The organism is Lactobacillus sp. ESL0260 (assembly GCF_003692935.1).
Classification (GTDB): domain Bacteria; phylum Bacillota; class Bacilli; order Lactobacillales; family Lactobacillaceae; genus Lactobacillus; species Lactobacillus melliventris.
Genome location: NZ_REHO01000010.1, coordinates 57,672 through 115,342 on the forward strand (window position 1 = coordinate 57,672; position 57,671 = coordinate 115,342).

The window sequence follows — 57,671 nt, forward strand, 5'->3', positions numbered from 1 at the left end:
AATTTTGTTAAAAGATTTTCTAAAAGATGTTTTTTAAGTATTCGTTTTCTTTACTTTTTGGCTGCTTTTCGGCTTATTGCTATCAGACTTATTACTACTGCTATTCTTAGAACAACCAACTAAGGATAAGGCTACTAAACAAATAGGAGCTACTGACAATACATTCGTATGCTTTTTCATTACTTCCTCCTATATTTAAAACTATATGTGTTGGGTCGTTAAAAATTTTTTGATACTTTACGAAATAGATTTGCTATATTAATGCCCCTTATTGTAATCATTAATTGACTTTAGATAGATCAGAATAGGTGATGATAAAGGAGCCAAGTACCGATTTCACTTTTTTGATTTTTAGGAAAACAGTATCTCCTTTTTTAGCGTTGGGGTTTTCTGGACTAACGAAATTAAGATGTTTACCGGTTTCCATGTTGTAACCGAAAGAACTTTGAGGTTCGAATTTCTTAATTTTAAATTGTACGGTCTTACCTTTTAAATTTTTACCTTTACTGAGGGCAGCTTCCGCAGCTTTAATATTGGGATAGTCTGCCACTTTAGGTTCTGGTTTCTTTTGTTGATGAGTGGTTTTAACAGATTTATTAGGACTTTCTTTACTAGTCTTATTGTTAGAACAACCTGCAATTGTCAGTGCCGCTAAAACAGTGGTGCCAATCGAAAGGGTTTTCTTAAATTTAACCATTACTTCCTCCTGAAGCGATATTGCCGTAGGTTTGGTGTCTCTGGCGTGGTGGACAGAAATACCTGATAGCAGAAAATTAAGGACAGTTTCTAAATTTATAATCAATTTCTAATCAAGTATACTTTAATTTTATCGTACATTGTTAATACCGTAAATGATATTCCCCAATCTTATTTACAGCAAATTAAAGATGTTTTAATGCTTAAAATATAATTTTCATGGTGTTTTAGCCAAATGTAAAAAATATGCTGGAAAAGATTTAACTCTGCAAGTGGGAGCTATCGGGATCTATATCGTTGTATCCCAATACTCACCTAGGTATAAATACATTGGTTTTAAGTTCAAAAACAAACTAAAAGGACTAACCTCCGATTGAATATCGGAGGTTAGTCCTTAGTTGAGCTAATAAAGTGTCCTAATTTTAGGGTTCACATCAATGAAGCATTTTACAGGTTTTATTGAAATTATTACTTTTACATCCCAGCCTTAATTATCTTCTTTTCAGCCATAGTCTTACGTAAAGAGAGCATAGCAGTATAGGTAGATAAAATGTAAACTTTTTTAGTAGGCAGATTAGCAATATTGGCAATTACTTCCTCATTGTCAGTGCAGGTAACCATTTTCCCCGGATCAAAGCCGGCAACTTCCAGGCGAAAGCCCATGTCATGCCAGCGCTCTCCACCAACCAGGATTTTTTTAATTTGATCGCGATTCAAGTCTTCAAACTGACCATCCCAAATCCAGGAAGTGTCGATGCCGTCAGCGTGGTTGGCATTAAGCAATGTAACTAAGGAATAATCATCTTTTTCAGTGTTAAGCATGTGCAGCACTTCATCTAATCCCACCGGATTTTTAACTAAAATCAGGTCAATTTCTTTTCCTTCATATTTAATTAATTCTTGTCTGCCAAAAATCCGCTTGTTTTTAGCAAAAGCCTGAGCAATTTCTTCTTCACTGAGGTCAAAATAACGCGCCACTGAATAGGCAGCTAGAGCATTATAAATATTGTAAGTTCCGCCAATGTTGATAGTATAGTTTTTACTGCCCATTTGAAACTCAAGGTTATTCGGCGTCTGCTCAATAATTTTGTTCACAGAATAGGTTAACTCGGGTCTGCGATAGTTGCAGTTGGGGCAGAAAAAATCTCCCAGATTGGCGTAAATCCTTTCATGATAATGTAAGATATGATCACAATCAGGACATAAGATGCCGTCAGTATTAACTGGAGCCTTGGTATCATTTTGCGGATTATCATTTGGCAGTTTAAAGCCATAAAAAATTTTAGGATTAGGCAAGTCGACTGAAGAAAAGATGCTAGCATCACCATTGGCTATAATAGTAGCTTCAGGTGCTAATTTAATGCCATCTACAATTTTTTCGTAAGTGGTGTAGATTTCCCCGTAGCGATCCATTTGGTCGCGAAAGATGTTGGTAAGAACAAACACACTAGGATGAAGCAGTTCCGTTACCATTTTGACATTAGCTTCGTCAACCTCTAACACTGCAATCGGTCTGGAAGATTTTTTCTTTTTATGGGCTAAAAAAGCCGTCACGATTCCTTGTTGCATATTGGAACCTGATGGATTGGTTAAGACGTCACCGTATTTTTCTCTTAATGCCGCCACAATCAATGCGGTAGTCATGGTTTTACCGTTTGTTCCTGTAACAATGACCGTTTCATAGCCGTCAGCCAGTGTCTTTAAAATCTCCGGATCAAGATTCATTGCCAGTTTGCCGGGAAAACTAGTACCACCTTTTAAAACGTTATGTAAAAACCAGTAGCTTAATTTACCCGCGCTTTTTGCTATTACAGATTTAAAACTCATATTTTTCCCTCGCTTTAAAATCATTATCAACTATAGCATAGCCATAAACCGAAAACGAGTTTTTATAACCATTTAACTACACATATTTTATTTTTACATTATACTAGATAAGTTAGATGAATTTAAATGAAACAAAGGAGCAAAAATGGCACAATTATTTTTTGAGTACGGCACGATGAGCAGCGGCAAAACTTTAGAAATACTGAAGGATGCTCATAACTATGAGGCTCAGGGGCGCAAGATTGCTTTGTTAACCAGTAAAATTGATAATCGTAGTGGTGTAGGCACTGTGGCTTCAAGAATTGGGCTCCACCGAAAGGCAGTTCCGATCGACCATGATTTTGATATTTTTGCTTATATAAAAAAATTGAACGAACAGGAAAAAGCACAAGGTGATGGCGCGATCGCCTGCGTTTTTGTCGATGAAGCCCAGTTTTTGGAACGTCATCATGTGGTAGAATGTGCCAAAATTGTTGATGATTTATGCATTCCTGTCATGACTTTCGGCTTAAAAAACGACTTTCAAAATAATTTATTTGAAGGAACCAAGAATTTGTTGATTTTTGCTGATAAAATAAAAGAGATCAAAACAATTTGCCACTACTGTGGTAGAAAGGCTACAATGAATCAACGGATACACAATGGTAAACCAGTTTACGAGGGTGAACAGGTTCAAATAGGTGGGGATGAAAGTTATTACCCGGTTTGTCGGTTTCATTATTTTCATCCGCATCAAACAAGATAGGAAGGGATTAGAACAACATGGATAAAATTATGGCACAGCTTGAAAGTCTTGTTGCTCATTATGACGAATTACAGGAAATGATGGCTGACCCGGAAGTTATCAATGATACCAAAAGGTACATGGAAGTTTCTAAGGAAGAAGCAGATTTACGCGATGTAGTTGAAAAATATCGCAAATATAAGGCTGATAAAAAAGAAATTTCAGACAATAAGGATATTATTGCAAACGAGAGTGATTCAGATTTGGTTGAGATGGCCAAAGATGAAAATAACGAATTAGAGCAGGATATTGCTAAACTTGAAGATGAAATCAAAATATTAATGTTGCCCAAAGACCCTAATGATGATAAAGACATTATTATGGAAATTAGAGGAGCAGCTGGTGGTGATGAAGCTTCCTTGTTTGCCGGAGACTTGCTCAGAATGTATGAAAAATACGCGGAAAGACAAAACTGGCAGGTTTCTATCGTCGACAGTGAGCCAACTGAAGTAGGTGGCTATAAACGAGTTGCCATTATGATCACTGGCAACAAGGTTTATTCAAAACTTAAATATGAAAACGGAGCGCACCGCGTGCAACGCGTTCCTGTAACTGAATCTCAAGGCCGTGTTCATACCTCAACTGCTACAGTGGCAGTCATGCCTGAATATGAGCAAGTTGACCTTGATCTGGATCCCAAAGACATTAGAGTTGATGTTTATCGCTCAAGTGGTGCTGGAGGCCAGCATATTAACAAAACCTCCAGTGCTGTGCGCATGACGCACTTACCTACTGGTATTGTAGTGGCAATGCAGGATCAGCGTAGTCAACAGCAAAACCGGGAAAAAGCCATGCAGATTTTAAAATCCCGTGTTTACGACTACTACGAAAGTCAAAACCGTGATAAGTATGATGCTAAGAGAAAAAATGCTGTTGGTACAGGTGACAGGTCTGAGCGCATCAGAACTTATAATTACCCGCAAAACCGGGTAACTGACCATCGTATCGGTTTGACTCTTAATAAGCTTGACCGGGTAATGAATGGGGAACTTGATGAAATTATTGATGCTTTGATTTTATATAATCAAACAAAGCAATTGGAGGAGCTGGCCGAACAGAATGTCTAAAATTGACACTTTAAAAAGCTTGAGAATTTGGGCTGCTGAAACTGCACCAGAACAAAGACCAGAAGATATCGCTTTTTTGCTAGCTGAAAGACTGCAGCTGAGTCCTAGTGAGTTTCAATTAAAACAGGACATGGAATTATCACCAGACCAAATTAAGCAAGCACAAAAGGATGTGCGCAAGCTGGCTAAAGGGATATCGCCTCAGTATATTTTGGGTTACTCCTGGTTTTTTGGTTATAAAATTTTAGTGCAGCGCGGAGTTTTAATTCCCCGTTTTGAAACTGAAGAGTTAGTGGAATGGGCTTTAGCAAATCTGACCAATGGTGATAAAGTGCTTGATTTAGGAACAGGCTCCGGCTGCATTACAGTAGCTCTAGCTAAAGAAGCTGCTAAAAAGCAGATTACCGATCTTGATTTATATGCTTCTGATATCACTGATGCTGCATTAAGAACTAGTGAAGAAAACTTTTTGATTCATAAAGTTGATGTTACTGTTAGAAAAGCAAACATTTTAATTGGCCTGGAAAAGTTCGATAAAATCATTTCAAATCCTCCCTATATAAAGGAAACGGAAAAAGATGTGATGGACCAAAACGTATTGCAAAATGAACCCCAGGAGGCACTTTTTGGTGGAAAAAATGGTATAGAATTTTACCAGAAGTTTGTCAAACAAGTGCGTGATCACTTAAACAGCGGGGGAGAGTTTTTCTTGGAATTTGGCTTCAGTGAAAAAGAGCAGCTGGCAGATTTATTTGGACGGGAGCTGCCGGATTTTACCATTGAATTCAAAAATGATTTAGCTGGAAAGCCACGCATGGTTAAAGGAAAGTGGAATAAATAATGGAAACTAAAATTTTTTCACAGGATCAAATAGATGATGCAGTAAAATTACTCGCTCAAGGTGAATTGGTTGCTTTTCCGACAGAAACAGTCTATGGCTTGGGTGCCATTGCCACAAATGAAAAAGCTGTAAAAAATGTTTATAAGGCTAAGGGACGTCCTAGTGACAATCCGTTAATCGTAACAGTTTCTGATGCTCAAATGATGTCTCATTATGCAAAAGAGGTGCCAGAGCGTGCTCAAAAGTTAATTAAAAAATTTTGGCCAGGTCCTTTAACCCTTTTGCTTTATGTTAAACCTCGCAGTCTGCCTAAAGCTGTAACTGGTGGTCTTGATACTGTGGCTTTTCGCTGTCCTAATGATGACTTAACTCATCAGTTGATCAGTAAATTGGGTTACCCAATTGTTGGACCTTCCGCCAACACTTCGACTAAGCCTAGTCCAACGACAGCTGCGCATGTTTATCATGATTTAAAGGGCAAAATTGCGGGAATTATTGATGGTGGACCTACAGAAGTTGGATTAGAATCAACGATTATAGACTTGTCTATAGCTACGCCCATTGTTTTACGTCCTGGTGCAGTTACTCCCGCAGAGTTAAGTCAGGTTTTGGGTGAAAAAGTTTTAATTAACAGTGGTAAAGTTGCTGATAAAGATGTTCCGAAAGCTCCAGGAATGAAATACCGTCATTATGCTCCGAGTGCACCCGTAGTCGTGGTTGATGATCCAGAAGACTTTGCTAACATTGATTTAACCAATGCAACAGGAGTAATGGCATTAACAGATGTGCTTGAAAAAATTAAGCTGCCAGCCGCAAATAAATTTAATTTAGGTAAAAACTTGTTAGAGGCCGACCATAATTTATTTGGCGGTTTACGCTACTTCGATGATAAACCAGAGATCAAACAAATTTTTGTGCAGGGATTTAGTGGCAGCGAGAGTACTTTGGCATATATGAATAGGCTTAATAAAGCTGCCGCTGGTCATCATTATGTCAAAGAGTAAAAATTTTAGTAGCAAGGGACTTTAAACCCTCTGCTTTTTTTATTAAAATACACGTAAACGTAATTATGTTTATAGGAGGAAAAAGATGGGCAAATTTACGGTTTTGAATCATCCGTTAATTCAACACAAGTTAACAATTATCAGGCGTAAGGAGACAAGTTCTAACGAGTTTCGGAGAATAGTTGGTGAAATCGGGGGACTGATGACTTACGAGATTACCAGAGATTTGCCGCTGAAAGATGTTGAAATTGAAACACCAATTGGCAAGACAACCCAAAAAGAGATTGCCGGCAAGAAATTGACTATTGTGCCAATTTTACGTGCTGGTATCGGTATGCTTAATGGTGTTATGGAAATGATTCCGTCAGCCAAGGTAGGAGTAATTGGTATGTATCGGGATGAAGAAACTCTTATGCCTCACGAATATTTCTGCAAAATGCCTAAAGACGTTGCAGAGCGTGAATGTCTTGTGGTTGACCCAATGCTTGCTACTGGCGGCTCCGCTAATATGGCAATTGGTGCGCTTAAAAAGCGGGGCGTTAAAGTGATTAAGCTGGCTGTTCTTGTAGCCGCTCCTGAGGGTGTCAAAGCTATTCAAGAAGAGAATCCGGATGTCGATATTTATGCTGCCGCCGAAGATGAAAAATTGTTGCCAAACGGCTATATTACACCTGGTTTAGGAGATGCAGGCGATAGATTATTTGGTACCAAATAATCTTTTTTATGTAAATTAATTGCAAAATACGCTTACATTTTTCACAAAATTATTGAATGGTGTTAATATTGTATGAGTGTTCGATAATATGGGCACGAGAAGGGAGGTCACGAAGAATTGGAGCAATCATTTGTTTTTAAATTTCTGGGTTTGACATTTGATCTTTCTGGGATCATTGGCTCAACTTTAATGGCAGCTGTAGTATTATTTGTCTGCATCTGGTTATCAAGAAAAGTTGAGATGAAACCAAATAAAAAGCAAAATATCATGGAATATTTGATTGACTTTACTGATGGAATTGTTAAAGACAATGTCAGTGATGTTGATGCACGAAAGCACCTTTCGCTTTATGCTTTTGTCCTTTTTATTTACATTTGGTTTATGAACCAGTTGGGCCTCTTCTTAGAGGTTAAAGCGGGAGACAACATTTTTGTAAAATCTCCCACAGCAGATCCGGTAACGACAATGTCGTTTGCAATGATGACCTTGCTTCTTTCATTCACATTCGGTATGCAGAAATTCGGTACTGGTGGCTACTGGCGTAATTATGCCGAACCTGTTAGTTTTCTTTTCCCGATCAATATGATTGAAGAAATTACTAACTTTTTGACATTATCTTTGCGTTTATATGGTAATATCTATGCTGGCGAAGTGTTATTAACTTTAATAGGTAATAGCTTTGCTCCTAGCTTTGGTGTTATCACTTTGGTGTTAGCAGCACCGCTTGCTATGATCTGGCAAGGATTCTCTGTCTTCATTGGCTCTATCCAGGCATATGTTTTCGTAACTTTATCCATGGTTTATGTTGGGAAAAAAGTTACAAAAGAATAATTTATTGGAGGTTTAAATATGTCACAAGCTTTTAAATATATCTCAGCAGCGATTGTAGCTGGTATTGCTGCATTGGCAGCTTCTTGGGGTAATGGTAAAGTTATCACTAAGACAGTTGAGAGCATGGCTCGTCAACCTGAAAGTGCTGGTAACTTAAGATCAACAATGTTTATCGGTGTTGGTCTGATTGAAGCCGTTCCTATTTTGGCGATTGTTGTTGCTTTCCTGATTCTCTTCGTTTAATTTTTTTATTTAAAACAATTTAGATAAAAGAGAGAAGGGCAGTAAATGACATTTCAAATTTTATTTGCAGCCTCGACAGGTCATATTTATCTGGGTAATACTATCTGGTATTTAATTGTTTTCGCAATTTTACTTATTTTGGTTAAACATTATGCATGGGGACCTGTTTCCGACATGATGGAAAAAAGACGCCAAAAGGTAATCAATGATCTTGATTCAGCTGCAGACAATCGCAAAAAGGCCGAAGTTTTGGCTAATGAGCGTGAAGCTGCCTTGAAGAACTCAAGACAAGAAGCAACGCAAATTCTTACTGATGCAAAAGCGAATGCTGAAAAAACCAGCACCCAGATTGTTGCAGAAGCTAATGATAATGCGGCTTCGATTCATGAGAAGGCAAAGGCCGATGCTGCTCAGGCTAAAGCGGATGCCTTAGATGAAGCTCGTGCACAAGTTGCAGATATTTCTGTCACGATTGCAGAAAAAGTAATTGCGAAGAACTTATCTGCTGATGACCAAAAAGATTTGGTTGATCAATTTATTAAGGGGCTGAATAAATAATGGCCTTAAGTAAAGCGGAAATTGCTGCACGTTATGGTACTGCACTATTTGATTATGCAGAAGATATGGCTGCTTTGGATACTGTTCATGCAGATATGCAGGAACTAGCTGAGGCTATTTCCAATTATCCGCAAATTTTGCAAGTTTTTAGCGACCCAATTTTTAATAGTACTGAAAAAGCAAAATCGCTTTCTGTGATTGAGCAAGGTCTATCAGAAGAAGTTCAGAATTTTTTGAACCTGTTACTGGATTATGATCATTTTATGGAATTGCCGGACATTATAAACTGTTTCAATGATTTGTATAATAAAAATCAAAAAATTGAAACGGGAGTTGCTGTTTCAGCAGTAGCGCTTGATCAAAGACAATTGCAGGAATTAGGTACTAGTTACGCTCGAAAATTTAATTTGCGAAAAGTCATTCTCACTAATGAGGTTGATCAAAGTATTATTGGCGGCGTGATTTTAAAAGTTGGTGATTGCGTAATCGATGGGTCAGTCAAGAACAAACTGAATAAGATTCGTGCGCAGTTAATTAATAAAAATTAAAAGAGGTGAAACCATTGAGCATAAAAGCAGAAGAGATTAGCTCTTTAATCAAGCAGCAGCTTGAACACTATGATGATAAACTCGACATTAATGAAGTTGGAGTTGTAACATACATAGGTGATGGTATCGCCCGGGCTCACGGATTGAACAATGTTTTGGCCAACGAACTATTGGAATTTGACAATGGTTCTTATGGTATTGCACAAAACCTTGAATCAAATGATGTTGGTATCATTATTCTAGGCAATTTTGATGATATTCGTGAAGGTGACCAAGTCAAAAGAACCGGTGAGATTATGCGTGTGCCGGTTGGTGATGCATTAATTGGTCGCGTGGTAAACCCTTTGGGGCAGCCAGTTGATGGACTTGGCGAAATAAAAACGTCAAAGACTCGTCCAATCGAGGCTTCGGCACCGGGTGTTATGGCACGCCAGTCAGTTAATCAACCGCTGCAAACTGGTATCAAAGCTATTGATGCCTTAGTGCCAATCGGTCGCGGTCAGCGTGAGTTAATTATTGGTGACCGTAAGACTGGAAAAACTAGTTTGGCAATTGATACTATTTTGAGCCAAAAGGGACAAGACGTAATTTGCATCTATGTCTTTATTGGTCAGAAGGAATCAACTGTCAGAGCACAAGTAGAAACTTTAAAGCGTTTTGGCGCAATGGACTATACAATAGTTGTCGAGGCTGGGCCAAGTGAACCCGCACCAATGCTGTACATAGCGCCATATGCCGGAACGGCAATGGGTGAAGAATTCATGTATAACGGCAAAGATGTTTTGGTAGTCTTTGATGATCTATCAAAGCAAGCTGTTGCTTATCGTGAACTTTCTTTACTTCTCCGTCGTCCGCCTGGTCGTGAAGCATATCCTGGTGATGTCTTCTATTTGCATTCACGTTTACTTGAACGTAGTGCGAAGTTGAGTGATAAACTTGGTGGCGGTTCAATGACGGCCATTCCATTTATTCAAACTGAAGCGGGAGATATTTCAGCTTATATTCCCACTAACGTGATTTCAATTACTGATGGACAAATTTTCTTGCAAAGCGACTTGTTCTTTGCAGGAACCCGTCCTGCCATTGATGCCGGTAACTCAGTTTCCCGTGTTGGTGGTAGTGCCCAGATTAAGGCTATGAAAAAAGTTGCTGGTACGCTTCGTACCGACCTGGCAGCTTACCATGAACTTGAAAGTTTTGCTCAGTTTGGTAGTGATTTGGATCAAGCAACTCAAGCTAAGCTTAACCGTGGACGCAGGGTGGTTGAAGTGTTAAAGCAGCCACTTCATACACCAATTCCAGTTGAAAAACAGGTTATTATTCTTTATGCCTTAACTCATGGTTATCTTGATTCCGTTCCAGTTGATGATATTGCCAGGTTTGAAAAAGAATTATATGACAATTTCGATACTAATCATGCAGATTTGCTAGAGCACATTCGTAAGACTGGTGAATTGCCGGATGAGAAGAAATTACAAGAAGCAATTTCTAAATTTGCGGATAGTTTTTCACCAAGTAATAAATAGGAGGTAGTTATATGCCTGCATCTTTACTTGCGTTGAAGAAGAAAATAGCTTCAGTTAAGCAAACTGGTAAAATTACTGAGGCCATGAGAATGGTTTCGGCATCAAAGTTAAACCAAACTGAAAAGCGGGATAAGGGGTACACGATCTACAATGATCACGTACGGCAAACTTTATCGCGCTTGATGAGTGCTGAAGTCGTCAGCCATTTGCGTAAGGCACATGTTGCAATTGATGAAGACAGCATTAGCAAAATCGATTATGAAAATGTCTTTGGTTTGGGTGTTGTTTCCGATATGGTTCAAGCACGCAAAAAGGTCAATTCCACTGGTTATTTGGTTATTACCGGTGACCGTGGTCTTGTTGGTTCTTATAATAGTGCTGTCATCAAAAACATGATGGGATTGTTTGAGGATTCGAAGGCTGAACACAAAGATATTAAGGTTTTGGCTGTTGGCTCAGTCGGTGCTGATTTCTTTAAGAAAAACAAGCTGAACGTTGTTTATGAAAATGACAGTATTAGTGACGTACCTACTTTTGATGAAGTTTTACCAATTGTTTCAACTGCAATCAAAATGTATTTGAACGGAGTTTATGATGAATTATATGTATGTTATACTCATCACATCAACTCACTTTCATCTGCATTTCGGGTTGAAAAAATGTTGCCAATCGTTGATATTGATATTGGTGTCAAAGAAGCTAAAGCCCATCAAGATTTGGAATACGATATCGAACCTGATGTTAATGCTGTTTTAACCACACTAATTCCCCAATATGCCCGTTCTACTATTTACGGTGCTATTCTGGATGCCAAAACTGCTGAACATGCCAGTTCAATGACTGCCATGCAGAGTGCTACGGACAACGTTGACGATTTGGTTTCGAGTTTAACTACTAAATTAAACCGTGCAAGACAAGCAGAAATCACTACTGAAATTACTGAAATTGTCAGTGGTGCTAACGCTTTGAAATAATTAAGAAAAGGAGGTAGATGTTTTGAGTGAAGGTGAAGTTGTTCAAGTAATCGGCCCAGTTGTCGATGTCAAATTCCCGCTTGACAAAAATCTGCCTGATATTGACAATGCTTTGCGCGTCGTTAAGTCGGACGATGAATCTGTTGTTCTCGAGGTTACACTAGAGCTTGGCGATGGTGTTTTAAGAACAATTGCGATGGAATCTACCAATGGTCTTAGACGCGGAATGAAGGTTGAAGACACAGGTGGCCCTATTTCAGTGCCGGTTGGTAATGATACTTTAGGACGTGTTTTTAATGTTTTAGGTGAGCCTATTGACAACGGTCCTAAATTTGCAAAAGATCATGCTCGTGACAGTATTCATAAGAATGCTCCTAAATATGATGAATTAACAACGAGTCAGGAAATTCTTGAAACCGGTATTAAGGTAATTGATTTACTTGAACCTTATGTCCGTGGAGGAAAAGTCGGTCTGTTTGGTGGTGCCGGTGTTGGTAAAACCACTATTATTCAGGAACTTATCCATAATATCGCCCAAGAGCATGGTGGTATTTCAGTCTTTACTGGTGTTGGTGAAAGAACACGTGAAGGTAATGACCTTTACTTTGAGATGAAAGCATCTGGAGTTTTAAGCAAAACTGCCATGGTCTTTGGTCAAATGAATGAGCCGCCTGGTGCCAGAATGCGGGTAGCACTGACAGGATTAACGCTGGCAGAGTATTTCAGAGATGTTGAAGGCCAAGACGTTTTGCTCTTTATCGACAACATTTTCAGATTTACTCAGGCTGGTTCGGAAGTTTCAGCTTTGCTGGGACGGATGCCAAGTGCCGTTGGTTATCAGCCAACCTTGGCAACAGAAATGGGTCAGTTGCAGGAAAGAATTACTTCTACCAAGAAGGGTTCTATTACCTCAATTCAAGCGGTCTATGTTCCTGCTGATGACTATACTGACCCGGCTCCAGCTACTACTTTTGCTCACCTTGATGCTACTACCAATTTGGAACGTAGTTTAGTTGAGCAAGGTATATACCCGGCTGTTGACCCGCTGCAATCTACTTCTAGTGCATTAGACCCTGAAATTGTTGGCCAAGAGCACTATGAAGTCGCTACTGGCGTCCAGCATATTTTGCAAAGATACCACGAATTGCAAGACATCATTTCTGTTTTGGGAATGGATGAATTATCTGACGAGGAAAAGGTGATAGTTAGCCGTGCTCGTAAAGTTCAATTCTTCTTATCGCAAAACTTCTTTGTGGCTGAACAGTTTACTGGTGTGCCTGGCTCTTATGTTCCAATTAAAGAAACTATTAAGGGCTTTAAGATGATTTTAGATGGTCATTTAGATGATCTTCCAGAAGACGCATTCCGTAGTGTAGGCCCAATTGAAGATGTTTTGAAAAAAGCAAAGCAAATGGGTGTAACTCCGAGTGATCCTGAAGCTAAAGCATTATTAGAAAAGTAAGGTGATGTCAAATGGCAGATCCAGAAAAACTTTTTATGGTAAATGTTGTAACTCCAGATGGTCTAATATTTTCTCATCATTCTAGTATTGTTGAAATGCGTGCAATTGATGGTCAACGTTCAGTGATGTATAATCACTTACCGATTTTGACTCCGCTAGCAATAGGTGAGATTAAAGTTAAAAGAAGTCGGGAAATGAACAATATTGTCAACCATATTGCTGTTAGTGGTGGCTATTTTGAATTTTCAAATAATGTGGCTACCATTATTGCTGACAGCGCTGAGCGGGCAAATAATATTGACGTTTCCCGGGCTAAAGCAGCTAGAGAACGTGCTCAAAATGCACTGAAAAAGGCTCAGGCTGCCCATGATCAACGATCACTTGAGCGGGCACAGGTTGCACTTAGAAGAGCCGTTAACCGAATAAGTGTTTACAATTCAGTTAAATAGATTTAAAGTTTTAAGCGGATGCACTGCTTTTGTGTGTCCGCTTTTATTGTAACTTAGGAAAAGTGGAAAAGAATATGTTTCAACTTGGCGTTCATGCTTTAATTAGTATAGTAATTTATTTAATTACGATTGGTTTGTCCTTTCAGATTATGAAAAGTGTTCGTATTGAAAAGATAATTCGTAAAAACAGGATATTTGAAGCACAACTGCTACTTATCTTTGCTGCAATTGCTTTAGGCTTTCTAGTGGGTAATTTCTTTATTACATTAATTGATACTTCATTGCAGTTAAGTAATTTCTTTTAAGACTTGGTAAAGCGGATAAAGTCGCCGACAAACTTAAAATCTTTATGGTAAAATATACATTGAATATGATGGAGGATTATCGTGGCACGAGATATAGGAATAGATTTAGGAACAGCAAATGTGCTCATTAATGTTTCTGGTAAAGGAATTGTCTTAAATGAGCCTTCTGTTGTTGCTGTCAATACAAGTACAAATAAAGTAGTAGCAGTTGGTACAGAAGCCTACAAGATGGTAGGAAGGACTCCGGGGAACATCCGTGTAATCCGTCCTTTAAAAAATGGCGTGATAGCAGATTTTGATATCACAGAAGCAATGCTGTCTTACTTTATTGAAAAATTAAACGTTAAGGGCTTTATGTCCAAGCCAAATATTTTAATTTGTGCTCCGACAGGAGTAACATCAATTGAACAGAAGGCAATTATTCAGGCTGCGGAAAAATCGGGTGGAGGCAAAGTTTACCTTGATTTTGAGCCTAAAGTTGCTGCTGTAGGTGCAGGGCTTGATATTTTCAAACCTCAAGGCAACATCGTAATCGATATTGGTGGTGGTACTACTGATATTGCCGTTTTATCAATGGGTGAAATTGTTACAAGTCAATCATTGCGTTATGCTGGGGATCATATGAATCAAGCTGTTGTTTCTTACATTAAGAACAAACATAACTTGCTAATTGGCTCACGCACTGCGGAACAGATTAAAATCGAAATTGGTAGTGCTTTTGAACCTGATAAGAACGAAACTATCACTGTTCGCGGTCGCGATGTGGTTGACGGTCTGCCAAAACAGGCTACTGTTACTGCGCCTGAAATTCAAGAAGCTCTTCATGATGGCTTGATGACTATTATTGCTGCTACTAAAGAGGTTTTGGAAAAAACGCCACCGGAGCTTTCTGCGGATATTATTGACCGTGGAATTATGCTGACAGGTGGTGGAGCATTGCTTAAGAATATTGATAAGCTAATTTCTTATTACCTTAAGGTACCAGTATTAACGGCCGATCATCCACTTGAAGCTGTGGCACTTGGGACGGGAATTTTGCTTAAGAATATTGAAAAACATCAGCGTCACTAATCTTGGGAGGCTAGATTTGCGTAAAATTTTGATTTATTTGGTTAAAATCTACCAGAAGTTTATTTCTCCTGCTTTACCAAAATCATGCCGTTATTATCCAACATGTTCGACCTATATGGTTGACGCATTGACCAAATTTGGTCCTCTTTTAGGACTTATTATGGGAATCTCACGTATATTACGCTGCAATCCTTTTGTGCGTGGTGGTGTTGATCCGGTACCAGATAAATTTACAATTTTTCGTAATCCTCATCCAGAACGATATGAAGATGAGATTATTGCAAAGAAATTCCATCCTAATACGAAATAGGAGTATTTATGTCAAAAAAACCAGAAAATATTAATGTGGAAATTAATGAAATTAAGGGTAAGCAAAACCCAACCTGGGAAGTAGTAATTCCCCAGAAAAAATCTATTGGCGTGATTGAAAAAATTGCTGGCCGTTATCGGGCTACAACTGGCAAAACCAACAGCGTCTTGTATGCAAAAAGTTTGGAAAGCAGTATTAATGATTTGCTTTCATACTTCGCTTTGCATGAAAAATAATAGGTTGTGATTAATTAATGGTCAAAGTACAAAATAAAACCAATCTGTTTGATCGAATTGCCTGGAATATTGTTGTCCCTGTGCTCATATTGGCAGCTGTGGGCCTTTATTCCATTTATTTTGCCGCAATTGATGATCCCAGTCATATGGGAAGTCCAGTTAGGGCAGTGGCAATGCAAGGATTATGGTATGTTATCTCGATTGCCGCAGTTGCTTTTGTAATCCAATTTGATGCTGAACAGCTCTACCGCATTGCACCTTATGTATATGGTCTGGGGATAGTGCTTTTAATTGCGGTTTTGTTCTTTTATAATCGCAGTATAGCTGTAGATACTGGCGCTAAAAGCTGGTTTAAGCTGGGGCCAATTTCTTTTCAGCCATCAGAAGTCATGAAACCTGCTTTTATATTGATGCTGGCCCGGGTTGTGCGTGAGCATAACAATAAATTTGCTCACACAATTAAAAACGACTGGATTTTAATTGGTAAAATGCTGGCTTGGCTGCTACCGATTGCTGTGCTTTTAAAACTGCAAAATGACTTTGGTACGATGCTGGTCTTCATTGCAATTGTTGGTGGCGTAGTGCTAGTATCTGGTATTTCGTGGAAAATAATTGCGCCAATGTTTGTCGCTGTCTTTGTGCTAGGGGTCGTAGTTATTTATATGGTTACCACACCAAGTGGTCAATCATTTCTAAGTCATTTCTTTCAGCCTTATCAATTTAGACGCATTATGTCATGGTTGAATCCATCTAATGACACGTCAAAAGCTGCGTATCAATTATGGCAAAGTATGCAAGCGATTGGTTCTGGTCAAATATTCGGCAACGGCTTTGGTAAACTAAGTGTTTATGTGCCGGTCCGAGGCTCAGACATGGTTTATTCAGTGATAGGAGAATCATTTGGCTTTATTGGAAGTGTAGCAATCATTTTGCTTTACTTATACTTGATAGTGCAAATGGTACGGATTACTTTTGATACCAAAAACGCATTTTATTCTTACGTTTCTACTGGCGTTATCATGATGATACTCTTCCATGTATTTGAAAATATTGGTATGAGTATTGATCTGCTACCTCTGACCGGTATCCCGTTGCCTTTTATTTCTCAAGGTGGATCAGCCTTAATTGGTAATATGATTGGTATTGGTATGATTTTGTCCATGAAATTTCATAATAAAGATTATATGTTCAGTCAAGCAGGAGATTTCTAATTTATCTATACATAAAAAAGAGCATTTCAGTTGAAATGCTCTTTTTTAATTACTCAAATTTTCGTTAGAACGACAAACTAGCACGTCACAATCTGCAGTTCTAGTAACATATTCGGTAACACTACCGATTAATATGCGTTCAACAGCGTTGAGACCTGTAGCTCCTAATACGATTAAATCAATCTGGTGCTTTTTAGGGAATTGGTGGGCGATAATTGCTTTAGGAGCCCCAAATTCAATTGAATAGTGAACCTCACTTACTCCAGCTTCTGTAGCCTGTTGGTAGTAATTTTGCAATTTTTCTTTAGCATCGTTTGATACTTGTTCAACCATTTCTGAATCAAAGCTAGAAACATTTTGGAAGGATCTGGTGTCAATGACATGTAAAATTTCCAAAGCAGCTTCATTTCGCTTAGCCGCAGCGACCGCCTTTTTAAAAGCTAAATCAGCTTCTTTTGAGCCATCAACTGCGACTTGAATACGGTGATATTGTTTCATCATTTAAAACACCTCTCTCACCATTATTTTACCAAATTTTAGTCCAGTTAATCATCCTTTTGATTAAGTAAAAGACTAAAAATTAGGATAGTGATGCTGCTGAGAATTAAAGTAATAAGATTTAAGTATTTATTCTTCTGGAAAACTAAAAATAAACCCAAAATGGTCTCTATAATTAAAATAATAGCTGTCCAAGACATTAGAGAACTAAAATTAGAAATATTTTTACTGTTGTATATTAGGAAATGACTGTGCCGATTATGCCATAAGTAAAAGGCAGTCAATAGCAATACTGCCAGGTAAATTAGAATAACAATTTTAATAGCCATAAATTCTCCAAACAAAAAACGGTCCGCAGACCGCTTTCTAAATTTCTCAAGAAATCCGAGTCGTCGAAACATAGCAAAACAATGCTTGTTGAACCCGCAGTGTTCAAAAAATGAGATGTATCGCAACGAATATGGATCCTATCTTTGAAGATAGTTTTCCGATTCGAAAGTTATTTACTATCTCGCATGTCTTATGTTTGACCGGTCAACCTTATACAATTGAGCTAGTCGATCAACTCAGATCAACTATTATACTACTAAGCATCACGAGTTTTGTCAAGGCAGAAAAATTAGAGGGTACCTTTTTAGGATAGCTTTTAAGCTCCTGAACGAACTAAGGTTATCAATATACCGGCTTACTTTGTGCATGACCAAAATAAAAGGGCTGATTGCAAAATAAATCTTCGGCCAGCATCTACTAAAATATTTTCCTTCTATGCAAAACTAATTATTTTAGACCCTGTTTTTGCAATTCATGCAAAGTTTCGTATTGCTTTTTAAACCCTTTTTCTATTTTAGAATTGCCTTTAGGCTGAAAATATCGCGTGCCAACGAGTTTATCTGGTAAATATTGCTGTGGTACCCAATCATTCACATAAGAATGAGGATAAATATAACCATTACCGTGACCTAATTTTGCAGCACCACTATAGTGTGCATCTTTTAAAGTAGCAGGGATATTGCCATAGTCCTTATTTTTTACATCAGCTAAAGCCTGATCAATAGCACTGATAGCACTGTTACTTTTAGGTGATAAAGCCAGTTCAATCACCGCGTTAGCTAAAGGTATCCGCGCTTCAGGGAAACCCAGACTCTTAGCAGACTGAATAGCTATTTGAGCATGCTGAACGGCTGCGGGATTTGCAAGGCCGATGTCTTCATAGGCAATTACACTTAAACGCCTACAAATTGCTATTAAATCACCAGACTCAATTAGTCGAGCTAAATAATGCAAGGCTGCATCTGTATCAGAACCGCGAATTGATTTTTGAAAAGCAGAAACCAGATCATAATGCCCATCGCCCTTAGCATCAAAGTTTTGATTACGCAGCTGGATAGAATTGGCCATTTCATCTTGATCAATGATTAATTCAGTTTCATCATTTTTACCGGCAGCTATCATTTCCTGTTTCGTTGAGCGGACTGCAAGTTCGAGTCCGTTCAGTGTCGAACGTAAGTCACCGTTGCCTTTTTGCACTAATAATTCTCTGGCGCTTGAAGTCAATTTAACGTTGTACTTACCCAAACCAAGTTCACAATCTTTAAGCGCCCGGTCAATTGCTTTATTGACATCATTTTTTGCCAAAGGCTTTAATTCAAAAATCTGGCAGCGGGAACGAATAGCGGGGGAAATTGCTATATACGGATTTTCAGTTGTCGCACCGATCAAAATAATTTGTCCGGATTCTAAAAGAGGTAATAAAAAGTCCTGCTTGGTTTTATCCAAGCGGTGAATTTCGTCTAGGAGCAATATCACCGTACCACTCAATTTTCCTTCCGCGGCTACTTGCTCCAGCTGTTTTTTACTGTCTGTTGCAGCGTTAAGCTGGCGAAAAGCGTATTTGGTGGAACCAGCTATGGCACTGGCAATACTTGTTTTACCTATTCCCGGAGGACCGTAAAGAATCATCGAGGACAACATTTTGGCTTCAACCATCCGGCGAATAATTTTTCCAGAGCCAATTAAATGCTCCTGACCGACTACCTCATCTAACGTTTTTGGTCTCATTCTGTAAGCTAATGGTTTCATTTAATTGTCTCCATGAAAAAGTCGCTGCCAGAAACCAGCTTTTTTAGTTTTGCCACTAGTAAGCAATTCTTGGGGCATTTCGGGTGGATACACTTGACTTATTTCAATGCGCATTTTGTTAATTGCATTTGCAGCTACTACTAAGATTGCCGAGTCATTCGGACCCGTTTTTGCCGTTTCATTGTTAACGATAGTAAAAGAGATCTCGTATTTGCCACAACTAGTTTCCACTTGATCAACAAACTTATCGTGTAAATTGCCATTAATCAGGATATTGTAACCAATATAATCTTTAAAATGGCGTAAAAATAGGTTGGTTAATTTAGGATCTTGCACTTCAGCATTGGTCATTCTAACTAATACCCGCTCGCGAAGAGACCCTAAAAATCTTCTGCGTTCATCCGGCTTTGTTTGGGGTGTGATGCCTTGAGCAGCATTTGAAACTCTGGTATTTAAATCCTCTGTCATTGATTGGTACTCCTTTCGGGTAACAAAAACCCCTCTCCAAGAAGGAAAGGGGTTTGTAAAAACATGGAAATTAAAGTAACTTGTTGTAGTATTCAACAACTAGAGCTTCGTTAATTTCTGGTTCCATTTCATCACGTTCTGGAAGGCGAACAAGTGAACCTTCTACCTTGTTGTCATCGAATGAAACAAAGGATGGGCGGGATACAACTGCTTCAAGTGCATCCTTAACTTGTTGCAGGTTCTTTGACTTTTCCTTAAGACCAATGGTTTGACCAACCTTGACTTCATAGGAAGGAATATCAACACGCTTGCCGTCAACAGTGATGTGACCGTGGTTAACTAATTGTCTAGCTTGCTCTCTAGTAGTAGCCAAACCTAAACGGTAAACAATACTGTCTAAACGGCATTCAAGCAGAACCATAAAGTTAGTACCGTGTTCACCTTCACGGATCTTACCGGCACGTTTGAACAAAGTTCTAAATTGACGCTCATTTAAACCGTACATCCACCGTAACTTTTGCTTTTCATGCAATTGTTCGCCATATTCTGATAAACGACCACGTGAATTAGGGCCGTGTTGACCAGGGGCGTAGTTTCTACGACTAAGCTCCTTGCCAGTACCTGAAAGTGAAATTCCTAATCTTCTGGAACGTTTCCAACTTGGACCTGTATATCTTGACATAAAATCCTCCAATAAAATCTGATAACAGTTTTTGGAGTAAAATAATTACGTATAAGTTTAACATTCGTGCATCTTAATTTTCATTTTCGCCTATTGCAGCGTCGGTTACTCGTTCACTAAAACGTATTAAGATGTTGACGTTCTTGCCACTTATAGCTGCAAATATTTTACACGTTCTATATTATAGTTGTATTACCTTATTAAAGCAAGGAAAATAGCAATTGCTTTAATATTTAATAATTTAACTAGAAAAAATAAAAAGGTGGTAACAACTTGTTAATACTAGTATACTGCTTTTAATTAAAGAGATATTTATAAATATCTGATCGCACGATTTTATTTAAATAACGAATTTTATTGGCTTGAAAAAACTCTTGACCACAATAATGTAGAAGTTTGGTATAATTGGGGTAGTTTTGGAGGAAAATTATGTCACCAACTCAATCCATAGTTGTAATCATTGCAATTTTAATCATCATTATAATTATAGCCGCTATGTTAATAATCAATCGCCGCCAATTAAGGCAAATTCTTGAATTAGACGATTTGATTACCAAAATTGATAAAATGCATTTAGAAACAGATATTGTCAATCTGGATAAAATGGATTTAGCCGGTGAAAGTTTGACAACATTAACTACTTGGCGTAAAAACTACGAGCAGGCATTGGCTAAAAAGATTCCTGCAGCGCAGAACTTTCTTGAACAGGCTGCTGAGCAAAATACACACTATCACTTATTTAAAGCTCATAAAAGTATTAAACAAGCCCGTGAAATCATGGATCCAACTTATAAAGATGCCAAGAACACTAAGGAAGTATTCACAGAATTACTTGAATCAAACCGTGAGAATCAAAAAAAATATAACGACTTGTTCAATGGCTTTAAAGAAATGCGTAAAGACATTCTGGCAAATTCATATGATTATGGTGCTGCTCTGGATCAGATTGAAAATGAATTGACAAATATTGAAAATGACTTTTCAGAAGCCAAGAGTTTGACTGCTCAAGGAGATCAAGTTGAAGCAAAACGTATTTTGTCAAAAATTAAAGCTGCTTTGACTAACATTAGTTCTATCCTGCCCGAAATTAGGAATGCTCGTCACCAACTCAATAAAGTTTTTCAAGATCAGTTGAGTGAATTGTCCGACAGTTATAAGAAGATGATGTCTTCTAAGTATTACATAACTCAGGTAGACGTTTTAGCTGAGATTAAAAAAATCAGAGGACAAGTAGCCGATGCAAATAATTTGCTCAAAGAACTTAAAGTGTCCGATCTCAAAGCAAAAAATGCGGAAATCCAAAAAGAAATTTCTGCTCTTTATGATATTTTAGCTAAAGAGTACAAAGCGAGACCATTTGTAGAAGAAAATCAAGATAAAATCCAGCGTCTGCTTGCACACGAACAAGTTGAATCAAAAAAACTAGTAGCAAAATTGCGCCATATTGATGAGAGTTATGAGCTTACTCACAATGAACTTGCCACTAGTAGGAAGTTGGAACAGGAAGTCAATGATATGGAGCGGCAATATACGGTCGATACCCAGAATGTTGCTGATGGTAAAGGAGTTTATTCCAAAATTAAGTCATCGTGGTTGAGAATGCTGGAACGATTGCGTGAAATTAGTGCAGAGCAAAAGAAAATGTCCCAAGACGTTGATGGTCTTTATGATTCTGAGAATGTAGCCAATGATTCAATCAACCGCTTTAAGCAGGAAGTTTCTCTAGTTTATCGCCGTTTGGAACGTAAAAAAATCCCTGGTAATCCTGATACTTTTGTGCAAATGTATACTTTGGTTGTCAACGAGATTGGTCATGTGGCAAAAGAATTGAGTCAGGTAAGACTAAACATGGAAAAGATTTCTCAGGAATTAATTCAAATTTCTGATGATGTCGAAAGGTTAAAACGAGAAGCAGATGACATTATTAATTCAGCAGATCTAGTTCAGCTAACCTTGCAATATTCTAATAAATATTCCAATAATGGTTCCATTAAAAGCGCTCAGAAAAAGGCAATGCAACTTTATGAACAGGATTATAACTATAAAGATGCTTTGGACACCATTGCAACTGCTATTGAAAAAGTTGAGCCAGGTTCATATCAACGCTTAGAAAATTTGTACTATTCTGATAAGAAAAATAGCTGATAAGAATCATAAATCTGCAGAAAAATATTTAGCTTTAAAATTAAAAAAACAATTTTAAAGCTTTTTTAGTGCTCATGAATAAATAATTGAAGCTGACAAGAATTTAAGTTACAATTTATAAGTTAATAGCTGACCATGTAGTGTTTTTGGAGGGGAGAACTTCCGTGATTTACTTTGATAACAGTGCCACGACTAAGATTGATCCTGCTGTTTTAGCCACATATGATAAAGTAGCTCAAACCATTTGGGGCAATCCATCTAGTTTACATAAATTAGGAGACCGTGCATTTCAACTTTTAGAAAGTTCACGTAAGCAAATTGCCAGTCTTTTGGGCACAAAACAGGATGAAATTTTCTTTACCTCTGGTGGAACTGAGTCAAATAACTGGGCAATAAAAGGAACCGCTTTGCAAAAACGGGAATTTGGCAAGCATCTGATTACTTCAAGCGTTGAACATGCTTCTGTTGCCAATGCTTTTAACGCTTTAGAATATATTGGCTTTCGTGTAACCCGTTTACCCGTTGATAAAGAAGGCCGTGTTAACGTAAATGATTTACGTAATGCCTTAGATTCTGATACCACTTTAGTTTCAATAATGGGCGTTAACAATGAAATTGGTACTATCCAGCCAATCGCTGAAATTAGTGATTTATTAACTAACTACCCGACTGTAAGTTTTCATGTGGATAATGTGCAAGCATTAGGTAAAAATATTTGGTCTCGTGTTTTTACCCCTCGTGTTGATTTTTCCAGTCTGTCAGCGCATAAATTTCATGCACCACGGGGTACCGGAATCCTTTATAAAAAAGAGGGCAAGATGCTTGCTCCCCTGCATGATGGTGGCGGTCAGGAAAAAGGTTTGCGTTCAGGTACTGAAAACTTACCGGCAATAGCAGGAATGGCTAAAGCAGTACGTTTGCTTTTGGAAAATGAACAGGAAAAAGCTCAACGTGAGGCTGAAATTAAAGCCAAAATAGTGAAGTATCTCCAAGATAAGCCAGGAATCACTATATTTTCACCATTGAATGATAACTTTGCCCCTCATATTTTATGTTTTGCTCTTGAAGGTATTCGAGGAGAGACTCTTGTTCATACACTCGAAGAGTATGACATTTATACTTCAACTACTTCGGCCTGTTCTTCCACTAAGACTGATCAAGCAAGCACATTGGTGGCAATGCATGTTGATGATAAAGTAGCAACAAGTGCGATTCGTCTTAGTTTTGATGAAACTAATACTCTTGCCGAGGCAGATGAATTTATTAAGGTCTTTGATAAAATTTACCATCATTTTGCCAGAATTAATCATTTAGGAGAATAATTTTTTATGAAATATACTGAAATAATGGTACGTTATGGTGAGCTGTCAACTAAAGGAAAAAATCGTAAAGATTTCATTGGCCGCTTAGCTGGTAACGTGACTAAAGTATTGCGCGATTTTCCGCAAGTCGAAATACACCCGCGGCATGACCGCATGCACATAGTTTTAAATGATGCACCTTTTGCAGAAGTTGATAAACGTTTAAAAAGGGTTTTTGGTATTCAAACTTATTCACCAACTATCAAAGTTGAAAAAACTTTGGCAAAAATTGAAGAAACTGCTCTAGCTTTAATGAAAGAAACTTTTAAAAAGGGTATGACTTTTAAAGTCAACACTAAACGCAGTGATCACCAATTTTTATATGATACCAATGAGTTGAATAAAATGGTGGGTGACTATCTCTTTGCCAATATGGAGAATTTAAAGGTAGAAATGAAACACCCTGATATTGTTCTGAGAATTGAAGTACGCAAGGATGCTGTCTATATTTCTAATCAGTTACTTCACGGTGCAGGTGGAATGCCAGTTGGAACTGGCGGACGTGCTGTTATGATGTTATCTGGCGGAATTGATTCACCAGTAGCTTCCTATTTGGCTCTAAAGCGTGGTGTCGATATTGAAATGGTTCATTTTTACAGTCCGCCATATACTACTGAAAAAGCGCTAAATAAGGCTAAAGAATTAACAGGTATCTTGGCTAATTATGCAGGGAAGATCAATTTTATTGCGGTGCCATTTGCGGAAATTCAAGAAACTATCAAAGAAAAAATTCCTGAAGGCTATTTAATGACTGTACAAAGAAGATTCATGTTGCAGTTAGCAGATAAAATTAGAGCTAAAAGAAGAGGACTGGCTATTTTTAACGGTGAATCCGTTGGTCAGGTGGCTTCGCAAACTTTGGAATCAATGGCTGCAATTAATGATGTGACGACCACACCGGTTGTCAGGCCAGTTGCCACGATGGATAAAACTGAAATTATTAATTTGGCTGAAAAAATTGGTACTTTTGATTTGTCTATCCAACCATTTGAAGATTGTTGCACTATCTTCGCACCGCCTCGTCCCAAAACTAAACCCAAAATCGATAAAGCACGGGAATTTGAAAATCGTTTGGATGTTGAAGGATTAATTGACCGCGCTCTAGCTGGTATACAAGTAACTTCAATTTACCCTAATGATAAGTTTTTAGCAGATAAAGCGGCAGAAGATGCTGCACTACTGTAAAAAACGTGTTATAATACGCCCAAAGCAATAATTGAGAGGTATTAACTTTATAGATAGAGAAAGGCTGATGATGGTGAAAGGCCGAATGAAGGTTAATTGGTAGCTCAATTGGACTGATTGGCTGAACTAACAGTAGGCTGATCCGGCAAATTCGCCGTTATCATTTTTAAGAGAGGCAGAATTTATTCTGCTTAACTTTAGGTGGTACCGCGGTTAATCACATCGTCCTAGACATTTTGTCTAGGACTTTTTTATTGGGAGGAGAACTATGACAGATTTAGCACCAAAATATGACCCACGCGAGGTTGAACAGGGTAGATATCAAAAATGGCTCGATCAAGATTTATTTAAGCCATCTGGAGATAAAAAAGCACATCCGTATGCTATTGTTATTCCGCCGCCAAATGTTACTGGTAAGCTTCATTTAGGTCATGCCTGGGATACAGCAATTCAGGATACGTTAATTAGATTTAAAAGAATGCAGGGTTATGATACTTTGTATCTTCCGGGAATGGATCATGCTGGAATTGCAACTCAGGCTAAAGTTGAGGCTAAATTACGCAAACAGGGTAAAGATCGTCATGAAATGGGCCGTGAAGCTTTTGTTAAACAAGTTTGGGACTGGAAAGATGAATACGCTGCTATTATCAAGAGCCAGTGGGCAAAATTGGGTCTGTCACTAGATTATTCACGTGAAAGATTTACATTGGATAAGGGCTTGTCAAAAGCAGTTCGCCGCGTCTTTGTCCAACTTTATAATGAAGGATTAATTTATCGTGGTGAATACATTATTAATTGGGACCCCGAATTGCAGACTGCTTTAAGTGATATCGAGGTTATTCACCAAGACGATAAAGGCGCTTTTTATCATATTAAATATCCATTTGCTGACGGTTCCGGCTTTGTTGAAATTGCAACTACTCGTCCTGAAACTATGTTTGGTGATACTGCTGTTGCTGTGGCACCAGGGGATGAACGCTATAAAGATCTTGTCGGCAAAGAATTAATTTTACCGCTAGTGGGACGTCACATTCCAATTATTGAAGATCAACATGTTGATCCAGAATTTGGTACTGGTTTAGTAAAGATTACTCCGGCTCACGATCCTAATGACTTCTTGGTTGGTAATCGTCATGACTTAAAACGGATTAACGTCATGAATGACGATGGCACTATGAATGAAAATGCTGGTAAGTATGAAGGCATGGATCGCTTTGCATGCCGTGAAGCATTAGTTAAAGATTTAAAGGAGCAAGGCTACCTAATTAAAGTTAAGCCGATTGTCCACTCTGTTGGACACTCAGAGCGTTCTGGCGTTCAAGTTGAGCCTCGTCTATCAACGCAATGGTTTGTTAAGATGAAACCACTTGCCGACAAAGTTTTAGAAAATCAGAAAACTGCGGGTAAGGTTAATTTTGTACCAAAAAGATTTGAACAAACTTTAGATCACTGGATGGAAGATGTTCATGACTGGGTAATTTCGCGCCAATTATGGTGGGGACACCGAATTCCAGCTTGGTACAATAAAAAGACTGGTGAAATGTATGTTGGCGAAGAAGCGCCAAAGGACATTGAAAACTGGAAACAGGATCCTGATGTATTAGATACTTGGTTCTCCAGTGCTTTGTGGCCATTTTCAACTTTAGGCTGGCCTGATGAAAATTCTGCTGATTTTAAGCGTTACTTCCCAACTAATGCCTTAGTTACCGGTTACGATATTATCTTTTTCTGGGTCTCACGGATGATTTTCCAGAGTTTGCATTTTACTCATGAAAGACCATTTAATGATGTGGTACTTCATGGCTTGATTCGTGATGAACAAGGACGTAAAATGAGCAAATCACTGGGTAACGGAGTAGATCCTATGGATGTCATTGACCAGTATGGTGCTGATGCTTTACGCTGGTTCTTGCTCAATGGTACAGCTCCTGGCCAAGACACACGTTATAATCCAAAGCAACTGGCATCTGCATGGAACTTTATCAATAAGATTTGGAATGCTGCTAGATTCGTAATTATGAATTTACCAGAAGATGCACAACCTGCTCATATGCCAGATACAGCTAAATTTGATTTAGCAGATGGTTGGATTTTTGACCGCCTAAATCATACCGTTAGTGAAGTTATTCGGTTATTTGATGACTATCAATTTGGTGAAGCTGGTCGTGAATTATACAACTTCATTTGGAACGACTTCTGCGATTGGTATATCGAAATGGCCAAAGTAGCTTTGAATGGTAATGATGAAGAATTAAAAGCAAGAAAACAAGATAATTTAATTTGGATTCTTGACCAAATCTTGCGTTTATTGCACCCAATTATGCCATTTGTAACGGAAAAACTTTGGCTCTCCATGCCACACGATGGTGAATCAATTATGGTTGCCAAATATCCTGAACCACATGCTGAGTTTGAAAATGAACCAGCTCGTCGTGACATGGCTTTCTTAATCGAAATCATTAAGGCAGTACGTAATATTCGTATGGAAGTAAATGCTCCGTTGTCTTCTTCAATTGACATTATGATTCAATTAGAAGACGCAAAGAATGAAAGAATTTTAACTGACAATGAAGATTACGTTAAGAACTTTTTGCATCCAAAAGAATTAACTATTTCAACTCAAATTGCTGCACCAAAACTTGCTAAGACTGCCGTGATTTCAGGTGCACAGATCTTTGTGCCGTTAGCTGATTTAGTCAATATTGAAGACGAGATCAAGCGCATGACCAAAGAAGAAAAAGATCTGCAAGCTGAAGTTGAGCGCTCAACTAAGAAACTAAGTAATCAAGGCTTTGTCGCACATGCTCCTGAAGCTGTGATAAATAAAGAAAAAGCGAAAAAAGCTGATTACGAAAATCAACTTCAAAGCGTTCAGGAAAGAATTCAAGAATTAAAGAAGAGTGAATAACGTGACTTTTACCAAAGCTCAAGATGTGATTAATTATTTATATTCACTTCCTAAATTACATGAAAAAGCAGATTTAACATATATTAAGACAATTTTGGCTATATTAGGTAATCCGCAAGATCAGATAAAAACAATCCATGTTACGGGCACGAATGGTAAAGGCTCAACATCTTACTATTTAAGTAATTTGTTGCAAAAGGCTGGTCAAAGGACTGGCCTTTTTGTTTCGCCCTATGTTTTTGAATTTAACGAGCGGATTCAGCTAAATGGTCAAAATATCAGTAACCAAAATTTGGTTGGAGTAGCTAATAAAATAGAGTCAGTTTTGACAAAAATTCGTAAAAACAATCCTGCTTTTTCATTAGTGACGTTTGAATATGAAGTAGTATTGGCATTTCTTTATTTTGCCCAGGAAAAATGTGACTATGCTGTGATTGAAGTTGGCATAGGTGGTGAGCATGATAAAACTAATGTTATTACACCTGAAGTCAGTGTGATTACTACAGTTGGACTAGATCATGAGCAAGTTATCGGACCAACTCTAGCAGATATTGCCCGTGAAAAAAGTGGCATAATAAAGGAAAATCGGCCAGTTGTTTTAGGTAATATTCCAAAAGAGGTGTTGCCTATTATTCAGCGAAAGGCTCAAAAAGAAAATGCTCTGGTTAAAAAGCTTGGATCCGACTTTAATGTTTTACTTCAAGAAAATTTGGAGTATCAAGATCAAATACAAAACATTTCTTTTTTACCCAGGCCGCTAGTTGAAGGTTATGATATTGGTATCGCTGTTCAAGCCTTTAGCTTATTAAATCTGTCACTTTCTGCTTCAGAGATAGAAGATACAATAAATCAAACAACTGTGCCTGGACGTTATCAAATCTTGCAAAGTAATCCTTTAATTATCCTTGATGGTGCACATAATATTCAGGCAATGCAAAATCTGCTAAATTTTGCTCACTTTAAGCAGGAAAAAAAGCAAGGCAAAATTAGAGTATTAATTATGATGATGAAAGATAAGGATATTGAGCAAGTTTTTAAATTGTTTAAACCAGCAGATGAAGTTCATTTAACTACAATTGACTATCCGCGTGCAGCTAAAAAAGAAGACTATCCGGTTTGGATTCAAAAAAAATATCAGTATCACGCTGACTGGCGAACTTCTTATCAAGATTTAAAGCATAAGAGTCAAACAAATGATATACTGCTAGTAACAGGATCATTTTACTTAGTTGGGGATATTTTACAAATGGAGATAAAAGATGCGCGTTCAAGGCATTAAGGATGATATCACAGGCATTTTGTTTGATATGGATGGCTTGTTGGTAAATTCCGAAAATTTATACTGGGAAGCCAATATTCAGGCTGCTAAGGAGGCAAATCTAGGTACGCCCGATGATATTTATCTTAAATTAGTTGGCTCGACAACAACTGATATGAACGATTTTTACCTGCAATATTTTAAGAATAAAGAACAACGTGACCAATTTATTAAACGTACTGATGAACTAGTATGGCAGTGGACTGAACAAGGTAAATTAAAGTTAAGACCGGGGGTGCAAAAAGCTCTTGATCACTTTCAGTCTGCCGGGTTGCCTATGGCTGTGGTAACCAGCAATTCTGAAAATGTGGTAGAGCATAATTTATGGGCCACAGGTACGCGTAACTATTTTCAATTTCACTTAAATTATGACGATGTCAAAAATAATAATGTCAAGCCTAAACCTGCACCAGATATTTATCTTTTGGCAACCCAAAAATTACATGTTGCCCAAAATAATATCTTAGCGTTCGAAGATTCTTCTCCTGGATTGCTAGCCGCTGTTAAAGCCGGCTTGAAATGTGTGATGGTGCCTGATTTAATTCCAGCTACTGCCGAAGATCATCAGAATGCGGTTTATGTTTGTCAGGACTTCTGTGAATTTTTACAAAAAGTTAGTTAGTTTTGGCGTATATAAATAGTGAAAGGAATGATTTTATGGAATTAATAAGGTCTCATCACTATTTAATTAAAACCGACTGGGAAATGCTGAACAGCTTTTTTGGAGAATTGAAAGAACATGGAATTAAAAATTTTGATGAACTTCTTGTTAAGTTGGAAGAATTAAAAATTAGAAATGCCAATGATCTGCTTAAATATATTTCTGGTGGTCAATGCTGTGACAGCCTGGCGCTTTTGAGCGAAGGATTGCTCGAAAGATTGCGCTCAGCAGTATCAGACCGGGAACTTATTATGACTTCAAGCGACGAAGTAGGTACTTATCTATTAGATAAATTTGCAGGACATAAGCAAGAAGAACTATGGGCAATCTACATAGATAACAGTAATCATATAATTGCTGAAAAGAAGTTGTTTCAAGGTACTTTGGATAAGTCAATTGCGCATCCGCGGGAAATTTTCCGTTGGGCAGTTGTTTATGCCTGTGCCGGCTTCTTTGTGGTGCATAATCACCCTAGCGGTAATTTGTTACCTTCAAAAAGTGATATTGAACTCACTGAGATGATTCATGAAGCAGCAAAACTATTTCGGATTGAATTTCTTGATCATTTTATTGTTGGTAAAGGAAATTACTTTAGTTTCTGTGAACGACAATTATTTTAAAATCATCTTAAAGTTACGTTCCATTTTCTTTTTTAAGTTGCACTTTATGCTATAATTATTCAAGATTTAGAGACTGCGATAATAAGGAGAGATTTACGTGTTTGGATTAGGAGCAAAAAATATTGGCATTGACTTAGGAACTGCCAATACTCTTGTTTATATGGAAGGTAAAGGGATTGTTTTAAGAGAGCCTTCTGTGGTGGCAAAAAACACCCATACCGGTAAGGTAATTGCGGTAGGCTCAGAAGCAAGAGAAATGATTGGCAGAACACCAGAAAGTATAGTGGCTATTAGGCCAATGAAAGATGGTGTAATTGCTGATTATGATACAACTGCCTCAATGCTTAAGTATTTTATCGAAAAGACTGTTGGCAATTCCAAACCTTCAGCTATGATTTGTGTACCTTCTGGTGTAACTGAAGTTGAAAAGCGGGCAGTGATTGATGCTGCCCGTGTAGCTGGAGCACGTGAAGCTTTTGTAATAGAAGAACCATTTGCAGCTGCTATTGGAGCAGGATTGCCAGTAATGGATCCTACTGGCTCAATGGTTGTAGATATTGGTGGTGGAACTACCGATGTTGCCACTATTTCTTTAGGTGGAATAGTTTCTTCTACCTCAATCCGCCAAGCCGGTGATAAGTTCAATACGGCAATTGTGAATTATGTTCACTCTAATTTTAATCTGCTAATTGGTGAGAGAACTGCTGAAGATATTAAAATTCAGATTGGTTCTGCTTCAGTTGAAAAGGCTGAAGATATTGAAGCAGTCAATATTCGTGGCCGTGATTTAGTTACTGGTTTACCAAAATCAGTTGATGTAAAAGCAGTCGATGTTGCTCATGCTATTCAAGACGTTGTTCAGGACATTATCGTTGCAATTAAGGAAACGCTTGAACAAACCTCTCCTGAAATAGCAGCGGACGTCATTGATCACGGCATTGTATTGACAGGCGGTGGAGCTTTACTTAAAAACTTACCTGAGGTTATTTCCGAAGCTACTAAAGTGCCAGTATTTATAGCCCAAGATCCATTAGATTGTGTTGCAGTTGGTACAGGTGAGTCTCTGAAAAATATTGAAGTAATGCGCAAAAATCGCAGATAATACTAAAAGTCGGCTGTTTTCGCCGGCTTTTCTTTAGGGACTGTTTCCAAATGAAGAAATTTCTACAAAACAAAAAATTATTATCGGCATGTATAGCAGTTATTTTGGCTTTTACTGTTATAGGAGGCAGTGTCAGCTTGCGTAATAGACGTGATACTCCTTTGATTATCCAGAGTTTTGGCAATGATGTGGTTGCAGTGGGATCAAGAATAATTGATTTTCCACTTAGTTTTGTTTCTGGTAGTTTAAATAATGTTCACGATTTGCTAAATACTCAAGATGAAAATAACTATCTCAAGAGCAAAGTTACTGACTTGGAACAAACAAAAGCTCGTAATTCTAGCCTGGAAGCTGAAAACAAACAACTTAAATCTGCATTAAAAGTAAAAAATACGCTTACTGACTATAATATTATTCAAGCATCTGTCATTTCCCGTTCACCGGACAGTTGGACAGACCTGTTGGTTATTAATAAGGGATCTACATCTGGCTTGCGTAAAAATATGGCGGTAATGTCCGGTGGAGGTATTATTGGTCGCCTAATAGAGGTCAATGCCGCTACTGCAAAAGTTGAATTAATAACAACTAGTGATAAATCAGCCAATCGTTTTGCAGTTGAAGCACAAGCCGTTAACGGAAAGAAAGTTCATGGAATTATTACGGTAATAGGTAACAAGACACTTGCATTTACTCAGGCGGTCGACAGTAAAAAACTAAAGCGTGGTGCAAAAATTTACACTAGTGGATTGGGTGGTAATTCACCGAAAGGATTATTGGTAGGGACGATTTCTACTACAACCCATGATACATTTGGCTTATCTGATTTAATTAAAATTAATCCAGCAGGTGAATTAAATGATCCTTCTGTAGTTTCGGTTATTAAAAGGAAAGTGAACGACTAATGAAGTCTCTGCGAAAATTTAGTCTTGTTTTAGCTTTATATATTGCTTTAGCAATCAGTGGCAGTTTGTCTTTATTCTTTCACCGGTTCTTTTTAATTGGTAATGCTACAAATTTATTGGTACCTGTTAGCATGATGTTAATAGCACTTTTTGATGATACTAATCACAAAGAGATTTGGTTAGCTTTTGGTACTGGTGTAGTAAGTGATATTTATTTTTTTGGTATTATCGGTGTTTATGCCATTAGTTTACCTATAATTTGCTGGCTGTTACAAAAAGCTGCCAGATTTTTACCAGAAGTTTTTTGGGCACGAATTTTAACGATTTTAATCGCTTCTATTCTGATTGAGGGCTATACTTGGCTTATTATGAATATGACAGGTCTGACGAGTATTAGTTCAATGAAATTGTTAAAAAGTATTTTGCCAACCTTATGCTGGACATTTATTTTCGCTTCCGTTACTTATAAATTATGGTGGAATTTAGCTGTTAACTATCCCTTTATGGTAAATTTAGATAATTATCAACAATAAAAAACGTGAGACAATGATCTCACGCTTTTTATTCGAAAAAGCCAAAGCTAGATAATGCACCAACAACTTGCATTACTACAGCAGCTAAAGTTATTATTGCCATTAGCCAGGCCATGGCAATTGTTAGCTTTTGAAATTTAGATCTCTTTTTCTTATGTCTTCTCGTCATTGATAGACCTCCCTGTTTGAACAATATTTTATGCTACTTAAAAGTTTTTTTCAATCAGAGAGTAAGATAAAATAGATAATAGAGGATATAGCCAATGTTTTTAATTTTTTTGATACCTATTGTTGGTCTTGCTTTAGCTTTTCTTATTAATAAGATGTTTCCCAAGGCTCAATTTCGCGGATACGATTTATTACCATTCTTTTTTATATACGCATGTCACTTGATTACCCTGAAGCAGAAAAGGCCTGAGTTTTTGCCTTATGGTTTTTTTGTCTTCTTCATTTTAGTTATAATAATTGCTATAACTGAAGCAATTAAAAATAAGAATCTGTCCATAAGTAAAACTTTCCGCAAAATATGGGACTATTTAACTGTTAATACTATTTTTTGGTATTTAGGATTATTATTTTTAATGATATAGTCAAACTTTTTGAGTAAAAAAATTTGTTTTTTAAGATAAACGCAAACCTGTAATGGTCTGCGTTTTTTACTTTTCGGATCATAAAAAAGAAATGTTAAACTTTATAACTAAAAAGTGGTAGGAAGTGGTGAATTGTGGTAAATTATTTAGTGGAAGGGGGCAATGTCATGTTCATGGGTGAATATCATCACAATCTCGACAGTAAAGGGCGTTTAATAATACCTGCCCGTTTGCGTAGTCAGATTGGAGAAAAAATGATATTTACTCGTGGAATGGAAGGTTGCATTTTTGGCTATACCACTGAGGCATGGCAAGAAATTGAAGCCAAACTAGCCCACCTTCCTTTGACTAAGAGGAATGCACGCAGTTTTACGCGTTTATTTTATTCTGGTGCAATGGAATGCGAATTTGATAAGCAAGGGCGTGTGAATCTGACCACAACGTTGAAGAAGCACGCTTGCCTTGTTAAAGAATGTGTCATTATAGGAGTTTCTGATCGAATTGAGATTTGGTCAAAGGAACGTTGGGAAAAATTTAGTGATGAAGCCAACGAGAACTATGATGATATCGCAGAAAATTTAGATGATTTGGAACTATAAACATGGAATTCAAACACACCAGTGTACTCTTACATCAAACAATCGAAAATTTAAACCCAAAAAATGGTGGTCTTTATGTGGACGCAACTTTTGGCGGCGGCGGTCATGCAAAATACTTACTGAGCAAACTTGCTAGTGGTACAGTGATTGGTTTTGATCAAGATGAATATGCAATAAATTCGGCCAGGTTAAACTTTGCCGATTTACTTAAATCTGAAGCAGACCCTAAATTACAATTAGTACACGACAACTTTAGTCATTTAAAAATTAACTTAGTTAAGCTGGGTTATCAAAATGGCATTGACGGTATCTATTATGACTTGGGCGTTTCCTCTCCCCAATTTGATCAGGCAAAAAGAGGTTTTTCTTACCGCTTCGATGCCAGATTGGATATGAGAATGGATCAGGATCAAAGTCTCGATGCTTATCAATTAGTTAATGACTCAAGTCAAAAGGAACTGGCTAATATTTTGTATAAATTTGGCGGAGAAAAGTATTCTCGCCAGATCGCTCATAAAATTGTCCTTAAAAGACAAAAAAAGCCAATTGCGACAACCTTTGAACTGGTTGATGTTATTAAGGAAGCAATTCCTGCGTTTGCAAGAAGGACTGGAGGGCATCCAGCAAAAAAGACTTTTCAGGCTTTGCGTGTTGCTGTAAACCACGAGCTTGATGCTTTAAGTACATCACTTGAGGAAGCGATCAAACTACTCAAACCGGGCGGTCGCATTAGTGTGATTACTTTTCAGTCTGATGAAGACAAAATTGTAAAAAATATTTTAAAAAAATACTCCGATGTTGAGGTACCTAGGGGAATGCCTGCTATTCCCGATGACTTGAAGCCAACGCTTCGATTAGTAAATCGTAAGCCCATTGTTGCTTCAGCTGAAGAGCTTAAAAATAACAATCGCTCACACAGTGCCAAGTTGCGGGTTGCAGAAAAATTGTAAAGAGGAAAAACAATGGCTGATAATTTAGCAAGAAAAATAGAGTTTAATCCTAATGAGCAAAGAGATCCAGAGAAGAGACAACGTCAAGTTCTCAATCATCACAACGTTGCTTGGACCGGCTTCGAAAAGTCCTTGCTTATATTGGGAACAATGATCACAATTGGCTTAATGACAATGCTCGTTTCTTCTAGTATTTCTGCTACTTCAGCTCAACATGAACTTACTAGTTTGCAGCGCTCGGTTGCAAAAGAGCAAAGTCAAGTTGGAGATTTGCATCAAGAATTAGGTGAGTTGACCTCAAGCTCAAGAATGAATAAAATTGCTCGCAGCAAGGGGTTGGCTTTGAATGAAAAAAATATTAGGACTATACGCTAATGAATAAGCACATTAGTAAAAGAAATAACTTAAATTCCAAAGCCCACGGATACCGTTTTACAGTCGGGAGATTTCTCGAGGTAGCTGTTGCTTTGGTTTTTCTTGTATTTATAGGCAGATTTTTATATCTTGGAATCTCAAAAACCGTTAATGGACAAGATTTAACCGCTAAGACCGAACAATTGTATATGCGTAATCAAGTGTTGAAAGCCAATCGGGGAAATATTTATGACCGGAATGGTTTAGCTGTAGCGCAGGATTCCCATTTGTATACAATTTATGCCATTCTAGATAAATCATCCATTAATTATAAAAATAAGCCAGAATATGTTGTTAACAAAAGTAAAACTGCTGAAAAGTTAGCACAAGTTTTACCTCTTAAAGCAAATAAAATTTTAAAGTATCTTAATCCTTCGCAGCCGGTTTTTCAGGTACAATTTGGTACTGCAGGTTCTAATTTGACCAAAAAGCAAAAAGACCGAATTGAAAAAATGAATTTGCCGGGAATTAAATTTTTTGAAACTCAGTCACGGTTATACCCAAATGGTAATTTTGCAGCTCACATAATTGGTCTGGCTACACCAGTTTATGATAAAAAAACCAGGCAACAAAATTTAGAGGGTACCATGGGACTGGAAGCTTGGTATGACGACGCTCTTACCGGAAAAAACGGCTATCAGGTTTCAGCTGTTGATGCCTCAAATTTCCAGACGCCAAATAGTACCCATACTTATAAAGCCCCTGTAGACGGTAATAATATATATCTAACTATTGACTCGCAGTTGCAGGAATGCCTTGAAAGCAGGTTATCTTATGTTCAAGATACCTTTAATCCCGTTTCTATGACAGCCGTAGTTGAAGATATAAAGACGGGAAAAGTGTTAGCTGCTTCACAAAGACCAAGCTTCAACCCGCAGACCAAAAAGGGACTTAAAAATTCTTATCGCAATATTTTGGTGCAAGATACATATGAACCTGGATCAGTTTTTAAAGTCCTGACATTGTCCTCTGCCGTCAATAGTGGTAACTATCATCCAAATCAATATTATAATTCAGGATCAGTTTCTGTGAATGGCTCAGTAATTCACGATTGGAAGCCGCGTGGCTGGGGAAGCATCCCTTTTTCACAAGCATTTCCACGGTCAAGCAATACCGGATTTGTTCATATTGAGCAGCAGATGGGTGCTAAGACTTGGAAAAAGTATTTAAGAAAATTCCACATTGGTCAGAAAACTGGCGTAACGCTCCCAGGTGAACAACCAGGATTGATCGCGTTTAATTCACCTATTGATCAGGCTGTCACTAGTTTTGGACAGGGTGTTGATGTGAACGTCATGCAAATGATGCAAGCTTTTAGCAGCTTGGCGAATAATGGTCAAATGGTAAAACCCCAATTTGTTGAAAAAATTACGGATGCAGATGATCACATAATAACAGGTTATCAAATAAAACAAGTTGGCAGGCCAGTTTATACTAAAGAAACAGCAAACATAGTTCTTGGAAACATGCGACAAGTTTTAAATAAAAGAATTGGTACGGGAGCTGCATACCAGATGAAGAATCAAAATATTGCTGTTAAAACGGGAACAGCTCAAATTGCTAATCTTAAAGGTGGTGGCTATCTTAAGGGTAACAATAATTACATCTTTTCCGTAGTTGGTGTTACACCAGCTAAGCATCCACGTTATTGCATTTATATCACTGTCAAGCAGCCTCAAAGAATGAGTAAACCGGCTGAAGTAATTCTTTCTTCAATTTTTAAACCTGTAATGAATAGAACAATTCTTATGTCTAAAAATGGCTTAAGCAGTTCAACCATGATTAAAATACCTGATTTAGCAGGGCAAAATTATAAGGAAGCTGAAGCAATTGCTCAACAGGTTGGTTTCAGACTTGTCAGGATTGGTTCAGGTGATAAAATAACCAAGCAGTCTTATCAGGTAGGTCAAAAAAAGCAGTCTGGTAAATTAATGCTGGTGCGGACTGCTGGCATTATAAAGTGTCCTAATATGAAAGGCTGGACAAATGATGAGCTGCAGCAGTTTGCAGATTTGACTGGAGCTAAATTAAGCATTAAGGGTACAGGTGCAGTATCTAAGCAAAGTATAACTGTTGGTGAAACTGTCAAATCCGGGACAAAAATAAAAATACAATTAAAGGAGTAGCATTTTATGCTGATCATAAGCATTATTGCATTAGTAAGTTCGTTGGCGTTAACTGGGATTATTTTACCCTGGATGATTATTTTCATGAGGTCACACCATGAAGGACAGGAAATTCGTGATGAAGGTCCTAAATGGCATGAAAAGAAGTCTGGTACACCTACAATGGGTGGTGTGGTTTTTGTTTTAGCAGCCACAGTTTCTACAATCTGGGTTTGTGTATGGCAACACGAAGTCACAAAAATGATGTGGATTTTATTAATCAGTTTGCTAGGCTATGGTATTATAGGCTTCTTAGATGATAGTATAAAATTGTTTTACAAACGTAACTTGGGTCTTCGTGCATGGCAAAAATTTTCTTTACAAATTTTGGTTGCTATTCTAATTATTATTATCGCGGCAACGGATCATTTTCAATTTAAACTTTTCCTACCGTTTTTTGGTGTAGTTAATAGTGTTGTTTTATTCACAATTTTTGTAATTTTCTGGTTGGTAGGTTATTCCAACGCAGTTAATCTGTCAGATGGTTTAGATGGTCTAGCAACTGGGCTGGCAATTATTGCTTATGCCACTTACTCTTATATTGCACTTAAGCAAAAAAACTTTGCCGTTTTAATTTTTTGTATGAGTGTCATAGGTGGCTTAATTTCATTTTTTATTTTTAATCATAAGCCTGCTAAAATTTTTATGGGTGATGCTGGATCTCTGGCTTTGGGAGGAGGACTGGCCGCTGTCAGTATCTTTTTAAATAGACCCTGGTCACTTTTGTTAGTAGGAATTGTATTTGTATGTGAAACAGCGAGCGTGATTTTGCAGGTTATCTCTTTTCAAACAACTGGTAAACGGATTTTCAAAATGACACCAATACATCATCATTTTGAAATGCTGGGCTACTCTGAATGGAAAGTAGACATTATTTTCTGGATTGTTGGCTTACTGGGAAGTATCTTGTATTTAGTAATATGGGGATAAAATAGTTCAATGAGGCAAGTTAAGACTTATCAAGGTAAAAATATTTTAGTTTTAGGCCTCGGCAAAAGTGGTTTTGCAGTAAGTAAATTACTGCTTGAACTTGGTGCAAAGCTAACTTTAAACGACAAGGCTGATTTAAGTAAAAATCAAAAAGCACAGGAATTGGAAAAACTGGGCGTGCGAATAATAGGTGGCAGACATCCAGTAGAATTATTACACCAAGAATCTTTTGCTTATTTAGTAAAAAATCCGGGGATTCCTTATGAAAACCCAATGGTGCAAGAGGCAATAAAATTAAATTTGCCAATTATTACCGAACCTGAAATTGCATTGAGCGTTAGTGAAGCCCCGTATATTTGTGTTACAGGTTCAAATGGTAAAACTACTACGGTAATGCTAACACAGAAAATTCTGGAGCATTCGCTGGCTAAAAAGGGTCATCATGCGTATGCAGTTGGTAACATTGGTGTTCCAATTTCTGAAGTAGTGAAAAAAGCTACCAAAGATGATATCTTGGTTTGCGAAACTTCCAGTTTTCAACTGCTTGGTGTAACAGATATTGATCCTAAAGTAGCTGCGATTATTGATATTTATCACAATGTCCATTTAGATTATCACAAGACTTTTGCTAATTATGTTAATGCCAAACTAAACGTTACCAGGACGCAAACTTCAGATCATTATTTTTTAGCTAACTTAGATCAAAAAAATATTTTTGAAGAAGAAAAGAAAGTTACAAAAGCAAAACTAATAACCTTTTCCGAAAATGATCGAACTGCCGACTATTTTATTGCTGATGGCTATTTACAGAATCAACATGAAAAAATCATTAAGACCGCCGACATGAAATTACCCGGTATCCATAACCAGCAGAATGCGTTAGTTGCTAGCGCAATTGCACAGATTATGGGAGCAGCTATCAGCGATATCCAGGCAGTATTAACTAGTTTTACTGGGGCAAAGCATCGCTTGCAATATGTTATGACCTTGGAAGGCCGCAAAATCTATAATGACTCCAAATCGACAAATATAGAGGCGGCTTCAGTTGCTATTCCCTCTTTTGAAGATCCTGAAGTCTGGATCGCTGGTGGGTTAGATCGCGGTTTTACTTTTGATTCCTTGGTCCCACTTTTAAAAAAACATGTTAAAGCCGTGGTTTTATATGGCGAAACTCGTTATTTACTGGCTGATGCAGCTCGTAAAGCTGGCATTAAAAACATTGTCATTGAAAATACATTACAAGAAGCAGTACCAAGAGCATATGAATTAACAAATTCTGGTGATGTATTGTTATTTTCACCAGCTTGTGCGTCATGGGATCAATTTCGAACCTTTGAAGAACGTGGAGACTATTTTGTTAACTTTATAAAGGAATTGAAGACTAAATAAAATGAGAATAATATTTACAGGTGGAGGAACTGGCGGCCATATTTATCCTATTATGGCAATTATTGAACGATTAAAAGAGCGCAATTTGGCGACCAATGATGAAATACTCTTTGTTGGTACCAAAAATGGCCTTGAAGCTAAGATAGTTCCAGCAGCAGGAGTAAATTTTAAAACGATTGAAATGCGCGGGTTTTCTCGTAAACATATAATGAGTAATTTTGCTACAATTAGTTTGTTTCTTAAGGCCACAAAAAAAGCTCAAAAAATTATTAATGATTTTAAGCCTGATATCGTGATGGGAACTGGTGGTTATGTCAGTGGTGCCCTAGTGTATGAAGCAGCAAAAATGAAGATTCCGACTCTGATTCATGAATCTAATTCAGTAGTTGGCGTTGCTAATAAGTTCTTAGGTCACTATGTAAACAAAATTTGTTATACGTTTGATGATGCTGCCAAGCAATTTTCGGAAAAGAAAAAGTTGGTAAAAACAGGAAATCCACGTTCTCAACAAGTATTAAACTTGTCATCAACAAAGATTGATTTGCAAAGCAAATGGGGTCTTAATCCCCAAATACCGACAGTGTTGGTTTTTGGCGGTTCTCGTGGTGCTTTGGCTATCAACCGGATAATGTTAAAATCACTGACTCGGCTTGAAACAAAGCCATACCAAGTCATTTGGGTGACAGGAACTTATTATTATCAAAAAATTGCAGAAAAACTATCCAATGTTAATTATGGTGAAAGCATCAAAATTTTACCGTATGTTAAGGATATGCCAGCACTCTTACCAAAAATGATTTGTGTAGTTTCGCGTTCAGGAGCCACTAGTATCGCGGAATTTACTGCTTTAGGAGTCCCAGCTATTTTGATTCCTAGTCCAAATGTAACTAATAATCACCAAATGAAAAATGCTCTTGATCTTGAAAAAGCAGGCGCAGCAACAGTGATTGCAGAAAGTGAACTCAATATTAATAACTTTATTTCTTCAATTGATCATATCGTGTTGGATCGTAAATACTATACAGAAATGAGTAAGGCGTCTAAAAAACTAGGAGTTTCTGATGCTTCTGATGAAGTAATTAGAGTAATGCAAGATTTAGCTAAATAAAAAGAAGGTGAGGCAGTTGACAAAAAAGCGAGTAACTAAAATTGACCCTAAAGAAAAGCTATCGCCATATTTAAGTCATCAATCAAGTAAGAAAAAGAAAAATTTCAGGACTAATACAAAAATTTCTGCCTCTCTTTCTAAATTACATAATGAACGTAAATCTGCACTATTGAAGAGATTGGGACTTATAATAGGTGTTTCAGTAATAGTGCTTTTAGGACTTGGCTATTATATTTCGCCACTGGCAAATGTTCAAAGTATTCAAATTAGCGGGGAAAATGATTTACCAGTAAAAGAAGTTGTAAGAGCAACAGATATTAAAGCTAGTGATAAAGTAGTCGATTATCTTCTTAATAAAAATGGCGTGTCCCGTAAACTCTCTGCCAAATACTCAGAAATAAAAAACATCAAAGTTCAAGTTAAAGACTTTAATCATTTAATAATTGAAATTGATGAATATCCCACAAAAGGCTACATTAAAACTTCTAAAGGATATCGTAAAATACTTACACAGGGAAAATTGGGGTCTCAGTTTATTCCTTGGTCAAAAGTGTATCCAGATAAACCAGTTTTTGTAGGCTACAATCATGAAGTATCTCTCAAAAAAATTCTTCATTTATTCAATAGTTTACCGCCTGATTTTCAGGATCAAATTAAATTATTAAGTGGTAATACCCGAAGAAAATCACAAGTGATTTTTCTAATGAAAAACGGGAATGTAGTTATTGGCAACATTTCAACCCTAAAAAGTAAAATAAAGTACTATAATAAAATAAAAACTAAAGTGGGAAAAAATACGCTGATTGATTTGGAAGTAGGGGCATTTAGCAGGCCGCTTACACCAAATGAAAAGCGTGCATACGGTTTAATATAAACTGATTTTAAGCTGGTTTTATGGTAAAATTTTTTTAGGTAGCACTGACGGGGGGAAAATTTTGGACAATTCGAATTTATTAGTGGGCTTAGATATTGGTACCACAAGTGTGAAAGCGGTTGTAGCCGATTCTGGCAAAGTTATTGGAGCTGTTGCAGTTCCTAATAAAGGGATGCGACATGGTAATATAGTTGATATTGATGAAACTGCCGCTGCGATTAATAGAGCACTAAAAGAAATAGCCAAAAAGACAAATGCAAATATTTATCGAGTAGTAACAGGTATACCTGTAGGTATGCTCCAACTTGAAACTGCAAGTGATTTAGTTAATATCAGCGATAATGGTCAAGAAGTAGGTAACCATGATGTTAGGCGAGTAGTTCGTGCTGCCATCAGGTCAGCTGTGAAAAACGAACGGGAGCCTATTTCTTTTTTGCCAAGTCGCTTTCTAATTGATGGTAAAACCGAAGTCGATGATCCGCGAAAAATGATTGCACATTCTCTGTCTGTACAAGGCATCATGTTAACGGCTCCTGCTAGTCCTTTACATAATATCAAAAAAGCTATTGAACGTGCTGGCTATTCCAATAACTTTTTTATTCCAACTCCACTTGCTATTGCCAGCGTGGCTTTAAATGAAAGTGAACGCCATTTTGGTTCAATTATCCTCGACTTAGGTGGAGGAGTTACGACGGCTACGGTAATTCATAATAATCAAATTAAATATGCTAATATCGATTTTGAAGGTGGCAGTGATATTAGTAATGACATTTCGGTTGTTTTAAGTACTTCTAACAAGGATGCAGAACAGATAAAACTTGATTATGGTTATGCTGATCCTAGCTTGGCATCTGCTAAAAATAAATTTGCCGTTAACAGTGTTGGTTCAAATGGCCAGCAAATGGTTGACGAAAAATATTTAAGTGAAATTATTAACGCCAGGGTTATCCAGACTATTGACAGAATTGAAAAAGGCTTGGTTAAACATGACGCCTTGAAGTTACCAGGTGGCATTATTATTACTGGCGGAAGTAGTCTTTTGCAAGGTTATGATAGTATTATAGCTAATACTTTGAATGTCAAGGCGCGAATTTATCAGCCTGACCAAATTGGAATGCGTAATCCAATTTACTCAGCGGCTTACGGAGTAGTTAACTATGCATATAAGATGTCAGATATTGATTTCTTAGTAATTAGTGCTATTTATGGCAGAGGTGCTCTCAGTCAAGGGGAGCAGTCTACTCAAGAAAAGCCAAAAACTTCTAAAAGAACAGTTACTGTTAATGAAACTAAAAGAAAAGAAGAATATAATAGACATGAGTTACTAAAGCGAGAGCAATCTCCGCATAGTAAAACAAAAAATAATATGCAAAATAAAGATAAAGGCTTTAAGAACTTCTTCAAAAAGTTCTTTGATTAAAGGTGGTTAATTAGATGGATTTCACGTTCGATTCAGACGACAATAAAAATGCTGTCATCAAAGTTATTGGTGTCGGTGGTGCTGGTGGTAATGCTGTTAATCGAATGATTGATGACGGTGTGCAGGGAGTTTCCTTCGTTGCTGCTAACACTGATGTACAAGCATTAAATAGTAATAAAGCAGAAAATAAAATTCAGTTAGGCCCTAAGTTGACAAGAGGACTTGGAGCAGGCTCTCACCCTGAAGTTGGCCAAAAGGCTGCAGAAGAAAGTGAACAGACAATTGAGGATGCTTTAAAGGGCGCGGATATGATCTTCATTACTGCTGGAATGGGTGGTGGTACTGGAACTGGTGCTGCACCAATTGTAGCTAAGATTGCCCGCGAAACAGGTGCTTTAACTGTTGGCGTTGTAACTCGTCCTTTTACTTTTGAAGGTCCAAAAAGATCAAAAAATGCCGCTGAGGGTATTGCACAGTTAAAGCAGTACGTTGATACTCTTGTTATTATTGCCAATAACCGTTTGTTGGAAATGGTTGACAAAAAGACACCAATGATGGATGCCTTCAAAGAAGCTGACAATGTTTTAAAACAAGGTGTTCAGGGTATTTCTGACTTAATTACTTCAACTGACTATGTCAACTTGGATTTTGCTGACGTTAAAACTGTGATGGCTAATCAAGGCGCTGCTTTAATGGGTATTGGCCGTGCAAGTGGTGAAAATCGCACTGTTGAAGCTACAAAACTGGCAATTTCTTCCCCTTTGCTTGAAGTATCGATCGATGGTGCTAAACAGGTACTGCTAAATATAACTGGTGGCCCTGATCTAACTTTATTTGAAGCGCAGGATGCTTCAGAAATCGTTTCTAAGGCTGCAGGTGACGATGTTAATATAATTTTTGGTACTTCTATTAATCCTAATTTGGGAGATGAGGTTGTAGTTACTGTTATTGCGACAGGAATCAACTCTCAAGCAGAGGAGGAAGCCTCAAAGCAGCTCCCGGGTCACAGTCACCAGATTAAATCTCAACCAGGTCAAGCCAATACTTCTCCGGAAAGAAAAATTAACTCAGTTAACAGACCTATGGAACAGAATTCGGCTGTAAGCGAAAATTCCGGTGCAGTTCAAAGTGCGCCTAAACATAAGCCAATGGTTGATCCAACAAGTGTTTGGGGCTTGGATAATGATGATGAGGGCAACCGCCGGTCAGCTCCTTTTACAGCAAATCAGGATGATAGATCTAGTTCATTTGATGAAGACGATCAAAGTAGCATTTCACAAATCGAAACTAATGCTTTTGATGATGACGATACTGATGATATTCCATTTTTCAGGCATCGTGGTGAAAACTAATAGGAGGCAAGAGAAATGGCTTTTAGTAAAATAGGCAAATTTTTCGGCGTGGCAAATGATGAAGATGAAATGTTAGATGACGATTATGCAGAAGAGCAGCAGTTAAGTGATGAAGATAATTTTCCTGCTGGTACTGTTAACCGTGACAAAGTTGTTTCCATTAAATCTGGTATGAATGCTGCCAAAAGCAAAATTGTGCTTTATGAACCACGTGTTTATTCAGATGCTAAAGAAGTTGCACAGAATTTATTGAATAATAAAGCGGTAATAATTAACTTCAGCAGAATGGAAGATGCATCAGCCAGAAGAATCGTTGATTTTATTACTGGTACAGTGTACGCTTTAAATGGTGAAATTCAACGTATCGGCGATAAAATTTTTTTAGCGACTCCGCCGAAGTTTGTCACGAATGGCAAAATTAGTGATCTAGTTGATAAGAAAGATTCTTTAAGTTAATGGCAGCAAATATCATATATTACAGCATTAATATTATTGACTATGTAATATGGATTTACAGTATAGTCATGGTAATTGATGCAATTTTAAGTTGGGTTCCTTCTCTACGCGATTCAGCTGTGGGTCGCATAATTAATCGAGTAATTGACCCTTATTTGAATATTTTTCGAAAAGGGCCAATTGCCAGATTGTCTAATGCCACTGGATTAGATATTTCATTTTTAATCGGTTTGCTTTTACTTTATTTTGTCCAAGATTATGTTTTAAATTGGATTGCAAATATTTTATTTCATTTATTTGTTTAATCTCCAATCCTAATAAAGAGCTGGTAAATTTCGTTATAACTTTGACGAGAGCTACTAGCTCTTTATTTATTGGTTGGCTGAATTATTTCCTAAAATAAAAGAAAGTCACAGTTCATGATATAATAATTTACGAAGTGATAGAATAGTAATTTCACCTTCATTATTAGGGGGCAGTTCTTGAAAACATCTAATATTTCAAAACGTAGTTTTTATATTAAAAATGTGGTCTTTAAAGGAAATTTATCTGACCAAAAAACAGTTGATAGAATGAATGGGCTTATAAATGATGTCATTTATAAGCATCAAAAAGTTTTAACTGATTTTTTAGATCCAGGGGAAAGAGACATTTTAAAAAAACTGGCTGGAAATGAAGTTTGCTTGCAAAGCTTTGGTGGCTATTCAAACGCTGAAAAGAAGAGAGTTTTTATAACCGAAGATTGGGTTACTGTTTCACCGGTGTCATATCAAATCAGTCTTTTTGAAATTGAATATCCTCAAAAATTTGTTTCTTTGACACACAGTGATGTATTAGGAAGTATAGCTAATGCTGGAATAGAAACGTCCACATTTGGTGATATTATTACGGATGGAAATGGCCGCTGGCAATTTTTTGGCAAAAGTGAACTAACCGATTTTTTCCAATATGAAATTACTCATATTGGCCACACAAAAGTTAAAATAAGACCTATTTCAAGCAAAAAAATATTAGCAGTTGAAGATGAAAGTAAACATTTAACTGTAATTGCTTCTTCATTACGATTGGATGCAGTTTTAGCAGCGATAGCTAAACAAAGTAGAAATCAAATTAAAGACAATATTAAGAATAATTTAGTTAAATTAAATTGGCATACTATTAAAGATTTTAATATAATAATTGAAGAAGATAATGTTCTTAGCCTAAGACATTTTGGCAGATGTAAGATTATGGGTATTTCAACGACAAAAAAAGGCAATTATAAGGTGGTATATAAGCTATGGCAGACGAAAAGAAAGAAACGCAGAAGCTGACTCCGATAAAAATTCACAATAAAGAATTTAAAAAAAGAGGATTAAGTGGATATGACAGGCATGAAGTTGATAGTTTTTTAGATCAAATTATTAACGATTATGGTGATGTATTAGATCAAAATGTTGATTATAAAAATAAAATAATCCAATTACAAGATCGAGTTTCAAATTTGCAAGAGCAGGTTACACAGTATCAGCAGAATGAAAATGCTACTAAAGAAGCCATAAATAATGCTAAGATCAAAGCAGAAAGAATTATCAACGACGCTACAGTTCAGGCAAATAATGTAACTGAGCAGGCTAAAATTGATACTGATTATCAGCGTCAGCAACTGGAAACTATTAAGTCGGATTATGAACGTGTCAAAAAGGAAACTTCCGGTTATCGCAGGTATATTCAAGAACTTTTACAAAAAGCAATTGAGAATCTGAATGACGAAAAATGGCAAAAAGCTCTTGATCAATATTTTGATACAGAACGATTTTATCCTCCAGATGGTGCAGAACCAATCATGCTCACCGATGAGGACGAGGATGTCGATGAAGACGATGACGATGATACTGATGAAGAAGATGAGGATTTTGAGGTTGACAATGATACGGATGATGAAGTAAACTTTGAACAAGACTCTGAAGAAACAAATAATAGTCCTCAACCGATGACCGGTGACAGTCCTAGTATTGAAACTGTTAATGACGACGATGCTGCAGCCGATAATAATTCTGGCGGAACTACTATTATTTTTCCGGATGACTATAAAAATCATAAATGACAAACTGACAGTAAAACTTGCGAGCAATTCAGCGAATTAGTGAGGGTGTGAGTCTAATATAAGAGCTTAAAAGTTGATCAGCTGTTAATGATGGTTTGTTACGGTAGTTGCACGATACGCAATTCATTAAGTGGAGTTTAGCAACTCAATTTAGGTGGTACCACGATATTAACCTCGCCCTAATTTTAGGACGAGGTTTTTTGATAGGAAGGATTAAAAAATGAGAGTGAAAGATACACTTAATTTAGGTAAAACTAAATTTAAGATGCGGGGCAATTTGCCAGTACGCGAAGCACAATGGCAAAAAGAATGGGAAGAAAATAAATTATATGAGCAGAGATTAAAATTAAACAAAGGCAAGCCAAGATTCGACTTGCATGATGGTCCTCCCTTTGCAAATGGTAATATTCATATTGGTCATGCGATGAATAAAGTATCTAAGGACATAATCGTTCGCTTCAAAAACATGAACGGTTATTATGCTCCTTATGTTCCGGGTTGGGATACTCATGGTTTGCCAATTGAACAGCAATTGACTAAACAGGGCGTTGACCGCAAAAAAATGAATCTTGCGGATTACCGTCAACTTTGTCAAGATTTTGCCAGTAAAGAAGTTAAAAAGCAAATGACTGACTTTAAGCGCTTAGGCGTAATGGGAGACTGGGACCACCCATATATTACTTATCAACCAGAATATGAGGCAGAAGAAATTCGCGTCTTTGGTAAAATGTATGAAAAAGGATATATCTATAAAGGCAAAAAGCCTGTTTATTGGTCTCCTTCAAGTGAATCAACATTAGCCGAAGCTGAAGTTGAATATCACGATATTAAATCACCTTCAATTTATGTTTCATTTCCTGTAAAAGACGGTAAAGGAATTCTGAATCCTGAGAAGACATATTTCTTGATTTGGACAACTACACCTTGGACTATTCCTACTAACCAAGGGATTACAGTCAATCCAGGGTTTGATTACTCAGTAGTCCAGGTTAACGATAAGCGTTACGTTGTTGGAACTGATCGTTTAGAAGCCGTTGCTGAAGAATTGGGCTGGAATGACTATGAAGTGGTGCAACATCTTAAGGGTAGTGAAATGGACCGTATGGTTGCTAAGCATCCTTTGTATGATCGTGATGCCATTTTAATGAATGCGATGCACGTTACTGCTAGTGATGGTACTGGCTTAGTTCACACAGCTTCCGGCTTTGGTGAAGACGACTATAATGTTGCTCAAAAGTATGGTCTACCTGTATATAGTCCTATGGATGACAAGGGCTGCTTTACTGCAGATATTAATGATCCTGATTTAGCTGGCTTATTTTATGATGATGCGAATAAAGTTGTCAGCGAAAAATTAAAGAAGTCAGGGAATTTACTCAAGTTAAGTTTCTTTACCCACTCTTACCCACATGATTGGCGCACCAAGAAGCCCGTAATTTACCGTGCTACCACACAATGGTTTGCTTCTGTTGCTAAGTTTCGTCAGCAAATTCTTGACCAAATTGATCAGGTTAAATTTACGCCTTCTTGGGGTCAATTACGCTTACACAATATGATTAAAGATCGTGGTGACTGGGTAATTTCCAGACAGCGTGCTTGGGGTGTTCCACTGCCAATCTTTTACGCAGAAGATGGCACTGCAATTGTGACGCCAGAAACTATCGAGCATATTGCCCAGATTTTTGCTAAAGAGGGCTCAAATGCTTGGTATAAGAAGACTGCTCAGGAATTATTGCCCGAAGGTTTCACTTCTGAACATTCTCCAAATGGTAAGTTTACTAAAGAAAAAGATATTTTGGACGTTTGGTTTGATTCAGGGTCTTCCCATCAGGCTGTTATGGCCAAAAGACCAGATTTAAAATTTCCATGTGATCTTTACCTTGAAGGTAGTGACCAATACCGTGGGTGGTTCAATTCAAGTCTGATTACTTCTGTAGCTGCCACGGGTAAGGCACCTTATCGTGGTATTTTGTCACAAGGCTTTGTTTTAGATGAAAAAGGACATAAAATGTCTAAATCGTTAGGTAATGTAATTTCTCCAAACGATGTCATCAAACAAATGGGTGCAGAAATAATTCGGTTATGGGTTGCCTCAGTTGACACGACTTCTGACGTTGCCGTTTCACAAGATATTTTACGTCAAACTTCTGAAAGTTATCGTAAAATTCGGAATACTTTCCGTTACATGCTGGCTAACACCTCAGACTTTGATCCGCAAAAAGACCGTGTGGTTTATGAAAATCTCAATTCTATTGATCAATACCTGGAAGTTAAACTTAACGATTTAGTTAAAACTTGCCTTGACAGTTATGAACGTTACGACTTTAATAATGTATATAAAAAGGTATTTGCCTTTATCTCAAACGATTTATCAGCATTTTATCTGGACTTTGCCAAAGATGTTCTTTATATTGAAAGCAAAAATAGTCATGCGAGAAGATCAATGCAAACTGTAATCTATGATGCAGCGGTAAAACTTGCTAAAGTCATGACACCAATATTGCCTCACACAATGGAAGAAGTTTGGTCCTTCTTAAAAGAAAAAGAAGATTATGTCCAGCTTGCTGATATGCCTGAAGTTGAACAATATGATAATCATGATGAGCTTCTGGAAAATTGGCAGAAATTCATGAATTTACGTGATGATGTTTTGAAGGTGCTCGAAGAAGCACGTGATCAAAAATTAATTGGTAAATCATTTGAAGCAGCTGTCACAGTTTATCCCACAGATGAGATGAAAACTGTTTTAGCTAACCTTGATGCCAACTTTAGACAAATTTTGATTGTTTCTAAATTAACAATTGCTAATGGTGAGGCACCGGCAAATGCTCAAAAATTACCAAATGGTGCTTTTATAGTTGAGCATGCTAAAGGAGAAGTTTGTCCTCGTTGTCGCATGATTAGAACTGATATCGGAGCTGATAGTGAAGTTCCAATGCTTTGCGGTAGATGTGCTAAAATTGTCAAAGAGGATTACCCTGAAGCTGTACAGGAAGGCTTAGAAGAATAATGCGCTACGGAACAGTAAAGCAATTCGATCGTAACAGTAGTTTTGGTTTTATTACTGATAATGAAAACCAGAAATCATATTTTGTTTTTTATACAGCAATAAAAGAAGAAGGTTATCGCCGCTTACAAGTAGGACAAAAGGTTAAATATCAGCTTGCTCAAGGAAAAAATGGACTCCAATGTGTGAACGTATATTTAGCTGATTAACAGGAAAGTGAATAATGGATTTAACAGAAACTGAAATCTCCTCAAAACAAATTTTTACTGGGCGTATAGTTGATCTTTCAGTTAGAACTATCAAATTACCTAATGGTGAAACTGCAACAAGAGAAGTTGTAAAACATCAGCCTGCTTCGGCTGCCATTGCAGTAAATGATAAGCAAGAAATGTTGCTGGTTGAGCAGTGGCGTGAGCCGATTAAAGAGTTGACTTTGGAAATTCCAGCAGGATTGATAGATGAAACTGATGCCAGTCCATTAGATGCCATGAAAAGGGAATTAAATGAAGAAGGCGGTTATCATGCTGACTACTGGGAAAAGATAACGGAATTCTATTCGTCGCCTGGCTTTACTAATGAGAAACTATACTTATTTTATTGTGATACATTAACCAAATTGACTGATAAAAAGGCGCTTGATCCTGACGAATTTTTAACTAGTCACTGGTATAGTTTGGAAAAGTTGAAACAGCTTGCGGCACAAGGTAAAATTGTTGATGCCAAGACATTATATGCAATGAGTGTTTGGGAAAATATGTTGCTTACCAGTGCTAATACAAGGGATTAAAATGACAGAAAAGCGATCTGATTACCGTAAAAAATTAAAAAAGAAAAAAAGCAAAAATATTTTAAATACAATTAAATCTGCTTTTGATGATAATGATGCTGAAGTTGACGTTAATCCTGATTTTACCCGTAATGAAGATGAATTTATACAACCAAATGAATCTTCAAATAAAAGGGCAAAGACTCAGGGGCAGACGGCGAGAAGAAAAGAGAATAAGTCACAATCTCAACCAACTACCAGTCAAGACAAAGCGTTAAGACTGAAAGGTAAGCTTAATCGTGCCATTCTCATCGTTTCAATTTTAATTATTTTGGTATTATTGGCGTTATTTCACTTATAAATAAAAACGAGGGTAAAAATGAAGATAGCAATTATTGTCCCAATGGAAATTGAGGCTGAATATTATCATAAGTATTTTCGCTCTGGTCACAAAGAAATGTTCGGATCTACCACATTCGAGCATTTTTGCGTTAACCACAATGATTTATATATTGGTTTGAGTGGAATTGGTAAAGTCCAAGCTGCTATGAATTTAGCTAGTTTGCTATGCCAGCTTAATATTGATTTAGTTTTTATGACTGGTACAGCAGGATCTTTACAGCCCAATATTCAAAAGGGCGATTTGATTTTAGCCAGTTCATTTGCTTATCACGATGCGCATAATACTCTAGCAGGGGATTATGTTGAAGGACAAATACCAGGTGAACCGGCAGAGTTTGTTTTGAAGTCGACTGCTAGAACACAATTTGCACAGTTTTTGCAGCATGAGAACATTGAATATAAAGAGGGACTTATTGTCACAGGCGATTCTTTCATTGGTTCACAAGCACAAAAAAATGATATTAAGCAAAATTTTGCTCAAGCTTTAGGAGTTGAGATGGAAGGGGCTGCTTTTGCACAGGTGGCTTATCATTTTAATAAGCCTTTAATAGCTTTGCGAGCTATTTCTGACAATGGCAATCAAGATGCAAATGAAGACTTTGATCAGTTTGCACAAAAAGTGGGTGCTAAAGCGGCTAAAATTATTTGTACTTACATAGAGAAGATGAATTCATAAATGACAGAAATTTACTTGGATAATGCTGCTACGACACCTATGTCTGCCAAAGTAATTAATGTGATAGCTGAAGAAATGAAAAATGACTTTGGCAATGCTTCCAGTACTTATGAATTAGGACGTAAGGCCCGTCATGTCATTGATCTTGCCAGGCAAGAAGCTGCCCGAGCAATCAATGCCAGCGAAAATGAGATAATTTTCACCTCCGGTGGATCTGAGAGTAATAATACTGCTATTTTTGGGACTGCTCATAGTCGCCAAAATATTGGTAAACGCATTATCACAACAAAAATTGAACATCCCTCTGTTTTAAAGCCAATGCAGCAACTGGAAAAAGAGGGTTATGATGTTATCTACCTTGATGTAGATACAGATGGTCGGATATCATTGGCTGATTTGAAAAGCGCATTGACTCCGCAAACTATTTTGGTATCTGTAATGGCAGTTAATAATGAGGTTGGAACAATCAATCCTTTGGCTGAAATTGGTGCAATGGTAAGACAAAGTAATGCCTATTTTCATGTAGATGCAGTTCAAGGATTAGGAAACATTAATCTTGATGTTGCTAAAATGAATATCGACTTATTATCCACTTCTGCTCATAAAATCAATGGTCCTAAGTTTCTGGGATTTTTATATGAAAAAAATGCTATTAAACTACCACCTTTAGTTTATGGTGGGGAACAGGAAACTAAACGCAGGGCTGGAACCGAGAATGTTCCAGGAATTGCAGGTTTTGGAGAAGCTATTAATGAAATTGCAGCTGTGGATAAGAACAAGCTCCAGGCTAATTATCAGAAATTGCAAAAAATTATTTTAAATAAACTTGACCAAGCTCAAATTGAGTATCAAGTTAATGGTGGAACTAGAAAATTTGATTCTCATCATGTTTTGAACTTGCATTTTGCTAATGTCAATACGACTATTCTGCAAACAAACTTAGATTTGGCTGGGTTTGCGGTTTCAGGGGGTTCTGCATGTACCGCAGGAACACTTGAGCCTTCCCATGTTTTAGTGGCTTGTTTTGGTAAAAACTCTCCGCGAATATCTGAATCAATTCGCATATCATTTGGACGTTATACTACTGAGGAAGAAGTTTCTGCTTTTGCAAGTCAGTTGGTTAAAATTGTGGGTAAAATACAAAATAAATAAAAAAATTGCTTTTTTAAAAAGATATGCTTATTATAAGTAAGTGAGGTAATATTATGGCAAATATGGTTATGATTAATGGTGATACACGCAAGTTTACGCTTAGTCCCGACTTGAAATTATATGCACTGATTGATGCCGGTTTTGTTAAAACTGTTAAGGGTAATTTTAATTATGAGCATCCACTTTATAATGATTCACCATATAACGCCCCAACAAAGTTGAAAATGACCATTAACAAGGAAATGACCCGTTTAACAATGGTCGTTACTGATAGAAATGGCTTGCAAAAGGTCAATATTTTTAAAAATAAGCAATTGGCTCCCACAGTGGAACTTTTAAATTATATCTTAAAAGATCTTGAGGAACGTAAAATTATTGTCGCTGTGAAGGATTGATTAATTTGGAAAAGAAAAACAAAAGAATAGTTGTAGGAATGAGTGGAGGGGTCGACTCTTCAGTTTCCGCCCTTCTTTTGAAAAAACAAGGATATGACGTAATTGGTGTCTTCATGAAAAACTGGGATGATACCGATGATTCCGGCGTTTGTACAGCCACTGATGACTATGAAGACGTTAAAAAAGTTGCTGATCAAATTGGTATTCCTTATTATTCAATTAATTTTGAAAGGGAGTATTGGCAGCGAGTTTTTGAGTATTTCTTAAATGAATATAAAAAAGGGCGCACGCCAAATCCTGATGTAATGTGTAATAGTCAGATTAAATTCAAATCCTTTTTAGAGTTTGCTTTCAATCTGGACGCAGATTATATTGCAATGGGGCATTATGCAAAAACTATAACTGATAAAAATGGCATTACACACATGATGCGTCCTAAAGATGGTAATAAGGATCAAACTTATTTTTTAAGTCAGTTAAATCAAAGACAGATTAGCCGCGTTATTTTTCCATTAGCCAATCTCACAAAGCCGCAAGTCCGGGAAATTGCAATAGAAAATGGTTTAGCTACAGCGAAAAAGAAGGATTCCACCGGTATTTGCTTTATTGGGGAAAGAAACTTTCGTAAGTTTTTGAGTGAATTTTTACCTGCCCAGTCTGGTGAAATGATTACGCCAGATGGTAGAGTAGTTGGTCATCATGCTGGCTTAATGTATTATACAATCGGTCAGAGATCCGGTTTAGGCTTAGGTTCAACTAAAGAATCTACAGCCCCTTGGTTTGTTGTCGGCAAAGACTTGCAAAAAAATCAATTGATTGTGGAGCAGGGTTATGACAGCAAGCTACTTTATGCCACTGAATTAGAAGCTAGTGACATGTCATTTTTTACTGGACAGCCCAAGCATGATTTTACAATTCATTGCAGTGCCAAGTTCCGTTATCGTCAACCAGATGTCGGCGTGACAGTTTCTTATGATGCTGCAGCAAACAGGGCCAAAGTTTACTTTGATGAGCCGGCACGCGCTGTAACTCCTGGACAAGCTCTGGTTCTTTATCAAGGCGAAGAGTGTTTAGGCGGTGGCAATATCGACTGCGCCTACCAGAATGAGCAGCAATTACAATTAGTCTAATACAAACAAGTAAGGAAAATGTGCCATGCATTTTCCTTTTTATTTGTGTTCGTTTTTCTTTTAAACTAATTAAATGATAAACTAGATAGCAACAGCTATAGAAAAGAGTAATTAATGAATGCAAATTTATTTTGTCAGACATGGTAAAACAGAATGGAATTTACAAAGGCGTTTTCAAGGAGCTCACGGTGACTCACCACTTTTGCCTCAAAGCTTAAGTGATATTCAAAAATTAGGCGGTTTTTTAACTGGCACCAAATTTGCCGGAATATATTCAAGTCCGTTAAAAAGAGCTAAGGCTACAGCGGAAGGCTTAGTAAAAACATTGAGCTGTCCTCTTGCAGTTAAAATAGATGATCGTCTGCGCGAATTCGATTTGGGAGCAATGGAAGGTCTCACTTTCGCTGAAGCTCAAACTAATTACCCCAAGCAAGTAACTGATATTTGGGATCATCCCGAAAAATATGACGGTCACAGTATAGGTGGAGAAAATTATTCTGAAGTCATTGCTCGCGGTAAAAGTTTTGGTCATGATATTGCGCTGAAGTTTAAGGCGGATGATAAAGTAATTGCTGTAAGTCACGGTGCGGCCTTAGGGGCAATTATGGGAGGATTATTAGGCTATCCGCTGTCAGATATCAGGCGCAACGGCGGCTTAAGCAATACCAGTCTGACGATTTTAGAAACAAAAGATAAAGGCAAGACTTTTGATGCTTTAGTTTGGAACGAAACAGGATTTTTAGGTAGAAAAATGGTGAATTCAGATTCATTATGATAGATAAAAGAAAAGCAACAAGTAATTCCGAAGTTGTTCAAAAAAAGATACACGAATTAATTACTCACATTGATGAAAAGCCAGATAACAGTGAAAACTATTTAAAATTGGCCACCTATTTAATAAAAAAGGGTAGCAGCGATCAAGCTACGGAGTTATTAGAAAAGGCTAAAAATCTGGTTACTCATCCGCAGGATTTAGATTATGATTTGGCAGTGTGCTATTACTTGCAAGGTGAATTTAAAAAGGCCTTAAATATACTTAACCAGATTCCCAACAATGATTTAGTTTTATACCAAAAGGCTCTCGTTTTTTTAAAAATTGGACAAAAGCAAAAAGCACTTGCTTATGCTTTAACTATTAAACAAAGAGATGCCAAGACGTGGGAATTGATAGGAGATATTTGGCTTAGTCTTGGGGAAATCAATCAGGCAGAGTCAAGTTATAAAAAAATCGGGAAAAAGCAAAGGACGGCAAAAGTCAATTTCATGCTGGGAATCACAAGTTTGACACAAAACCGTCTAGAAGCAGAAAAGTATTTTGCCAAAGCTAAAGCGCAGGATCCCAAAGTTTTTGCCCAAGAAGAGCAAAAGTATGCTTCTGCACTAAAATTAATAATTAAGGCGAGAAAGAAAAAATGACAACTTTTACCGGAAAAATTAACAGAATAGTTTTTGAAAATGACCAGGATCTATATAAGATACTTGATGTCACCATAATTGGCAAACTAGAAAAATACGATCGTGATGAAATTAAAGTTACCGGTAATTTTGGTGATGTCCAAGTTGGTGCAACTTATAGCTTTTCTGGCAGGCTAATTGTTCATAATAAGTTTGGCCTGCAATTTCGCTCAGATAACTATAAACTAGCTTTACCACATGAAAAAGGCAGTTTAATCAGCTACTTGAGTTCAAGTAAATTTCCGGGAATCGGTAAAAAGGCAGCCAGTGCAATAATTTCAGACTTAGGAATGGATGCACTAACAATTTTAAAAGAAAAACCTGAAAAAGTAGCGACTTTGTCATTAACCAAAAAGCAAAAAGATAGTCTGCTAAATGGTGTCAGCTTAATGGATTCTTATTCTGAAACTGTACTAAAATTAGCGCAATTTGGCTTAAATAAAAAAGTAGCTGGCAGACTTTACCAGCTTTATCATGGTGACACTCTAACCAAATTGGAAGAAGATCCATATGCTTCTATTGCTGAAGTTACGGGCTATGCGTTTAAAAGTGCCGATCGAATCGGTAGTAAACTAGGAATTGGTTCCGCAGATCCTAAAAGAGTTAATGGCGCTATTTTTCAAATTTTACTTGATGAAGTTGCTAAAGAAGGTAATACATACATCAAACTGGAACAGTTGCTAACAGAGACTGGTAAATTGCTTCAAGTTGATCAATTTGATGTCATAGCTGATTGCGTTAATAATCTCCAGCATCAAGGTAAAGTGGTGGTAATGGGGGAAAATGCAGCGCTGCAGGAAATATATGAAACTGAAAGTGATATTGCCAATGCAATGAAAAATTTGGTGGAAAAAAGCCGTAAGAGTTCAAAATATAGTGAGAAGGAATTAAACCGCGCCATAGCTCAGGCTGAAGCTAAGTTAAAGATTACTTATGATGAAACCCAAAAAGCTGCTATTAAAAATGCTTTAACTAATCCCATCTCAATTTTAACTGGTGGTCCAGGAACAGGTAAAACAACTATCATTAACGGTATTCTGTTAGCATTGCGTGATTTAGCTAAAATACCTGCTTCATCTTTGTATAGTACGGATCCACCATTTTTGCTGGCAGCACCTACAGGTCGTGCTGCAAAAAGAATGGAAGAAATCACTGGTATTACCGCTAAAACAATCCATCGCTTATTAGGATTGGGAATTGGAGAAAATGATGCAACTGATTTGAACGAATTAAAT

Annotated in this window: 63 protein-coding genes and 1 pseudogene (2 of these 64 cut by a window edge); 54 read left to right on the top strand and 10 right to left on the bottom strand. The window is 37.3% G+C overall.

The window, feature by feature from the left end; genetic code table 11:
* The 4 genes and pseudogenes from F5ESL0260_RS09530 to F5ESL0260_RS03990 form a co-directional block, all read right to left on the bottom strand.
* Window positions 1–15, bottom strand: a pseudogene (locus tag F5ESL0260_RS09530) (DUF3862 domain-containing protein) (its annotated part extends 450 nt beyond the left edge of the window); the annotation flags it as partial.
* Between the two features lie 18 nt (window positions 16–33).
* A complete protein-coding gene (locus tag F5ESL0260_RS09455; RefSeq protein ID WP_158593812.1) occupies window positions 34–180 on the bottom strand; it encodes a hypothetical protein in 147 nt (48 codons plus the stop codon).
* A 100-nt stretch (window positions 181–280) separates the two neighbouring features.
* The gene (locus F5ESL0260_RS03985; RefSeq protein WP_122025955.1) at window positions 281–697 is read right to left on the bottom strand and encodes a hypothetical protein; all 417 of its coding nucleotides are present in this window, start codon (window positions 695–697) and stop codon (window positions 281–283) included.
* Window positions 698–1,170: 473 nt separating this feature from the next.
* Window positions 1,171–2,523, bottom strand: a complete 1,353-nt coding sequence (locus tag F5ESL0260_RS03990) for a Mur ligase family protein (protein WP_122025956.1) — start codon at window positions 2,521–2,523, stop codon at window positions 1,171–1,173.
* 145 nt (window positions 2,524–2,668) lie between these two features.
* Here F5ESL0260_RS03990 and F5ESL0260_RS03995 point away from each other — a divergent pair, with 145 nt between their 5' ends.
* The 18 genes from F5ESL0260_RS03995 to F5ESL0260_RS04080 all read left to right on the top strand — a co-directional run bounded on the left by F5ESL0260_RS03995 (window position 2,669) and on the right by F5ESL0260_RS04080 (window position 16,658).
* Window positions 2,669–3,268 (top strand): thymidine kinase, encoded by a 600-nt coding sequence (locus tag F5ESL0260_RS03995; RefSeq protein ID WP_046324704.1) that lies wholly within the window; start codon window positions 2,669–2,671, stop codon window positions 3,266–3,268.
* Window positions 3,269–3,285: 17 nt separating this feature from the next.
* On the top strand, window positions 3,286–4,374 hold the full coding sequence (gene prfA / locus F5ESL0260_RS04000; protein WP_110445990.1) for a peptide chain release factor 1: 1,089 nt from the start codon (window positions 3,286–3,288) through the stop codon (window positions 4,372–4,374).
* Window positions 4,367–5,215 (top strand): peptide chain release factor N(5)-glutamine methyltransferase, encoded by an 849-nt coding sequence (gene prmC / locus F5ESL0260_RS04005; RefSeq protein ID WP_122025957.1) that lies wholly within the window; start codon window positions 4,367–4,369, stop codon window positions 5,213–5,215. The genes prfA and prmC overlap by 8 nt, the downstream gene beginning before the upstream one ends.
* Entirely contained in the window at window positions 5,215–6,219 is a 1,005-nt protein-coding gene (locus tag F5ESL0260_RS04010; RefSeq protein WP_122025958.1) for an L-threonylcarbamoyladenylate synthase, read from the top strand. The genes prmC and F5ESL0260_RS04010 overlap by 1 nt, the downstream gene beginning before the upstream one ends.
* Before the next feature lie 85 nt (window positions 6,220–6,304).
* A complete protein-coding gene (upp, locus tag F5ESL0260_RS04015; RefSeq protein WP_046324708.1) occupies window positions 6,305–6,934 on the top strand; it encodes a uracil phosphoribosyltransferase in 630 nt (209 codons plus the stop codon).
* 117 nt (window positions 6,935–7,051) lie between these two features.
* Window positions 7,052–7,765 (top strand): F0F1 ATP synthase subunit A, encoded by a 714-nt coding sequence (gene atpB, locus F5ESL0260_RS04020; RefSeq protein ID WP_046324709.1) that lies wholly within the window; start codon window positions 7,052–7,054, stop codon window positions 7,763–7,765.
* Between the two features lie 18 nt (window positions 7,766–7,783).
* Entirely contained in the window at window positions 7,784–8,008 is a 225-nt protein-coding gene (gene atpE, locus F5ESL0260_RS04025; protein ID WP_034981200.1) for a F0F1 ATP synthase subunit C, read from the top strand.
* 45 nt (window positions 8,009–8,053) lie between these two features.
* Entirely contained in the window at window positions 8,054–8,566 is a 513-nt protein-coding gene (atpF, locus tag F5ESL0260_RS04030; protein ID WP_122025959.1) for a F0F1 ATP synthase subunit B, read from the top strand.
* A complete protein-coding gene (gene atpH / locus F5ESL0260_RS04035) occupies window positions 8,566–9,114 on the top strand; it encodes an ATP synthase F1 subunit delta (protein WP_122025960.1) in 549 nt (182 codons plus the stop codon). Before atpF ends, atpH begins: the two co-directional genes overlap by 1 nt.
* A gap of 14 nt (window positions 9,115–9,128) precedes the next feature.
* Window positions 9,129–10,640, top strand: coding sequence for a F0F1 ATP synthase subunit alpha (gene atpA / locus F5ESL0260_RS04040; RefSeq protein ID WP_122025961.1), 1,512 nt, complete (start codon window positions 9,129–9,131; stop codon window positions 10,638–10,640).
* Between the two features lie 11 nt (window positions 10,641–10,651).
* Entirely contained in the window at window positions 10,652–11,614 is a 963-nt protein-coding gene (locus F5ESL0260_RS04045) for a F0F1 ATP synthase subunit gamma (protein WP_122025962.1), read from the top strand.
* Between the two features lie 22 nt (window positions 11,615–11,636).
* Window positions 11,637–13,076 (top strand): F0F1 ATP synthase subunit beta, encoded by a 1,440-nt coding sequence (gene atpD / locus F5ESL0260_RS04050; protein ID WP_046324714.1) that lies wholly within the window; start codon window positions 11,637–11,639, stop codon window positions 13,074–13,076.
* A gap of 11 nt (window positions 13,077–13,087) precedes the next feature.
* Entirely contained in the window at window positions 13,088–13,525 is a 438-nt protein-coding gene (locus tag F5ESL0260_RS04055) for a F0F1 ATP synthase subunit epsilon (RefSeq protein ID WP_046324715.1), read from the top strand.
* Window positions 13,526–13,599: 74 nt separating this feature from the next.
* Window positions 13,600–13,830, top strand: coding sequence for a DUF1146 family protein (locus F5ESL0260_RS04060; protein ID WP_034981184.1), 231 nt, complete (start codon window positions 13,600–13,602; stop codon window positions 13,828–13,830).
* An 81-nt stretch (window positions 13,831–13,911) separates the two neighbouring features.
* The gene (locus F5ESL0260_RS04065) at window positions 13,912–14,901 is read left to right on the top strand and encodes a rod shape-determining protein (RefSeq protein WP_046324716.1); all 990 of its coding nucleotides are present in this window, start codon (window positions 13,912–13,914) and stop codon (window positions 14,899–14,901) included.
* A gap of 16 nt (window positions 14,902–14,917) precedes the next feature.
* A complete protein-coding gene (gene yidD / locus F5ESL0260_RS04070; protein ID WP_046324717.1) occupies window positions 14,918–15,211 on the top strand; it encodes a membrane protein insertion efficiency factor YidD in 294 nt (97 codons plus the stop codon).
* Window positions 15,212–15,219: 8 nt separating this feature from the next.
* Window positions 15,220–15,447, top strand: coding sequence for a DUF2969 domain-containing protein (locus F5ESL0260_RS04075; protein ID WP_110445998.1), 228 nt, complete (start codon window positions 15,220–15,222; stop codon window positions 15,445–15,447).
* 17 nt (window positions 15,448–15,464) lie between these two features.
* On the top strand, window positions 15,465–16,658 hold the full coding sequence (locus tag F5ESL0260_RS04080; protein ID WP_122025963.1) for an FtsW/RodA/SpoVE family cell cycle protein: 1,194 nt from the start codon (window positions 15,465–15,467) through the stop codon (window positions 16,656–16,658).
* A 45-nt stretch (window positions 16,659–16,703) separates the two neighbouring features.
* On the opposite strand, the gene F5ESL0260_RS04085 is transcribed toward F5ESL0260_RS04080, so the two are convergent.
* The 5 genes from F5ESL0260_RS04085 to rpsD form a co-directional block, all read right to left on the bottom strand.
* Window positions 16,704–17,159, bottom strand: coding sequence for a universal stress protein (locus tag F5ESL0260_RS04085; RefSeq protein WP_046324721.1), 456 nt, complete (start codon window positions 17,157–17,159; stop codon window positions 16,704–16,706).
* A 44-nt stretch (window positions 17,160–17,203) separates the two neighbouring features.
* Window positions 17,204–17,485 (bottom strand): hypothetical protein, encoded by a 282-nt coding sequence (locus tag F5ESL0260_RS04090; RefSeq protein ID WP_122025964.1) that lies wholly within the window; start codon window positions 17,483–17,485, stop codon window positions 17,204–17,206.
* 448 nt (window positions 17,486–17,933) lie between these two features.
* Window positions 17,934–19,235, bottom strand: coding sequence for a replication-associated recombination protein A (locus tag F5ESL0260_RS04095; protein WP_122025965.1), 1,302 nt, complete (start codon window positions 19,233–19,235; stop codon window positions 17,934–17,936).
* On the bottom strand, window positions 19,236–19,703 hold the full coding sequence (locus F5ESL0260_RS04100; RefSeq protein ID WP_122025966.1) for a YueI family protein: 468 nt from the start codon (window positions 19,701–19,703) through the stop codon (window positions 19,236–19,238).
* A gap of 70 nt (window positions 19,704–19,773) precedes the next feature.
* Complete coding sequence (gene rpsD, locus F5ESL0260_RS04105) at window positions 19,774–20,385, bottom strand: 30S ribosomal protein S4 (RefSeq protein ID WP_046324725.1); 612 nt, start codon at window positions 20,383–20,385, stop codon at window positions 19,774–19,776.
* Between the two features lie 429 nt (window positions 20,386–20,814).
* Between rpsD and ezrA the strand changes: the two genes are divergently transcribed.
* From ezrA to mreD, 10 genes are all read left to right on the top strand, one after another.
* Window positions 20,815–22,530 carry a septation ring formation regulator EzrA gene (ezrA, locus tag F5ESL0260_RS04110; protein ID WP_122025967.1) on the top strand — a complete coding sequence of 572 codons (1,716 nt, stop codon included), beginning with the start codon at window positions 20,815–20,817 and terminating at the stop codon, window positions 22,528–22,530.
* A gap of 164 nt (window positions 22,531–22,694) precedes the next feature.
* Complete coding sequence (locus F5ESL0260_RS04115; RefSeq protein WP_122025968.1) at window positions 22,695–23,852, top strand: cysteine desulfurase family protein; 1,158 nt, start codon at window positions 22,695–22,697, stop codon at window positions 23,850–23,852.
* A gap of 6 nt (window positions 23,853–23,858) precedes the next feature.
* Entirely contained in the window at window positions 23,859–25,076 is a 1,218-nt protein-coding gene (gene thiI / locus F5ESL0260_RS04120; RefSeq protein ID WP_122025969.1) for a tRNA uracil 4-sulfurtransferase ThiI, read from the top strand.
* A gap of 268 nt (window positions 25,077–25,344) precedes the next feature.
* Window positions 25,345–27,984, top strand: a complete 2,640-nt coding sequence (locus F5ESL0260_RS04125) for a valine--tRNA ligase (RefSeq protein ID WP_122025970.1) — start codon at window positions 25,345–25,347, stop codon at window positions 27,982–27,984.
* Between the two features lies 1 nt (window position 27,985).
* Entirely contained in the window at window positions 27,986–29,263 is a 1,278-nt protein-coding gene (locus F5ESL0260_RS04130) for a folylpolyglutamate synthase/dihydrofolate synthase family protein (RefSeq protein ID WP_122025971.1), read from the top strand.
* Window positions 29,244–29,924 carry an HAD family phosphatase gene (locus F5ESL0260_RS04135; RefSeq protein ID WP_122025972.1) on the top strand — a complete coding sequence of 227 codons (681 nt, stop codon included), beginning with the start codon at window positions 29,244–29,246 and terminating at the stop codon, window positions 29,922–29,924. Before F5ESL0260_RS04130 ends, F5ESL0260_RS04135 begins: the two co-directional genes overlap by 20 nt.
* A 35-nt stretch (window positions 29,925–29,959) precedes the next feature.
* Window positions 29,960–30,583, top strand: coding sequence for a JAB domain-containing protein (locus F5ESL0260_RS04140; protein ID WP_122025973.1), 624 nt, complete (start codon window positions 29,960–29,962; stop codon window positions 30,581–30,583).
* Window positions 30,584–30,680: 97 nt separating this feature from the next.
* Window positions 30,681–31,685 carry a rod shape-determining protein gene (locus F5ESL0260_RS04145; RefSeq protein WP_122025974.1) on the top strand — a complete coding sequence of 335 codons (1,005 nt, stop codon included), beginning with the start codon at window positions 30,681–30,683 and terminating at the stop codon, window positions 31,683–31,685.
* Window positions 31,686–31,735: 50 nt separating this feature from the next.
* Window positions 31,736–32,587 carry a rod shape-determining protein MreC gene (gene mreC, locus F5ESL0260_RS04150; RefSeq protein WP_122025975.1) on the top strand — a complete coding sequence of 284 codons (852 nt, stop codon included), beginning with the start codon at window positions 31,736–31,738 and terminating at the stop codon, window positions 32,585–32,587.
* The gene (gene mreD, locus F5ESL0260_RS04155; protein WP_122025976.1) at window positions 32,587–33,120 is read left to right on the top strand and encodes a rod shape-determining protein MreD; all 534 of its coding nucleotides are present in this window, start codon (window positions 32,587–32,589) and stop codon (window positions 33,118–33,120) included. Before mreC ends, mreD begins: the two co-directional genes overlap by 1 nt.
* Window positions 33,121–33,148: 28 nt before the next feature.
* On the opposite strand, the gene F5ESL0260_RS04160 is transcribed toward mreD, so the two are convergent.
* Window positions 33,149–33,289, bottom strand: a complete 141-nt coding sequence (locus F5ESL0260_RS04160) for a DUF4044 domain-containing protein (RefSeq protein ID WP_084619544.1) — start codon at window positions 33,287–33,289, stop codon at window positions 33,149–33,151.
* Window positions 33,290–33,383: 94 nt separating this feature from the next.
* Between F5ESL0260_RS04160 and F5ESL0260_RS04165 the strand changes: the two genes are divergently transcribed.
* The 26 genes from F5ESL0260_RS04165 to F5ESL0260_RS04290 form a co-directional block, all read left to right on the top strand.
* On the top strand, window positions 33,384–33,710 hold the full coding sequence (locus F5ESL0260_RS04165) for a DUF3397 domain-containing protein (RefSeq protein WP_110446014.1): 327 nt from the start codon (window positions 33,384–33,386) through the stop codon (window positions 33,708–33,710).
* A gap of 167 nt (window positions 33,711–33,877) precedes the next feature.
* Complete coding sequence (mraZ, locus tag F5ESL0260_RS04170; RefSeq protein WP_110446015.1) at window positions 33,878–34,309, top strand: division/cell wall cluster transcriptional repressor MraZ; 432 nt, start codon at window positions 33,878–33,880, stop codon at window positions 34,307–34,309.
* A gap of 2 nt (window positions 34,310–34,311) precedes the next feature.
* Complete coding sequence (gene rsmH / locus F5ESL0260_RS04175) at window positions 34,312–35,259, top strand: 16S rRNA (cytosine(1402)-N(4))-methyltransferase RsmH (protein WP_122025977.1); 948 nt, start codon at window positions 34,312–34,314, stop codon at window positions 35,257–35,259.
* Between the two features lie 12 nt (window positions 35,260–35,271).
* Window positions 35,272–35,634: a cell division protein FtsL gene (gene ftsL / locus F5ESL0260_RS04180; protein ID WP_046324739.1), complete on the top strand. Its 363-nt coding sequence runs from the start codon at window positions 35,272–35,274 to the stop codon at window positions 35,632–35,634.
* 11 nt (window positions 35,635–35,645) lie between these two features.
* Window positions 35,646–37,799, top strand: a complete 2,154-nt coding sequence (locus F5ESL0260_RS04185; RefSeq protein ID WP_370448585.1) for a penicillin-binding transpeptidase domain-containing protein — start codon at window positions 35,646–35,648, stop codon at window positions 37,797–37,799.
* 6 nt (window positions 37,800–37,805) lie between these two features.
* Complete coding sequence (gene mraY / locus F5ESL0260_RS04190; RefSeq protein ID WP_122025979.1) at window positions 37,806–38,768, top strand: phospho-N-acetylmuramoyl-pentapeptide-transferase; 963 nt, start codon at window positions 37,806–37,808, stop codon at window positions 38,766–38,768.
* A 9-nt stretch (window positions 38,769–38,777) separates the two neighbouring features.
* Window positions 38,778–40,157: a UDP-N-acetylmuramoyl-L-alanine--D-glutamate ligase gene (murD, locus tag F5ESL0260_RS04195; RefSeq protein ID WP_122025980.1), complete on the top strand. Its 1,380-nt coding sequence runs from the start codon at window positions 38,778–38,780 to the stop codon at window positions 40,155–40,157.
* Between the two features lies 1 nt (window position 40,158).
* Window positions 40,159–41,265 (top strand): undecaprenyldiphospho-muramoylpentapeptide beta-N-acetylglucosaminyltransferase, encoded by a 1,107-nt coding sequence (gene murG, locus F5ESL0260_RS04200; protein ID WP_122025981.1) that lies wholly within the window; start codon window positions 40,159–40,161, stop codon window positions 41,263–41,265.
* A gap of 16 nt (window positions 41,266–41,281) precedes the next feature.
* Window positions 41,282–42,139, top strand: coding sequence for a cell division protein FtsQ/DivIB (locus F5ESL0260_RS04205; protein ID WP_122025982.1), 858 nt, complete (start codon window positions 41,282–41,284; stop codon window positions 42,137–42,139).
* Window positions 42,140–42,200: 61 nt separating this feature from the next.
* On the top strand, window positions 42,201–43,559 hold the full coding sequence (gene ftsA / locus F5ESL0260_RS04210) for a cell division protein FtsA (protein ID WP_122025983.1): 1,359 nt from the start codon (window positions 42,201–42,203) through the stop codon (window positions 43,557–43,559).
* A gap of 14 nt (window positions 43,560–43,573) precedes the next feature.
* A complete protein-coding gene (gene ftsZ, locus F5ESL0260_RS04215) occupies window positions 43,574–44,911 on the top strand; it encodes a cell division protein FtsZ (protein ID WP_122025984.1) in 1,338 nt (445 codons plus the stop codon).
* A gap of 15 nt (window positions 44,912–44,926) precedes the next feature.
* Window positions 44,927–45,367 (top strand): cell division protein SepF, encoded by a 441-nt coding sequence (locus F5ESL0260_RS04220; RefSeq protein ID WP_122025985.1) that lies wholly within the window; start codon window positions 44,927–44,929, stop codon window positions 45,365–45,367.
* Window positions 45,367–45,672, top strand: coding sequence for a YggT family protein (locus tag F5ESL0260_RS04225; RefSeq protein ID WP_122025986.1), 306 nt, complete (start codon window positions 45,367–45,369; stop codon window positions 45,670–45,672). Before F5ESL0260_RS04220 ends, F5ESL0260_RS04225 begins: the two co-directional genes overlap by 1 nt.
* A gap of 177 nt (window positions 45,673–45,849) precedes the next feature.
* Window positions 45,850–46,680, top strand: a complete 831-nt coding sequence (locus tag F5ESL0260_RS04230; protein ID WP_233557709.1) for an RNA-binding protein — start codon at window positions 45,850–45,852, stop codon at window positions 46,678–46,680.
* Complete coding sequence (locus F5ESL0260_RS04235; RefSeq protein ID WP_122025987.1) at window positions 46,647–47,453, top strand: DivIVA domain-containing protein; 807 nt, start codon at window positions 46,647–46,649, stop codon at window positions 47,451–47,453. The genes F5ESL0260_RS04230 and F5ESL0260_RS04235 overlap by 34 nt, the downstream gene beginning before the upstream one ends.
* A 220-nt stretch (window positions 47,454–47,673) precedes the next feature.
* Window positions 47,674–50,463, top strand: coding sequence for an isoleucine--tRNA ligase (gene ileS, locus F5ESL0260_RS04240; protein ID WP_122025988.1), 2,790 nt, complete (start codon window positions 47,674–47,676; stop codon window positions 50,461–50,463).
* Window positions 50,463–50,669 (top strand): cold-shock protein, encoded by a 207-nt coding sequence (locus F5ESL0260_RS04245; protein WP_122025989.1) that lies wholly within the window; start codon window positions 50,463–50,465, stop codon window positions 50,667–50,669. Before ileS ends, F5ESL0260_RS04245 begins: the two co-directional genes overlap by 1 nt.
* Before the next feature lie 14 nt (window positions 50,670–50,683).
* Window positions 50,684–51,247 (top strand): NUDIX hydrolase, encoded by a 564-nt coding sequence (locus F5ESL0260_RS04250; RefSeq protein WP_046324752.1) that lies wholly within the window; start codon window positions 50,684–50,686, stop codon window positions 51,245–51,247.
* Between the two features lies 1 nt (window position 51,248).
* The gene (locus F5ESL0260_RS04255) at window positions 51,249–51,587 is read left to right on the top strand and encodes a hypothetical protein (protein WP_122025990.1); all 339 of its coding nucleotides are present in this window, start codon (window positions 51,249–51,251) and stop codon (window positions 51,585–51,587) included.
* A gap of 18 nt (window positions 51,588–51,605) precedes the next feature.
* Window positions 51,606–52,304 carry a 5'-methylthioadenosine/adenosylhomocysteine nucleosidase gene (locus tag F5ESL0260_RS04260; protein ID WP_122025991.1) on the top strand — a complete coding sequence of 233 codons (699 nt, stop codon included), beginning with the start codon at window positions 51,606–51,608 and terminating at the stop codon, window positions 52,302–52,304.
* Window positions 52,305–53,456 carry a cysteine desulfurase family protein gene (locus F5ESL0260_RS04265; protein ID WP_122025992.1) on the top strand — a complete coding sequence of 384 codons (1,152 nt, stop codon included), beginning with the start codon at window positions 52,305–52,307 and terminating at the stop codon, window positions 53,454–53,456. It abuts the gene before it with no gap.
* Between the two features lie 53 nt (window positions 53,457–53,509).
* A complete protein-coding gene (locus F5ESL0260_RS04270; protein ID WP_046324756.1) occupies window positions 53,510–53,851 on the top strand; it encodes a DUF1831 domain-containing protein in 342 nt (113 codons plus the stop codon).
* Window positions 53,852–53,856: 5 nt separating this feature from the next.
* Window positions 53,857–54,981, top strand: coding sequence for a tRNA 2-thiouridine(34) synthase MnmA (gene mnmA / locus F5ESL0260_RS04275; RefSeq protein ID WP_122025993.1), 1,125 nt, complete (start codon window positions 53,857–53,859; stop codon window positions 54,979–54,981).
* 118 nt (window positions 54,982–55,099) lie between these two features.
* The gene (locus tag F5ESL0260_RS04280; RefSeq protein WP_122025994.1) at window positions 55,100–55,756 is read left to right on the top strand and encodes a histidine phosphatase family protein; all 657 of its coding nucleotides are present in this window, start codon (window positions 55,100–55,102) and stop codon (window positions 55,754–55,756) included.
* On the top strand, window positions 55,756–56,397 hold the full coding sequence (locus tag F5ESL0260_RS04285) for a tetratricopeptide repeat protein (protein WP_370448586.1): 642 nt from the start codon (window positions 55,756–55,758) through the stop codon (window positions 56,395–56,397). The genes F5ESL0260_RS04280 and F5ESL0260_RS04285 overlap by 1 nt, the downstream gene beginning before the upstream one ends.
* Window positions 56,394–57,671, top strand: partial view of an ATP-dependent RecD-like DNA helicase gene (locus F5ESL0260_RS04290; protein WP_122025996.1) — the 5' portion only. The gene runs 1,098 nt beyond the window's last position; the window shows 1,278 of its 2,376 coding nt (coding positions 1–1,278); its start codon is at window positions 56,394–56,396; its stop codon lies off the right edge, out of view. The genes F5ESL0260_RS04285 and F5ESL0260_RS04290 overlap by 4 nt, the downstream gene beginning before the upstream one ends.

Excerpts from the sequence above, each read along its gene's own strand:
- F5ESL0260_RS09455 (WP_158593812.1), bottom strand. The coding sequence starts at position 180 with ATGAAAAAGCATACGAATGTATTGTCAGTAGCTCCTATTTGTTTAGTA.
- F5ESL0260_RS03985 (WP_122025955.1), bottom strand. The coding sequence starts at position 697 with ATGGTTAAATTTAAGAAAACCCTTTCGATTGGCACCACTGTTTTAGCG.
- F5ESL0260_RS03990 (WP_122025956.1), bottom strand. The coding sequence starts at position 2,523 with ATGAGTTTTAAATCTGTAATAGCAAAAAGCGCGGGTAAATTAAGCTAC.
- F5ESL0260_RS03995 (WP_046324704.1), top strand. The coding sequence starts at position 2,669 with ATGGCACAATTATTTTTTGAGTACGGCACGATGAGCAGCGGCAAAACT.
- prfA (WP_110445990.1), top strand. The coding sequence starts at position 3,286 with ATGGATAAAATTATGGCACAGCTTGAAAGTCTTGTTGCTCATTATGAC.
- prmC (WP_122025957.1), top strand. The coding sequence starts at position 4,367 with ATGTCTAAAATTGACACTTTAAAAAGCTTGAGAATTTGGGCTGCTGAA.
- F5ESL0260_RS04010 (WP_122025958.1), top strand. The coding sequence starts at position 5,215 with ATGGAAACTAAAATTTTTTCACAGGATCAAATAGATGATGCAGTAAAA.
- upp (WP_046324708.1), top strand. The coding sequence starts at position 6,305 with ATGGGCAAATTTACGGTTTTGAATCATCCGTTAATTCAACACAAGTTA.
- atpE (WP_034981200.1), top strand. The coding sequence starts at position 7,784 with ATGTCACAAGCTTTTAAATATATCTCAGCAGCGATTGTAGCTGGTATT.
- atpF (WP_122025959.1), top strand. The coding sequence starts at position 8,054 with ATGACATTTCAAATTTTATTTGCAGCCTCGACAGGTCATATTTATCTG.
- atpH (WP_122025960.1), top strand. The coding sequence starts at position 8,566 with ATGGCCTTAAGTAAAGCGGAAATTGCTGCACGTTATGGTACTGCACTA.
- F5ESL0260_RS04045 (WP_122025962.1), top strand. The coding sequence starts at position 10,652 with ATGCCTGCATCTTTACTTGCGTTGAAGAAGAAAATAGCTTCAGTTAAG.
- F5ESL0260_RS04055 (WP_046324715.1), top strand. The coding sequence starts at position 13,088 with ATGGCAGATCCAGAAAAACTTTTTATGGTAAATGTTGTAACTCCAGAT.
- F5ESL0260_RS04060 (WP_034981184.1), top strand. The coding sequence starts at position 13,600 with ATGTTTCAACTTGGCGTTCATGCTTTAATTAGTATAGTAATTTATTTA.
- F5ESL0260_RS04075 (WP_110445998.1), top strand. The coding sequence starts at position 15,220 with ATGTCAAAAAAACCAGAAAATATTAATGTGGAAATTAATGAAATTAAG.
- F5ESL0260_RS04080 (WP_122025963.1), top strand. The coding sequence starts at position 15,465 with ATGGTCAAAGTACAAAATAAAACCAATCTGTTTGATCGAATTGCCTGG.
- F5ESL0260_RS04085 (WP_046324721.1), bottom strand. The coding sequence starts at position 17,159 with ATGATGAAACAATATCACCGTATTCAAGTCGCAGTTGATGGCTCAAAA.
- F5ESL0260_RS04090 (WP_122025964.1), bottom strand. The coding sequence starts at position 17,485 with ATGGCTATTAAAATTGTTATTCTAATTTACCTGGCAGTATTGCTATTG.
- F5ESL0260_RS04095 (WP_122025965.1), bottom strand. The coding sequence starts at position 19,235 with ATGAAACCATTAGCTTACAGAATGAGACCAAAAACGTTAGATGAGGTA.
- F5ESL0260_RS04100 (WP_122025966.1), bottom strand. The coding sequence starts at position 19,703 with ATGACAGAGGATTTAAATACCAGAGTTTCAAATGCTGCTCAAGGCATC.
- rpsD (WP_046324725.1), bottom strand. The coding sequence starts at position 20,385 with ATGTCAAGATATACAGGTCCAAGTTGGAAACGTTCCAGAAGATTAGGA.
- ezrA (WP_122025967.1), top strand. The coding sequence starts at position 20,815 with ATGTCACCAACTCAATCCATAGTTGTAATCATTGCAATTTTAATCATC.
- thiI (WP_122025969.1), top strand. The coding sequence starts at position 23,859 with ATGAAATATACTGAAATAATGGTACGTTATGGTGAGCTGTCAACTAAA.
- F5ESL0260_RS04125 (WP_122025970.1), top strand. The coding sequence starts at position 25,345 with ATGACAGATTTAGCACCAAAATATGACCCACGCGAGGTTGAACAGGGT.
- F5ESL0260_RS04135 (WP_122025972.1), top strand. The coding sequence starts at position 29,244 with ATGCGCGTTCAAGGCATTAAGGATGATATCACAGGCATTTTGTTTGAT.
- F5ESL0260_RS04140 (WP_122025973.1), top strand. The coding sequence starts at position 29,960 with ATGGAATTAATAAGGTCTCATCACTATTTAATTAAAACCGACTGGGAA.
- mreC (WP_122025975.1), top strand. The coding sequence starts at position 31,736 with ATGAAGAAATTTCTACAAAACAAAAAATTATTATCGGCATGTATAGCA.
- mreD (WP_122025976.1), top strand. The coding sequence starts at position 32,587 with ATGAAGTCTCTGCGAAAATTTAGTCTTGTTTTAGCTTTATATATTGCT.
- F5ESL0260_RS04160 (WP_084619544.1), bottom strand. The coding sequence starts at position 33,289 with ATGACGAGAAGACATAAGAAAAAGAGATCTAAATTTCAAAAGCTAACA.
- F5ESL0260_RS04165 (WP_110446014.1), top strand. The coding sequence starts at position 33,384 with ATGTTTTTAATTTTTTTGATACCTATTGTTGGTCTTGCTTTAGCTTTT.
- mraZ (WP_110446015.1), top strand. The coding sequence starts at position 33,878 with ATGTTCATGGGTGAATATCATCACAATCTCGACAGTAAAGGGCGTTTA.
- rsmH (WP_122025977.1), top strand. The coding sequence starts at position 34,312 with ATGGAATTCAAACACACCAGTGTACTCTTACATCAAACAATCGAAAAT.
- ftsL (WP_046324739.1), top strand. The coding sequence starts at position 35,272 with ATGGCTGATAATTTAGCAAGAAAAATAGAGTTTAATCCTAATGAGCAA.
- mraY (WP_122025979.1), top strand. The coding sequence starts at position 37,806 with ATGCTGATCATAAGCATTATTGCATTAGTAAGTTCGTTGGCGTTAACT.
- murD (WP_122025980.1), top strand. The coding sequence starts at position 38,778 with ATGAGGCAAGTTAAGACTTATCAAGGTAAAAATATTTTAGTTTTAGGC.
- murG (WP_122025981.1), top strand. The coding sequence starts at position 40,159 with ATGAGAATAATATTTACAGGTGGAGGAACTGGCGGCCATATTTATCCT.
- ftsZ (WP_122025984.1), top strand. The coding sequence starts at position 43,574 with ATGGATTTCACGTTCGATTCAGACGACAATAAAAATGCTGTCATCAAA.
- F5ESL0260_RS04220 (WP_122025985.1), top strand. The coding sequence starts at position 44,927 with ATGGCTTTTAGTAAAATAGGCAAATTTTTCGGCGTGGCAAATGATGAA.
- F5ESL0260_RS04225 (WP_122025986.1), top strand. The coding sequence starts at position 45,367 with ATGGCAGCAAATATCATATATTACAGCATTAATATTATTGACTATGTA.
- F5ESL0260_RS04235 (WP_122025987.1), top strand. The coding sequence starts at position 46,647 with ATGGCAGACGAAAAGAAAGAAACGCAGAAGCTGACTCCGATAAAAATT.
- ileS (WP_122025988.1), top strand. The coding sequence starts at position 47,674 with ATGAGAGTGAAAGATACACTTAATTTAGGTAAAACTAAATTTAAGATG.
- F5ESL0260_RS04245 (WP_122025989.1), top strand. The coding sequence starts at position 50,463 with ATGCGCTACGGAACAGTAAAGCAATTCGATCGTAACAGTAGTTTTGGT.
- F5ESL0260_RS04250 (WP_046324752.1), top strand. The coding sequence starts at position 50,684 with ATGGATTTAACAGAAACTGAAATCTCCTCAAAACAAATTTTTACTGGG.
- F5ESL0260_RS04255 (WP_122025990.1), top strand. The coding sequence starts at position 51,249 with ATGACAGAAAAGCGATCTGATTACCGTAAAAAATTAAAAAAGAAAAAA.
- F5ESL0260_RS04260 (WP_122025991.1), top strand. The coding sequence starts at position 51,606 with ATGAAGATAGCAATTATTGTCCCAATGGAAATTGAGGCTGAATATTAT.
- F5ESL0260_RS04265 (WP_122025992.1), top strand. The coding sequence starts at position 52,305 with ATGACAGAAATTTACTTGGATAATGCTGCTACGACACCTATGTCTGCC.
- F5ESL0260_RS04270 (WP_046324756.1), top strand. The coding sequence starts at position 53,510 with ATGGCAAATATGGTTATGATTAATGGTGATACACGCAAGTTTACGCTT.
- F5ESL0260_RS04280 (WP_122025994.1), top strand. The coding sequence starts at position 55,100 with ATGCAAATTTATTTTGTCAGACATGGTAAAACAGAATGGAATTTACAA.